A 55,502-nucleotide genomic window follows, 5' to 3' on the forward strand; every position below is an offset into this window, starting at 1 on the left:
TGGTGATCCTCACCGGCTGCAACCCGGCGATCAACCATCCGGTGGCGGCCACCTACTTCAAGCAGGCGGCGAGAAACGGCACCAAGCTGATCATCCTCGACCCGCGCGGCCAGGCGCTGGACGCCTACGCCCACCGCAGCGTGCGCTTCACCCCCGGCGGCGACGTCTCGCTCTACAACGCCATGCTCAATGTCATCATCGGCGAGGGGTTGTATGACCAGGGCTATATCGATGCCCACACCGAGGGCTTCGAGGCGCTCAAGGCCCATGTGCGCGAGCTGACCCCCGAGGCGATGTCGCCGGCCTGTGGCGTCGCCCCCGAGCAGATACGCGAACTCGCGCGTCTCTATGCGACCGCCGACAAGGCGATGATCTTCTGGGGCATGGGCATCTCCCAGCACGTCCATGGCACCGACAACGCCCGCTGCCTGATCTCGCTGGCGCTGGCCTGCGGCCAGACCGGCCGTCCCGGCACCGGCCTGCATCCGCTGCGTGGCCAGAACAACGTCCAGGGGGCGTCGGATGCGGGCATGATCCCCATGGTGCTGCCCGACTACCAGCCGGTCACCGACGCCCAGGTGCGTGCCGCCTTCGAGGAGCTATGGAACACCCCGCTCGAGGAAACGCCGGGGCTCACCGTGGTCGAGATCATGGATGCCATCGCCGCCGGGACCATCAGGGGCATGTACATCCTCGGCGAGAACCCGGCGATGTCCGACCCGGACCTCGACCATGCCCGGGCAGCCCTGGCCAGGCTCGAGCACCTGGTGGTGCAGGACCTGTTCGTCACCGAGACGGCCCAGTTCGCCGATGTCATCCTGCCGGCATCGAGCTGGCCGGAGAAGGACGGCAGCGTCACCAACACCAACCGCCAGGTGCAGCTCGGCCGCGCCGCCGTGCCGCTGCCCGGTGAGGCCAAGCCCGACTGGTGGATCATCCAGCAGCTCGCCAATCGCCTGGGCCTGGCGTGGGACTATACCCACCCCCGCGAGGTGTTCGCCGAGATGAAGCAGGGCATGGCCTCGCTCGACCACATCAGCTGGGAGCGCCTGGAGCGCGAGAGCTCGGTGACCTATCCCTGCCCCGCCGATGACGCCCCCGGGGCCGACGTGGTGTTCAGTGAGGTCTTCCCCACCGCGAGCGGGCGAGCGACCTTCACCCCGACTCGCCCGCTGCCGCCGGACGAACCCATCGACGGCGACTACCCCACGGTGCTGATCACCGGGCGCCAGCTGGAACACTGGCATACCGGCTCCATGACCCGTCGCAGCCGGGTGCTCGACGACCTCGAGCCCGAGGCGGTGGCGAGCCTCGCGCCGGCCGAGCTGTTGCGCCTGCGCATGACGCCGGGCGAGCCGATCACCATCACCACCCGGCGGGGCGCCATCACCCTGAAAACGCGGGTCGACCCGCAGATGACGGAGGGGATGGTGTTCGTGCCTTTCTGCTATGTGGAGGCGGCGGCCAACCTCCTGACCAACCCGGCGCTGGACCCCGACGGCAAGATCCCCGAGTTCAAGTACGCGGCTTGTCGCCTAAGTCCAGCCATTGAGAGACAACAAGATGAAGTTCGATGACGAGCCCGTTCCGGGCTACTCCCTGCCGATCCTGCCCGGCCATGTCTCCCCCGGGCGGCTGGAGAGGGTGCTGCGGGCAGGCAAGTTCGCCATCACCAGCGAGATCGACCCGCCGGACTCTGCCGACCCGGCCGAGGTGCTCAAGCGGGCGGCAATCTTCGATGGCTATGTCGATGCCATCAATGCGACGGATGGCTCCGGCGCCAACTGCCATATGTCCAGCGCCGGGGTCTGCTCGCTGCTGACTCGGGTCGGCTATGCCACCATCCTGCAGATATCGTGCCGTGACCGTAACCGCATCGCCATGCAGGGCGAGATCCTCGGTGGAGCGGCCATGGGCGCCTGCAACCTGCTGTGTCTGACCGGTGACGGTGTGCAGGCCGGCGACCATCCCCAGGCCAAGCCGGTATTCGATCTCGACTCCATATCACTGCTGCAGGTCGCCCGTGGCATGCGCGACGAGCACCGCTTCGAGAGCGGGCGGCGTATCGAGACGACCCCACGGATCTTTCTCGGTGCGGCCGAGAACCCCTTCGTGCCGCCGCTGGACTGGCGACCCCTTCGCCTGGCCAAGAAGGTGGCGGCCGGTGCCCAGTTCATCCAGACCCAATACTGCTTCGATATCGAGCGGTTGCGCGACTTCATGCTCAAGGTGAACGACCTCGGTCTGTTGGAGGGCCCCGACCGCGTCTTCATCCTGCCCGGGATCGGGCCCCTGGCTTCTGCACGCAGCGCTCGCTGGATCCGCGAAAATGTCCCCGGGGTGCATATCCCTGACGCGGTGATCACCCGGCTCGAGGGGGCCAAGAACCAGAAGGAGGAAGGCAAGCGACTCTGCATGGACCTGCTTAACGAAATTCGCGAGATTCCGGGCGTCAGCGGCGCGCACATCATGGCCTACCGCCAGGAGCACAGTGTGGCGGAGATCATCGAGACGACGGGGGTGCTCGAAGGCCGCGTGCCCTGGTACCCGGGGCGCGACGACCCGAAAGCGCTCAACCCCGAATCCCCGGAAGCCTTGCAGCTCTAGCGTGATGGACTTCGATACCGGCACCGGGACGGTGCCTGACTACCGTCTCTACTGTTCGCCGGACAGCGCCAACCTGGTGGTGCGCGTGGTGCTCGAGAGCGAAGGTATCCGCTATCGAGAGGTGCGCATCGACCGGGCCGCCGGTGGACTGGATGAGCCGGACTTCCGTCGGCTCAACCCCTTGGGCCTGTTGCCGGTACTGGTGGATGTGCGCCATGGAACGGCGCTCTTCGAGACCGGTGCCATCCTCTTGCACCTTGCCGAGCGCTGCCACGCCGCACGCTTTACACAACCGGCAGCCCGTGGCCGCCTGCTGGCCTGGCTATTCTTTCTCTCCAACACCGTCCACGCCGAGCTTCGACTCTGCTTCTATACGCCACGCTATGCGCCTCGAGCGGGGGATGCCCAGCGGCTGCGCGATGCCCTGCGGCCCCGTCTTGTGGCGCATCTCATGCAGCTGGAATCGCTCTCCGAGCATGGCCGGGAGCCCTGGCTGCTCGAGGAAGGGCCCAGCGTGCTCGATCCTTACCTGGCCTGTCTGGTGCGCTGGATGCAGCTCTACCCCGTCGATGACCCCTGTCGTGCGCTTCCCTGGGAGCGCTTGCCGAGCCTCGTCGGCTTGCTGGAGGCGCTGGCCGAGCGGCCGGGCATACGTCGTGCGGCCAACGCAGAAGGCATCGCGGGGCGGCTGTTCATCGCGCCCGACTACCCTGCCCTAGATCTGCGCGGCGTGACCGGCTAGACCCGGGGAGGGCATATTGGCTTCATCCAACAACCATTCACTAAATTTCCTGGCGATTGGTCGCTCCAGGTCTGCGCCCACACTTACCATGTAATACGCCTGGTCACAGTTAAGGGGGCAATCCACCAATATCGTCAATTTTCCGGCACCCAGCTCTGCCTGGTGTAGCTCTCGACTGCCGAGTAAGGCGCCTTGGCCGGCCATGGCCGCCTCCAGCGCCAGCAGCCCGTTGCCAAATCGCAGCTCTCGTAGCGCTCCGGCTTCACATCCCTGTTGTCTGAACCATTCTTTCCAGACGTAGGGTTCATCGGAGCGGGTGAGGGTGCTGTCGCAAAGCAACGGCAGCCCGCGCAGTGCGTCGACACCCTCCACGGTGGCGGCCAGCCCCGGTGCACAGATTGGCACCAGATCCAGACTCATCAACCGCTGGGGCTCCAGGTCCGCGTAGTTGCCGTAGCCAAGTCGCACACAAACGTCGATGCCCGTGCGCTTGAGATCGGCCATGCAGAAGGCGCCATCAGGGGCGCGATCCACCGTATGCAGGCTCGCCTGCAGCCGTACTTCGGCGTCCGGGCAACGGGCGTAGAAACGGTGCAGGCGTGGCACGATCCATTTGGTGGCAAACAGGGGTTCTGCGCACACGGTGACGATCAGGCGCTCTTCGCCATAGGCGCGGATCTTATCCACCGCACGCTCAAGTGTATCAAACCCCTCATGTAGCTCCGGCAGGGCCACACGCGCAGCCTCGGTCAGGCTGACCCGCCGGTGGTGACGTATGAACAGATCGACACCAAGATATTCCTCGAGCGCCTTGATCTGGTGACTAATCGCCGCCGGCGTGACATTGAGCTCCTTGGCGGCCGCGGCGAAACTCTTGGTTCGCGCGGCGACCTCGAAATAGGAGAGTGCGATCAGGGGGGGGAGTCGAGACATCATCAATCCTCGCAAGAATGGCGGAAGGCCACTACGCGATCAAGTGCCCTGCTCAGGAGCCACTATATCCTTGCTGGCACGAAAGCCATACCGCTGCCTCAGGCCGGGCCCATTGGATTTTTTGGCTCTTTGATCGTTTCGATCCAGGCCGCCTCCAGTCGAAAGGGGCCAGGTTGTTTGTCGGCGATCAGCAAGCCTAGCTGCTGGATGCTGCCCGGATCCAGTAGCGGGGCATCTTCCAACCGTCGTCCGCGGAACATCGCCTCGAACGCCGGCAAGGGCAGTGCAACATGCTGCCACTCGCCCACGGGTGGCTGGAAGAGCGCCCGGTAGGCCGTTCCCTCCGGAAGCTGATAGTTTCTCAGGCGCAGCTGATAGCAGCGGCCGTCACCGCGAACGTACAGCACAAGGCCCGAGGCGTCACTCAGGTTCATGGCCTCGGGATCGCGGCGCACCGAGGCGAAACCGCCGTTGTTCTCCAGTGACGTCTCGCCGCTGAACACGCCGCTACCGTCCTCCACGTGCAGGCCGCCTCGGGAGATGCCACCGTTTTGTAACTCGCCATGACACTCCGCCGGAAAATCGGGATAATGGTGGGTTTCCCGCTCTCGCTTCGCCGAAGCTCCCACGTCCGGTGCCCCATGGAAATCAAGGTCAACTATCTCGACAACCTCCGGCTGGAGGCCAAGTTCGACGACTTCACGGTCATCTCCGACCAGCCCATCCGCTACAAGGGCGATGGCTCGGCGCCGGGGCCGTTCGACTACTTCCTGGCGTCCTCGGCGATGTGCGCGGCGTACTTCGTCAAGGTGTACTGCAACGCGCGGGACATCCCCACCGAGAACATCCGGCTGTCGCAGAACAACATCGTCGACCCGGAGAACCGCTACAACCAGATCTTCAAGATCCAGGTGGAACTGCCGGCGGACCTCTCCGACAAGGATCGCCAGGGCATCCTGCGCTCCATCGACCGCTGCACGGTGAAGAAGGTGGTGCAGACCGGGCCCGAGTTCCAGGTCGAAGCGGTCGACAACATCGACGAGGACGCCCAGGCGCTGTTGCAGGGAAACGTACAGGGTGACGCGAATGTCGAGACGGGCACCTGGATCGAGGGCAAGGACCTGCCGCTGGAGCAGACCATCGCCAACATGACCGCGATCCTGGCCGATCTCGGCATGAAGATCGAGATCGCCTCCTGGCGCAACATCGTGCCCCATGTGTGGTCGCTGCATATTCGCGACGCCGCCTCGCCGATGTGCTTCACCAACGGCAAGGGCGCCACCAAGGAGAGCGCGCTCTGCTCGGCGCTGGGCGAGTTCATCGAGCGGCTGAGCTGCAACTTCTTCTACAACGACCAGTTCTTCGGCGAGCGGATCGCGGGCAGCGCCTTCGTCCACTACCCCGACGAGGAGTGGTTCCAGCCCGGCCCCGATGACGCGCTGCCGGACGGCATCCTCGATGATTACTGCCGGGCGATCTACGACCCGGAGGGGGAGCTTCGCGGCTCGAACCTGATCGACACCAACTCCGGCCAGGAGGCCCGCGGCATCGTCTCGCTGCCCTTCGTGCGCCATTCGGACGGCGAGGTGGTCTACTTTCCGTCGAATCTGATCGAGAACCTCTACCTCAGCAACGGCATGAGCGCCGGCAACACCCTGCACGAGGCGCAGGTGCAGTGCCTCTCGGAGATCTTCGAGCGGGCGGTGAAGAAGCAGATCATCGAGGAGGAGCTGGCGCTGCCGGACGTGCCCCAGGAGGTGCTGGCGCGCTACCCGGCCATCGTCGAGGGCATCGAGGCGCTGGAGGCCCAGGGTTTCCCGGTGCTGGTCAAGGATGCCTCGCTGGGCGGGCAGTTCCCGGTGATGTGCGTCACCCTGATGAACCCCAAGACCGGCGGCGTCTTCGCCTCCTTCGGCGCCCACCCGAGCTTCGAGGTGGCGCTGGAGCGCAGCCTCACCGAGCTGCTCCAGGGCCGCAGCTTCGAGGGCCTCAACGACTTCCCGCCGCCCACCTTCAATACGCTGGCCGTCACCGAGCCCAACAACTTCGTCGAGCACTTCATCGACTCCTCGGGGCTGGTCTCCTGGCGCTTCTTCAGCGCCCGTGCGGACGTCGAATTCGTCGACTGGGACTTCTCCGGCAGCAACGCCGAGGAGGCGGCGACGCTGTTCGGCATCCTCGAGGAGCTGGGCCTCGAGTCCTACATGGCCGTCCATGAGGACCTGGGCGCGCCGGTGTGCCGCATCCTGGTGCCCGGCTTCTCCGAGGTCTACCCGGTGGAGGACCTCATCTGGGACAACACCAACAAGGCGCTGCTGTTCCGCGAGGACATCCTGCACCTGCACGAGCTGAGCGACGAGGCGCTGAGTGATCTGCTCGAGCGCCTGGAAGAGAGCCAGATCGACGACCACCAGGACATCATCACCCTGATCGGCATCGAGTTCGACGAGAACACCGAGTGGGGCCAGCTCACCATCCTCGAGCTGAAGCTGCTGATCAACCTGGCGCTGGGCCAGCACGAGGAGGCGCTGGAGCGGGTCGACATCTTCCTGCAGTACAACGACAACACCGTGGCGCGTAACCTCTTCTATCGCGCGGTGAGTGCGGTACTGGAGATCCTCCTCGATGACGAACTCGAACTGGACGACTTTCTCTACAACTTCCGGCGCATGTTCGGCGAGGCGACCATGGAGGCCGTGGTGGGCTCGGTGAACGGCAGCGTGCGCTTCCACGGCCTGACGCCTACCAGCATGGCGCTGGAGGGGCTGGAGAGGCACCAGCGCCTGATCGAGAGCTACCAGAAGCTGCACGCCCACCGTGCCAAGCGGCATGAGGCCGCCGGTGGCACGCGGGTGACCCGACCCGAAGGGTTGCCGGGCTAACCGCGCTCGGCGTCAGCCCGCCGGCACGCGGCATGCGAGAGAGCGGTCAGGTCGTCCAGTCCACCGGTGCGCGTGGATCCGGCTCATAGGCGACATAGGTGCCGGTGCGTATCGTCCGCTCCAGGTGCTCGCCGAGGCGTGAATGGTGCCGAGCGATCCGCTCCAGGGCGTAGCGCAGCGAACGGGTCGTGCTGGTGCGTGCGCGCTCCACGCCGCCACCGACGGTTCGGGCCCGACCGTTCAGGCCGACCCCGCGGCGCAGTTCGTCGATGAGATACTGGCGATCGGCACGCGCCAGCTCCGCGCGGTGCAGGTCGTTGTTCGCCTCGGCCTCCGCGATGTCCTCTTCCGTCTCGGCGAGCCGCCGCCGATAGGCCTCGCGCGCCTTCGAGTCGAACACCTCCAGTCCGCACTGAGTAGTGACGCCGAGATCCTCCGAAGGCCCGCCGATGGTGAGCGCCCCGCGCTCCACCGCTACCAGGTCGAGGACGTGAAACTCCCGGCCGGGTGCCGTCAGCAGGCGTTCCAGGTAGCGCATGCCCTTGAGATCCCTCAAGTGGACCGTGGTGCCGGCGAAGGTCACCGCTCGCATGTCGCCCTCGCGGCGGAAGACGCAACGCTCGGGGCTGGTGGCCTGCCGCGAAGGCGGCGCCGGCACCTGTACGCGAGCCCGTTCCGCCCAGAGCCCGGCGTTGAGCGCCTCGAAGGCCCGACAGGCGGCGTCGAGTTCCAGCTCGGCCGAGCTGTCGTCGCCCGCGGCGCGATGCGCCGCGGCGAGCTCGACGCGCAGGGTCGCCGCCTCGAACGGCATGCGCAGCGAGACCCACTCCATGACGGCCTCGCTCAGCAGCCGGATGGCTTCGCTTTCCAGCCCATCGTACAGCGCCAGGCGCCCCTTCGCGGCGAGCGCCGAGTTGTGCAGGGTGCGGCTCTGGTACGTCCGGGCGATCTCGGCGAGGTCGGCGGCGGCCTCTCGCGCCGTATTGTCGTCGCCGGCCGCCAGCGCGATCACCACCTGGGCCTCGCGCAGGGGCGCCCGTCGCAGGCCCCCTGTCGGCGGGCGCTCCTTCGACGGGATGTCGAACGGAGACTCGAGGGCGCTCTCGATCATCGAGAAGGCGTCATCGACGCGGCCCTGGGCCAACCGCAGCATCGCCAGCCCCGGCTGCGGCAGCCAGGCATTCTGGTGGGCCGCCAGGAACGCATCCTCGGCGCCCGCGAAATCGCCCTTGCGCAGCCGCGCGTTGCCAAGCTCGGTCAACGGCCAGCCGAACTCCCGCCGCATCCAGGGGCGCAGCTCCTCGCAGGCCAGCAAGGCTTCCTGTTCGGCGGCGTCGCACGGCCCGCGCAGGCGCATGATCTCCGCCTGGTGTACCCGGCAGCGGCCATGGAGGCCCCCGAACGCGGCGCCCTGGCGCCAGCGCTCCATGGCCTCGGTCCACTCTTCGGCGCGGTCGTGCTGGCCGATCCACTGCATCGCGCAGATGAGCTCGCACCACATCTGGCCGGTGGTGAGGGGGTCGAGGTTGCCCGAGCTCAGCTCCACGGCCACATCGTCCAGCGCGCTCAGCCCTTCATCGAGCTCGCCGTCATGGATGCGGACCCTGGCCAGGGCCACCTGGCCGATGATCGACGGCGGCGCCAGGGCGTGCCGTTGCCCTCCGTCCATGGCCCGTCGGGCCCATTGCTCCGTCCCCGGCATGTCGCCACACATCAGGCGCTCGTAGGTGCGCACGGCGGCGAGCCACGCCCAGACAGGGCTGTCGGGCGCGTCTTCCACCAGGCGTTGCGCCCGCGACAGCCAGGCCCGCACGGTGGCCATCAGGCCCGTGTCCATCATCAGGTACATGCCTACCATGACCGCGGCGAATGCCGCGTCGTGGGTGCGCTGGTCTTCCAGGTGCAGGTGGTAGAGCTCGCCATAGGCGGCCAGGGTGCCTTCCAGATCGCCGACCCCGTACGCCGCCTGGGCGCGCAGCTCGAGCAGCTCGGCCGAGGGTGGCGCGGAGAGCCCGGCGAGCAGCTCCCGTGCCCGGACGAAGTCGCCGCCGTCGAGAGCGGCGCGAATCGGCGATAGTGGCGCGTCCGTCATCGCTCAGCCCTCCGTGTTCCGGTTGTCACAAGGATTGTCACGCTCTTTTGGGTAGGTGCCCAGTGCACCAGATGAGAAATCAGCCAAGAGAGGAGCAAATGCCATGAGTGACATCCTTTATGACAGGCTCGGCGGTCGTGCGGGTATCGACAAGCTCGTCAATCGCATTGTCGACCTCCACCTCCAGAACGACGTCGCCGGACCGCGGTACCGAGCCCTCGATGAGGAGGCCATCGACCACGCCCGCGAGAAGGTCAAGGAGTTCCTCGCGGCCGGCTCCGGCGGACCGGTGGAGTACACGGGACGCTCGATGATCGAGACGCACACCGGGATGAATGTCAGCGCGGCAGAATTCGTCGCCGTGGTCGACGACATCATGCAGGCCATGAAGGAGATGGAGTATCCGCAGCCGGTCTGCAACGAAGTACTGGGCGTTGCCTATTCGCTCAAGGAGGAGATCATTCATCGATAGACCGAGGCAGCGGCTCGTTTCTGGCATGGCGACGGTTTGTCCCACGGCATCGAGGGAGCACACCGTTTAGAATGGGCCGATCCATGGGCCGGTATGGCGGGGCGCCTCGCTTCGCCATTACCGCTCCGTCGCCTTATTGTCAGGGATGACCGATGCCGAGACTCGTCACACCGCTGTTGCTTTTATCACTGATGCTTCTGTCGCTGCTGCTGTTGGCGGGGTGTCAGGAGCCGTCATCGCCGCCATCGACGGACGCCGAGCCACGCTGGGTCAGGACCGCCACGCTGACGGCGAACTCGGCAGCAACCCTTTCGCTGACCGGGGTGCTGCGCGCGCGCTATGAGACGCCCCAGGCCTTCCAGGTCAGCGGCCGGATCGCCACGCGCCATGTCGATGCCGGGCAGGCGGTTCGCCAGGGGGAGGTGCTGTTTACCCTCGACCCGAGCGATCTGGAGGAGGCGCTCACCGCCGCGCGGGCGGAGCTGGCCGCGGCCGAGGCGTCGCTGTCCGTGGCCGAGGCGGACCTGGCCCGCGACCGGCAGCTGCTGGAGAAGGACTACCTCAGCCGCCAGGCGTTCGAGCGCGCCGAGCTCGGCGTGCGCGAGGCCACCACCCGCCGTGACGCCGCCAGTGCCCGGGTGGCCCAGGCCCGCAATGCGCTGGATTACGCGACCCTGCGCGCCGAGGCCGACGGCGTGCTGATCGAGGTCAGCGGCGAGCCGGGGCAGGTGGTCGGCGTCGGCCAGGTGGTGGCCCAACTGGCCCAGGAGGGCCCGCGCGAGGTCGAGGTGAGCTTTCCTGCACGGTCGCGCCCGCCGGAAACCGGCGAGCTGCTGCTGGGCGAGCGCCGCATTCCGCTTACCCGCCGCGAGGTGGCCGGTGCCGCCGACCCCGCGAGCCGCACCTGGCGCGCCCGCTATCGGCTGGAGGGGCCGCTCGACGAGCGCGGTCTGGGCGACATCGTCGAGGCCCGTTTCCCCCTGGCTGACGGCGAGGCTGCCGGGCATTTCGGGGTACCCGTGGCGGCGCTGGACGAGCGCGGCGAGGGCCCGCAGCTATGGCAGATCGTGGATGGCCAGGCGCAGCCGCTGGCGGTGACCGTGGAGCGCGTCACCCGCGAGCACGCCCTGGTCAGCGGCGAGGGGCTCGAGGCGGGACAGGCGGTGATCAGCCTGGGGACCCACCTGCTCACGCCGGGCATGGCGGTACGCCCGCTGGACGAGAAGGGCACACCGTGAGCTTTCCCAACCTCTCCGCGCTGGCCGTCCGCGAGCGCGCCGTGACGCTGTTCTTCCTGGTGATCGCCCTGTTGGCGGGGCTCTATGCCTTCGCCTCCATGGGGCGAGCGGAGGACCCGGACTTTACCGTGCGGGTGATGATGGTCTCGGCCGTATGGCCCGGCGCCTCGCCAGAGGAGATCCAGGAGAGCGTGGTGGACCCGCTGGAGAAGCGCATCCAGGAGGTCGACGACCTCTACCGCATCGAGACGACTATTCGCCCCGGGCGCGCCGACCTGAAGGTGGAGTTCGAGGACTACACCCCCGGCGACGAGATGTCGGAGCACTTCTACCAGGTGCGCCGCCGGATGCAGGACGTCGCCCCGAGCCTGCCCGACGGCGTGGTGGGCCCGCTGATCAACGAGGATTTCGGCGACGTCTACTTCTCGCTGGTGGCCTTGAGCGCCCCGGACATGCCGATGCGCGAGATGGTCCGCGAGGCGGAGGTGATCCGTGATCGCCTGCAGCGTGTGGAGGGTGTCAACAAGGCCCAGGTGCTGGGCGAGCGCCAGGAGCGGATGCACCTCGACTTCGACCTGGCCCGGCTGCAGAGCCTGGGTATCTCGCCCCAGGCCGTCTTCGCCGCCATCGAGGCGCACAACCGCCTGCTGCCCGCCGGGCGCGTCGACACCGATGGCCCGCGCATGTACCTGCGGCTGAACCAGGACCTGTCGGACCCCGAGGCGCTGGCCGAGGTGCCCATTCGCATCGGTGAGCGATTGATTCGCCTGGGCGACATCGCCGAGATCTCCCGCGGCTATGAAGACCCCCCGAGCTATCGGGTGCGCGCCTTCGGCGAGGAGGCACTGCTGCTGGGCGTGGTGATGCAGAAGGGCGAGAACGGCCTCGAATTCGGCGAGCGCCTGGAGGCCTTCTGGCAGCAGGAGCGCGAGCGTCTGCCGCTGGGCATGTCGCTGGAGGTGATGACCAACCAGGCCGACGCCATCGCCGGGGCCGTTAACCTCTTCCAGGTGAAGTTCCTGGTCGCCGTGCTGGTGGTGATGCTGGTCACCATGCTGGCCGTGGGGCTGCGCGCCGGCATCGTGGTCGGCATCGCCATTCCGGTGACGCTGGCGCTGACCTTCGTGGTGATGATGGCGATGGGCATCAACCTGGACCGCATCACCCTGGGGGCGCTGATTATCGCCCTGGGGCTGCTGGTCGACGATGCCATCATCGCCATCGAGATGATGATCGTGAAGATGGAGGAGGGCTGGGACCGACTCGAGGCCGCTGCCCACGCCTGGAACGTCACCGCCGCGCCGATGCTGTTCGGCACCCTGGTCACGGTAGCCGGCTTCGTGCCCATCGGCTTTGCGCAGTCCGCCGTGGGCGAGTATGCCGGCAACATCTTCTGGGTGCTGGGCATCGCGCTGCTGCTGTCGTGGATCGTGGCCGTGGTGTTCACGCCCTACCTGGGGGTCAAGCTGCTGCCCAAGCAGAAGGTCGCCCATGGTGAGCACGAGGCCTACCAGTCGCGCGGCTATCGGCGCCTGCGCGGGGTCATCAGCACCTGCGTGCGCTTCCGTAAGAGCGTGGTGGTGGTGACGGTGGTCCTGCTGGTGGCCGCCGTGGCGGGCATGGCCGGGCCGGTGGAGAAGCAGTTCTTCCCCAGTTCCGATCGCCCCGAGGTGCTGGTCAGTGTCTACCACCCGCAGGGCACGGCCATCGGCGCGACCGACGCGACGACCCGGCGGCTGGAGGCGCTGATCGGCGAGGCCGAGGGCGTGGCATCGCTCTCCGCCTACGTGGGGGCGGGCGCGCCGCGCTTCTTCATTTCCGCCAACCCCGAACAGCCCAACCCGGCGTTTGCCAAGCTGATCGCCGTGACCGAGGGCGTCGAGGCCCGGGAGCGGCTGATCGAAAGGCTCAACGAGCGCATCGCGGCCGGCGCCTTCCCCGAGGCGCGGGTGCGCGTGCAGAAGCTGCTCTATGGCCCGCCGGTGGACTGGCCGGTGAGCATCCGCGTGCTCGGTGACGATCCCGACCGTCTGCGCGAGATCGGCCACGAGGTGCGCAAGGTGATCGCCGCGCACGCCGCCACGCGCGACCCGCACCTGGAGTGGGACGAGCGGGTGCCCAGGCAGCACCTGGCGATCGACCATCACCGGCTGCAGCTGATCGGCCTGACGCCGGATGAGGTGGCGCGCCAGCTGCAGTTCCAGCTGGACGGCATGACCATCACCGAACTGCGCGACGGCATCCGCCTGGTGCCCGCGGTGGGGCGCGGGGCCGCGCAGGACATCGCCGACCTGCAGAGCCTGGAGGTCGTTAACCGCGAGGGCCAGCGGGTGCCGCTCACCCAGCTCGGCGAGCTGGAGACCGTCTTTGAAGAGCCGGTGATCAAGCGCTACAACCGCCAGCCCTTCGTGGCCGTGAATGCCGAGATCGAGGGTGCTCAGCCCAACGACGTGACCCTCGAGGTATGGGAGGCGCTGGCGACGGTGCGAGAGCGCCTGCCCGCCGGCTACCGGCTGCAGATCGGCGGCTCGGTGGAGCAGTCGGACAAGGCACAGGCCTCGATCCAGGCCCTGCAGCCGTTGATGGTGGTGCTGATGCTGATCTTCATCATGCTGCAGATGCGCTCCTTTGCCGGCACCTTCATCGTGGTGGCGACGGCACCGCTGGGGCTGATCGGCGCGGTGGCGGCGCTGCTGCTGTTCAACCAGCCGTTCGGCTTCGTGGCCACCCTGGGGTTGATCGGCCTGGCCGGGATCCTGATGCGCAACACCCTGATCCTCACCCAGCAGGTTGCGGATAACGCCAAGGCCGGAATGGCGATGCGCGACGCCGTGGTGGAGGCGGCCGTGCAGCGCGCCCGCCCGGTGGTGCTCACGGCGGTGGCGGCGATGCTGGCGTTCGTTCCCCTTACCCTGGATAGCTTCTGGGGGCCGCTGGCCTACGTGCTGATCGGCGGCGTGGCCGTGGGCACGCTGATCACCCTGCTGTTCGTGCCGGCGCTCTATGCGCTGTGGTACCGCATCGCCTCGCGTGCCGAGTGATGCCTGGGCGGGTTGTCACGCCGGTGAACTAGGCTCACCCTGCAGGCCCCGATTGGCTCGCGCCACCGCCGCGGCGCGAGCCATGGACGCAGCGGCGCCAGTAGGAGGTCATATGGCCGGAGTGAGTACCGCATTCGTGATGCTGGCCGCGCTGTTCTGGGGGCTCTCCGGCGGCATCGGCGGCGTGCTCATGGCCGATGGCTGGGACCCGCTGGTCGTCTCGTTCTACCGCGGCGCGATTGGTCTGGTGTTCGTGCTCGCCTGGCTGGCGCTGTGCCCGGGCGGCAGCGGGCTGGCCGATCGCAGCTTGTGGAGCTGGTCGTTGATGGCCGGCCTGGGCGTGGCCGGCAACTTCACCTTCTACTTCGTGAGCATCTCCGAGGGCAGCGTGGCGGTGGCGGCGACGCTGATGTACTGCGCGCCGGTGTTCGTCTTTCTCGTCTCCTTCGCCCTCAAGCTCGAACGGCCCACGCCGCTCAAGTGGGCCGCCATTGCCATGGTCATGCTGGGGATCGTGCTGCTGACGCGCATCTACGACGTCCAACCGGGCGGGGTGACCCCCATCGGCGTCATCGCCGGGCTGCTCGCCGGGCTCTCCTACGCGCTCTTCATCTTCGGCTTCAAGTACGCCGCACCCCACGGCAGCCCCCAGGCCACGCTCGTCATCGCCTTCGCGGTCCTCTCGCTTATCCTCTTCCCGCTGGGCGATACCGGCCAGACCCTCTCGGCGCTGGGCACCCCGAGCTGGCCGCTCTTCGTCACGCTGGGCGTGCTCGGCGCCGGCGTGTCGTTCATCCTCTATGTCGTCGGGCTCAACTATACGGCCCCGGCCGTGGCCGCCATTGTGGCCATGATCGAGCCGGTCACGGCCTCGCTGTTCGGCGTCGTGGTGCTCGACGAGCGCCTGGTCGGGCTCGAGCTGGTCGGCATGGGCTTGATCCTGCTCACGGTGACGGCGTTGAGCGTCTCCTCCAGCTCGCGATAAGCCCCTCCCGCCCCGTGCCCTGGCGATGCCGCCCCCCTGTCTGGTGGATCAGCGAGGCGCCGGGTCGTGACGTTCCCGGCTGTCGGCCGGCGCCTGCTCGCGGTCGTGCATGCCGTAGTCGCGGATCACCCCGGCCACGCGCAGGCGGTAGTCCGCGAAGACCTCCTCGCGCCCCAGGGACTGGGCGGCGCGGTGGCGTTCCACCCGGCGCCATTCGGCGATCGCCTACTCATCGCGCCAGAAGGAGAGCGAGAGCAGCTTGCCCGGCTGGGCCAGGCTCTCGAAGCGTTCGATGGAGATGAAGCCATCGATCTCCTCCAGCAGCGAGCGCAGGCCGGCGGCGATGTCGAGGTAGTGGTCACGCTGGTCGGGGTGCGGCACGACTTCGAAGATGACGGCGATCATGGCGGCTCCTGGTTAAGGGACGCGCATCGCGACAGGGCGCGATGGCGGCGATGCCGACGCGCCCATGGCGGCATCTCCCACTGAACCTAGAGCTAAACGGCCCCTGCGTCACTCATTCGGTTCGGGGGCCTTGCGTTGTGGCACTCATCTGCATAACGCTCTGTTTGAGCTTCGGCATGGCCACTGGCCGCTGGCTCGACACGCCCCGCGCCTGGCGGGTCTTCAACGGCGTGATGGGGGCGCTCACCGCCGCCTGCGTGATCTTTATCCTGGGATAAAGGAGAGGGAAGATGAGGACGATAGGGCTGATCGGTGGCATGAGCTGGGAGTCGACCCAGACCTACTACCGTCTCATCAACCAGGGGGTGAAGGCGCGGCTGGGCGGGCTGCACTCCGCCCGGCTGGTGCTCTACAGCGTGGACTTCGCCGAGATCGAGGCGCTCCGACGCCGCGGCGACTGGGCGGCAACCGCCCGCATCCTCGGCGAGGCGGCCCGGACCCTGGAGGCGGCCGGCGCCGACTTCCTGGTGCTCTGCAACAACACCATGCACAAGGTCGCCCCACAGATCGAGCAGGCCGTGGCGATTCCCCTGCTGCACATCGCCGATGCCACTGCCAATGAGCTGCACCGGCAGGGCGTAAGCCGGGTGGGGCTGCTCGGCACCCGCTTTACCATGGAACAGTCCTTCTACCGCGAGCGCCTGGAGGCGCAGGGCATCCGGGTGCTGATTCCCGATGCCGCCCAGCGCGAACGGGTGCACGCCGTCATCTACGACGAGCTTTGCCGCGGCGTGATCCGGGCGGACTCGAAAGCCGCCTACCTGGAGGTCGTGGCCTCGCTGGCCGGGCAGGGCGCCCAGGGCGTGATCCTCGGCTGCACGGAGATCGGCCTTTTGATCCAGGCAGGCGATACGGACGTGCCCCTCTTTGACACCACCGCCATCCACGCCGAGCAGGCGGTGGAGGCGGCGCTTGCGACCAAACTCGACTTTGCAACCCCGCACCCGCTCACATAGGCTCATGCTAATGAACAGCTCGCAGGGAGCGAGGAAGGCACAGCGCGACACGCAAGGACTACCGCATGGATGGCTGCAGGTCGTGAACATGCTCAGGTAGGGGCGGTAGCGTGCCTGGTACCCTCGATACCCCTTCACCCGAGAGGACTATGTACTCCAGCAAAGCTATAGATCTGGGTGGTTTCCACGCTCTTGAGGCCGGGTAACTTCTGTACCGTTCGGATATCCTTGCCCTGGTTCAACAACTGGGCGGCGAAGCTGTACCAGATCTCACCTTACCAATCTGCCGTTCGATGTCGATATTGTGGACACGTAGTCGGCACGTCTCGATGAACCTCAACCCTGAGCCATAGCACGCGAGAATTCCCCAATATCACCCAAGGGCTGATCGAGGACGTGAAGATAGAGGAACACGAGGGCATTCAGCGCCTGGTTCTGCGTGGCCGCCGCCACCCGGCGTTCCACCGCCAAATGTTCCAGGAAGGTGCGTACTTCTGCGCCGCCCATGCCGGCGGGATGTAGGACCCCGTAGAAGCGAATGAAATAGCGAATCCAGTAGCAGTAGGTCTTCTCGGTGCGCGGGCTGTAGCGTTTCCACACGCATGGTAGCGCTGACCCGCTCCATCAGCTTCGGCGGCCTGCGGTGCGTATCCATAAAGCCTTCTTCACGATGCATGGATGTGCATACAGTATTGGTGTGCTGGTAAAACGGGCAAGCGCACGAATTCTGCATAGGTGGCCGAGCTATGCTTTGGACCTAATAAAATCAGAGATTTAGATGAAAAATCGCGCTAGATAAGATTATTGAACGCGCACGCTCGTTCAAGTCACTAAACGAGCACGCTGTATAATACCTGTTATACGTTTGCCATTGAGAGGTAGGCACGGTTGACCTATTATATTGTGAAAGTTGCAGTGACCGCCGTTTTGGTTGTCCTCAAACAGGAGGTCTCGAAACGAAGTTCGTTCGTCGGGGCCGTTCTTGCCTCGGTTCCATTAACTTCCGTCCTGGCAATGCTCTGGCTTTATATAGATACGGGTAATGTTGACAAAGTCGGCGCACTTGCAAGCAACGTATTTTGGTTGGTTTTGCCATCGCTTGCGTTATTTATTGCGTTGCCGGTGCTCCTGGCCCATGGAGTCAATTTTTATCTCAGTTTTGCAGGTTCAATTGGTATTACATCAATCTGCTACTTGGTAATGGTGGCTGTGCTTCGTTATTACGGAGTCCAGTTATAAATTACGTATAACCAGGCGCAGCAGTACGCGGCCAATGGCCGCCGGACGCCCTTTCCATGGCTCCTTCGTTGCCATTACAAGGTCGCCGCTGAGCTGTGCGTTCGGCGGCAGTAAGGTTTCCGGGGTGAATCGAACGAGGGAAATCCGATGAGCGACAAAGGCACCAACGAAAATTCTGACGCGAAATCCACGGTAACGGAGGAGCTGAAACGGGAGCGATACGAGCTGCTCCAGCGTTTGGAGGGCTGGCTGGAGACACCGATGCTAGTTCTCGCGTTCGTGTGGCTGGTGCTATTGATAGTGGAGCTGGTTCAGGGAGAGAGTCTGCTGTTCTATTTTCTCGGCACGATTATCTGGGTCGTCTTCATTATCGATTTCGCCGTGAAGTGGATCCTGGCCCCGGACAAGTTCGCTTACCTCAAGGTTAACTGGCTGACCGCCATTGCCCTGCTGCTCCCCGCGCTGCGGATCTTCCGCGTGTTCCGCGCGTTTCGGCTGCTCCGCCTGGCCAAGGCGGGGCGGGGGGTGCGGCTGGTCCGCGTCGTCAGTTCGCTGAACCGCGGCATGAGGGCGCTGGGCGCGAGCCTGAGTCGACGGGGATTCGGGTATGTGCTCGCTCTCACAGTGCTGGTCACGTTCGCCGGCGCGGCCGGGATGTACGCTTTCGAGAATGAGGCAGCCGGCGGCCCGAACAGCTACGGCGAGTCACTGTGGTGGACTGCCATGATCATGACAACGATGGGCTCGGAGTACTGGCCGCGGACGGTCGAGGGGCGTGTACTGTGCGTCTTTCTGGCCCTGTACGCCTTTGGTGTCTTCGGCTATGTGACAGCGGCCCTCGCCACCTTCTTTGTCGGTCGCGACGCCGATAGTAGCGACGCCGAAGTGGCAGGGAGCAAACAACTGGCCGCGATCCAAAATGAGGTGAGCGCCTTACGCGACGAGATCCGCGCCCTATCGCGACAACTGCCGAAGGTGTGAAACGTATTCCAGCAACATAATGGCACGCCGAACCAAACGCTGCAGCAGACCGGGGCCGCGTGTCGGCTTCTATGGTTCATTGCCGCTCTGGTGGCCCCGGCTGCTGAGCGGGGACGTTAAGCGTCCTTGACCCACTTTGGCAGCCATTTCAAGAATAAGAGAGTTTAAAGTTGAATTTAGGTACCAAGCATCAGTATATTCTTGTGTTTCTAACCGCAATTCTTTCGGGTGTAGCATCGACCGCAGGCGTTTATTTGATAGCGCCATACCAAACCGAACAGATAATCCGGCAGATGGAATATGAAAGAAAGGTCTCTACCTACGAGAAATTTTTGGATGAGAGTATTTCTGAACCATCCTCACTAGTTTTTAAGGTTATATCTCTTGATCAGATGGCGAGTAACATTACTACCGATGGCTCCATCCGATCCGTAGAGGACAAGCTGTTCGAGATCTCCCGTTCTACAGAATATGACAAGCTGTTCTATTCGTTGACTCGGCATTTCAAGCTACTTGAGCTCCATGGCAGCGAAAGAGTTAGAAAGTACTGTGAAGATATAACCTCAGTACTTCTCGGAAATAGATACGCAGTCGACTGGACCTATCATACCCAAGAGATGGTCGCAGTAAGAAATCAGTGGGATGATAACGATGGAGTAGTAATAGGCTGGGAGCCGCGGGTGACAGATGAGGAAAGAGCTAGGTTTTTGATTCTGTCAGCCCAATATAACGAGCTGATCCAACAGTTGAAAAGTGAAATTTCGACTACGGACGCCTAACCAGTGCGGTCAGCGGACGCTCCTGACGTCGCGCCGCTGCTTTTAGCGTAAAGCGAAAACAACATACGAAATGCCGAAGCCCCGAGCCAGTGATCTGGCTCGGGGCTTTTCGTTTTGACGGCGATGCTACTTCGCGGCGAGCGCCACCCCCACCTTGGAGCGGTTGGGCCGGCCGATGGTCTGGGTGATCCAGGTGCCGGTGGCGGCCAGGGCGTCCAGGTCGATGCCGCTCTCGATGTCGAGCCCATTGAGCAGGTAGACCACGTCCTCGCTTGCCACGTTACCGGAGGCGCCCTTGGCGTAGGGGCAGCCGCCGAGGCCTGCGACTGAGCTGTCGACCACGGCGATGCCTTCCTCGAGCACCGCATAGAGGTTGGCGAGCGCCTGGCCGTAGGTGTCGTGGAAGTGGGCGGCGAGCTTGTCCATGGGGATGTCGCGGCTCACGGCCTCGATCATGCGCTTTGCCTTGAGCGGGGTGCCGGTGCCGATGGTGTCGCCGAGCGAGACCTCGTAGCAGCCCATCTCATAGAGCGCCTTTGCCACCTCGGCCACCTTGGCGGGGGCGATCTCGCCCTCGTAGGGGCAACCCAGCACGCAGGAGACGTAGCCGCGCACCCGCACGCCAGCCTGCTGCGCGCGCTCGAGCACCGGCTCGAAGCGGGCCAGGGACTCGGCCACGGAGCAGTTGATGTTCTTCTGGGAGAAGGCCTCGGAGGCGGCGCCGAACACCGCTACCTCCTCGACGCCGCACTCCAGCGCGCCTTCCAGCCCCTTGAGGTTGGGGGTGAGGGCGGCGTAGGTCACGCCGTCGCGTCGCGCGAGGTTCTTCATCACCTGCTGGTGGTCGGCCATCTGCGGCACCCACTTGGGCGAGACGAAGCTCGCCGCCTCGATGTAGGTGATGCCGGCCGCGCCGAGACGCTCGATCAGCTCGAGCTTGGTGGTGGTGCTGATCGGCTCGGGCTCGTTCTGAAGCCCGTCGCGCGGGCCGACCTCGACCAGGCGGACGTGTTTCGGAAATGCCATCTGTTGTCTCCCATCCTTATCGCCCTGGCGGGGCTTGCCCCGGCCGGAATCTTGGCAATCTATTTGACCTCGGTGGCAAGCCCCTTCGGGTCAGACCCCGCCAAGCTGTGTGGCTTGTTTCGGTTGTCGTTGTCGGTGGGGCTGGCCGCCGCCGGGGTCTGACCCACGGGGCTTCATGCCTCGGTGGCTGACCCACGGGGTCCTGCGTCACTCCTCCGGGGCGAACTCGAGCAGCACGTCGCCCTGGCCCACGGTATCGCCGGCCTGGAAGTGGAAACTCGCCACATGGCCGTCGGCGGGGGCGGACATGGTGTGCTCCATCTTCATGGCTTCCATCACCATCAGCGGCATGCCCTTCTCGACGCGGGCGCCGGGCTTGACCAGCAGCGCCACCACCGTGCCGTGCATGGGCGCGGTGAGGGTGGACTCGGCCTCGTGGTGGCCGTGGTCGATGGCGTCGATGCGCCGCCAGAAGAGGCGGGTCTCGCCGCGCGGGTCGACCATCACCACCACGTTGCCGTCGCGGCGGGCCTGCAGGCGGCGGCGGTGGCCGTCCAGGGTCATGGCCACGGCGTCGCCGGCCAGCGGGTCGAGGCGCGCGGTGAGCGTCTCGCCGCCGATGGTCAGGTGCCAGGGGCCGGCGTTGTCCGCGCGGGTGCCCTCGACCACCACCACGGCCTCGGAGTCGTCGTCATCCTGGGCGTGGGCCGGGTCGCACAGCGCGATGCGGATGGTGCGCGGGGCGTTGACGCGAAAGCCGTCGTGGCGGTCCCAGGGCGAGTCGCTCTCGCACTCGCGGGAAAGCTGGTTCAGCCCCACCAGGGCGGCCCCGGCATACTCCTCGATGCTGTAGCGGCGCGGCGCGAAGAGGGTCTCCTCGTGCTTCTCGATGAAGCGGGTATCGAGCTCGCAGGCCTTGAAGGCTGGGTGGGTGGCCAGCCGCTGCAGGAAGGCGCGGTTGGTGACCACCCCCTGCACGTCGAGTGCGGCCAGCGCCCGGTTCAGCGTCGCCAGCGCCTGGGCGCGGTCGTCCCCAAAGACGATCAGCTTGGCGAGCATCGGGTCGTAGTGCATCGAGACGGCGTCACCGGTCTCCACGCCGCTGTCCAGGCGCACGCGCTCGGGGTCCAGGCCGGCGCCTTCCAGGTCCATGGCGAAGCGGGTCAGGGTGCCGGTGGCGGGCAGGAAGTCCTGCTCGGGGTCCTCGGCGTAGAGCCGCGCCTCGAAGCTGTGGCCGATGATGGTCAGCTCGTCCTGGGTCAGCGGCAGCCGCTCGCCCATGGCCACGCGCAGCTGCCACTCGACCAGGTCCTGGCCGGTGATCATCTCGGTGACCGGGTGCTCCACCTGCAGGCGGGTGTTCATCTCCATGAAGAAGAAGGAGCCATCCACATCGAGCAGGAACTCGACGGTGCCGGCGCCCACGTAGCCGATCTCCTTTGCGGCGCGTACCGCGGCCTCGCCCATCTCGCGGCGCAGGCCCTCGCTCATGCCCGGGGCCGGGGCCTCCTCGAGCACCTTCTGGTGGCGGCGCTGCACCGAGCAGTCGCGCTCGAAGAGGTAGACGCCGTTGCCGTGGCTGTCGCAGAACACCTGCACCTCGACGTGGCGCGGCTGGGTAAGGTACTTCTCGATCAGCATGCGCTCGTCGCCGAAGGCGGCCTGGGATTCGCGGCGGCAGCCGTCCAGGGCGGCCTGGAAGCCCTCGGTGGACTCCACCACGCGCATGCCCTTGCCGCCGCCGCCGGCGCTGGCCTTGAGCAGCACCGGGTAGCCCATCTTGTCGGCCTCGGCCTTGAGCAGTGCGTCGTCCTGGTCGTCGCCGTGGTAGCCCGGCACCAGCGGCACGCCGGCGTTGGCCATGCGCGACTTGGCGGCGGACTTGTCGCCCATGGCGGCGATGGCCGAGGCGGGCGGGCCGACGAAGACGATGCCGGCCTTATCGAGGGCCTCGACGAAGGCGCCGTTCTCGGAGAGGAAGCCGTAGCCGGGGTGGATGGCGCCGGCGCCGCTGCGCTTGGCAGCCTCCACCACCGCCTCGACCTTGAGGTAGCTCTCGCGGGCCGCGGCGGGGCCGAGGCGGATGGCCTCGTCGGCCTCGCGCACGTGGCGGGCGTTGGCGTCGGCGTCGGAATAGACGGCGACGGTGCGCAGGCCCATGGCACGCGCCGTGCGCATCACGCGGCAGGCGATCTCGCCGCGGTTGGCGACCAGCAGGGTGTCGAAGGTGTTGATGTCTGGGGTCATGAGCGGGGCTCCGCGGCACTGTTGTTCTGTTCTTGAGAACCAGAGAGTTGGGTCCAGTCGGGGCGGCGCTTCTCGAAGAAGCTGGCCAGGCCCTCCTGGCCCTCGGCGCTGACGCGCAGCTCGGCGATCACCCGGCAGGTGTGCTCGCGGGTGGCCTTGCTGTCGGGCTCGCGGGCCACCTCGGCCAGCAGCGCCTTGGTGGCGCGCTGCGCCTGGGGCGAGCCGGCAAGCAAGGTGTCGAGCATCTCGGCCACGGCGTCATCGAGCATCTCGGGCTCGACCACCCGGTGGGCCAGGCCTAGCGCCAGGGCGGTGGGGGCGTCCATCACCTCGGCGGTCAGCGCGTAGCGGCGCGCCTGGCGCTCGCCCAGGGCGCGCTGCACGTAGGGGCTGATCACCGCCGGCGAGAGGCCGATCTTCACCTCGGAGAGGCAGAACTTTGCCTTCTCGGAGGCGATGACGATGTCGCAGCAGGCGGCCAGGCCCACGGCGCCGCCGAAGGCGGCCCCCTGCACGCGGCACACGGTGGGGCAGGGCAGGGTGTCCAGGCCGTGCATCAGCTTGGCGAGCTTGCGTGAGTCGGCGAGGTTGTCGTCGACGTCGTACTCCACCATGCGCTTCATCCAGTTCAGGTCGGCACCGGCGGAGAAGCTCTTGCCCTCGGAGCCCAGCACCACCGCGCGCACCTCGCCGTGGCGGGCGGCGTCGTGGAGGCCTTCGAGGTGGGCATTGAGCTCGGCGATCAGGCTGTCGTCGAAGGCGTTGTGGACGTCCGGGCGCTCCAGGGTCAGCCAGGCCACGCCGCGGTCGTCGATCGTCAGTCGGGAATATGTCTGCGTCATCTCGACCTCACATCCGGAACACGCCGAAGCGGGTCTCTTCCACTTCGGCATTCATGGCGGCGGCCAGCGACAGGCCGAGGATCTCGCGGGTCTGCAGCGGGTCGATCACCCCGTCGTCCCACAGCCGGGCGCTGGCGTAGTAGGGGTGGCCCTGGTGCTCGTACTGCTCGCGGGTGGGCGCCCTGAAGGCCTCTTCCTCCTCCTTGGTCCACTCGCGGCCCTCGCGCTCGATCTGCTCGCGCTTGACCTGGGAGAGCACGCCGGCGGCTTGCTCGCCACCCATCACCGAGATGCGCGCATTCGGCCACATGAACAGCAGGTTGGGGTCATAGGCGCGGCCGCACATGCCGTAGTTGCCGGCGCCGAAGCTGCCGCCGATCAGCACGGTGAACTTGGGCACCTTCGCGCAGGCCACCGCGGTGACCAGCTTGGCGCCGTGCTTGGCGATGCCCTCGTGCTCGTACTTGGAGCCCACCATGAAGCCGGTGATGTTCTGCAGGAAGATCAGCGGGATCTTGCGCTGGGCGCAGAGCTCGATAAAGTGCGCGCCCTTGACGGCACTCTCCGAGAACAGCACGCCGTTGTTGGCCACGATGCCCACCGGGTAGCCCTGGATGTGGGCGAAGCCGGTGACCAGGGTGTCGCCGTAGTAGCGCTTGAACTCGTCGAAGTCGGAGTCGTCGACGATGCGCCCGATCACCTCGCGCACGTCGTAGGGCTTCTTGAGGTCGGTGCCGACGATGCCGTAGAGCTCGCTGGGGTCGAGCCGCGGGGGCTTCGGCGCCTGCATGGCGAGTTGGCCGCGCTTCTGCCAGTTGAGCCGCGAGACGCAGCCGCGGGCCAGCTGCAGGGCATGGGCGTCGTTCTCGGCGTAGTGGTCGGCCACGCCACTCACCTTGGCGTGCACGTCGGCGCCGCCCAGGTCCTCGGCGCTGATGCTCTCGCCGGTGGCAGCCTTCACCAGGGGCGGGCCGCCGAGGAAGATGGTGCCCTGCTCCTTGACGATGATCGACTCGTCGGCCATGGCCGGCACGTAGGCGCCGCCCGCGGTGCAGGAGCCCATCACCACGGCGATCTGCGGGATGCCCTCGGCGGAGAGCGTGGCCTGGTTGTAGAAGATGCGCCCGAAGTGGTCGCGATCCGGGAAGACCTCGTCCTGGCGGGGCAGGAAGGCGCCGCCGGAGTCGACCAGGTAGATGCACGGCAGGCGGTGCTTGCGGGCGATCTCCTGGGCGCGCAGGTGCTTCTTCACGGTGAGCGGGAAGTAGGTGCCGCCTTTGACCGTGGCGTCGTTGGCGACGATCACGCACTCCACCCCGGAGACGCGGCCGATGCCGGTGACCACGCCGGCGGCGGGAATCGCCGAGTCGTAGACCTCATGGGCGGCCAGCGACGAGAACTCGAGGAAGGGCGAGCCCTCGTCGATCAGGTGGTCGATGCGGTCGCGCACGAACAGCTTGCCGCGGGACTCGTGGCGCTCGCGGGCCTTTTGTCCGCCGCCCTGGGCGATGGCCGCGGTCAGCTCGCGCAGCTTGCCGACCTCGTGGCGCATGGCGACGTCGTTGCCCTGGAAGACGTCGCTGCGGGGGTTGATCTGGGTCTGGAGGATGCTCATGTCCGATCCCTTGCAGTCTGGTACCAGCGCCTCACTGGCGCATTGTAGGAGCGCTGCTTGCAGCGCGATAAGCTCCCGTTGCCATCGCCTTGCACGCAAGGCTCCTACAGCGAGAAGTCACCGATCATGCCGATTCGTTAAAGATCTCGCGGCCGATCAGCATCCGGCGGATCTCGCTGGTGCCGGCGCCGATCTCGTAGAGCTTGGCATCGCGCAGCAGGCGGCCGGTGGGGTACTCGTTGATGTAGCCGTTGCCGCCGAGCAGCTGGATGGCGTCCAGCGCCACCTGGGTGGCCTTCTCCGCGCAGTAGAGGATCACGCCGGCGGCATCCTTGCGCGAGGCCTGGCCGCGGTCGCAGCCGGCGGCCACAGCGTAAAGATAGGCGCGGCAGGCGTTGAGGGTGGTGTACATGTCGGCGATCTTGCCCTGCACCAGCTGGAACTCGCCGATGGCCTGGTTGAACTGCTTACGCTCGTGGACGTAGGGCACCACGATGTCCAGCGCCGCCTGCATGATGCCGATGGGGCCGGCGGCGAGCACGGTGCGCTCGTAGTCCAGGCCGCTCATCAGCACCCGCACGCCCTTGCCGACCTCGCCGAGCACGTTCTCCGCCGGCACCTCGCAGTCCTGGAACACCAGCTCGCAGGTGTTGGAGCCACGCATGCCGAGCTTGTCGAGCTTCTGGGCGGTGGAGAAGCCGGGCATGCCCTTCTCGATGATGAAGGCGGTGATGCCCTTGGAGCCGGCCTCCGGGTCGGTCTTGGCGTAGACCACCAGCACGTCGGCATCGGGGCCGTTGGTGATCCACATCTTGTTGCCGTTGAGCACGTAGTGGTAACCGCGCTTCTCGGCGCGCAGCTTCATGGAGACCACGTCGGAGCCGGCGCCCGGCTCGGACATGGCGAGTGCGCCGACGTGCTCGCCGCTGATCAGCTTTGGCAGGTACTTGGCCTTCTGCTCGGCACTGGCGTTGATCTTGAGCTGGTTGACGCAGAGGTTGGAGTGCGCGCCGTAGGAGAGGCCCACGGAGGCGCTGGCTCGGGAGATCTCCTCCACGGCGATGCAGTGCGCCAGGTAGCCCATGCCGCTGCCGCCGTCCTCGTCCGACACGGTGATGCCGAGCAGGCCCATGTCGCCGAACTTCTGCCAGAGGTCGTTGGGGAACTCGTTCTTCTCGTCGATCTCGGCGGCGCGCGGGGCGATCTCGTCCCGGGCGAAGGCGTTGACCTGGTCACGCAGCATGTTCAGCTCGTCGTCGAGGCCGAAGTCGAGGGGCTTGTAGGGCGTATGCATGGCGGGCTCCCGTTCTCGTCAGGTGAGGCGCCGACCGCTCGGGCGAGGCGCCAAGGGCAAACAGTTGGTCATCAAGATGGCAGATGGCACAAGACTAGGCGAGGTTGACGTTAACGTAAAGTGCAGGTATTGGCGGCTACGACGAATGTCGAAAGACAAGAAGCTTAGCCGGCCAGCCAGGTGATCAGCTGGTGGTAGAGCGGTATGCCGACGATCACGTTGAGCGGAAAGGTCAGCCCCAGGGAGGCGAGCATCGCCAGGCCGATGTTGGCCTCGGGGATGGCGGTGCGCATGGCGGCCGGGGCGGCGATATAGGAGGCGCTGGCGGCGAGCGCGGTGAGGATCAGCAGCGAGCCGGCGGGCAGGCCCAGTGCCAGGCCGACGGCCAGACCGGCCAGGGAGAGCAGCGGCGGGGCCACCAGGGCGAAGGTGAGCAGCCGCCAGTGGCGCCAGGGCAGCGGGCGCAGGGTCTCGGCGGCGGTCAGGCCCATCTCGAGCAGGAAGAGGGCGAGCACGGCATAGAAGGAGTTGATCAGCAGTTCGGTGACCTTGGAGCCCTCCTGGGGGCCATAGAGGGCGCCGATCACCACGCCGCCGGCCAGCAGGATCACCCCGCGATTGGTCAGCGTCTCGTGCCACAGCCCGGTGATCGCCTCGCCGGGCTCCGAGCCCCGGTAGCGGCGATAGAGGGCGATGGCCAGCATGATCGCCGGCAGCTCCATCATCACCAGGTAGAGGGTGACCTCGGCGCCAATGGGCAGGCCGCGCCCCTCGGCGAAGGCCAGCGCCACGGCGAAGGTGCCGGCACTCACCGAGCCGTAGTGGGCGGCGAGGCTCGCGCTGTCGGCGGCTGAGAGGCGCACCAGGCGGCGCAGTATCGGCATCAGCACCAGCGGAATCAGCGCGCCGAGGGCCGCCACGGCGGCCATCTCGGGCACGATCGACCAGCCCAGGTTACCGTAGAGGGCCATGCCGCCCTTGAGGCCGATGGTCAGCATCAGCAGCAGGCTCAGGGTGTCGTAGGCGGCCTTGGGAATGGTCAGGTCGGACTTCACCAGCCCGGCCAGCAGGCCGAGCAGGAAGAACATCACCACGATATCGGGCATCGGGAGGTCTCAAGTGGCTTTGGAGAAAACGCCACGCATTCTGCGGAGCCGGGCTTATTGATTCCAATAAACTCTATCGCACTGCATCATGGATGATCATCTATGAGCGACCGGAGGCCTCGCGGCGATGAACATCCGACACCTGACCTTTCGCCTGCTGCAGGTCTATGTGGCGGTGGTGCGCGCCGGCTCGATCAGCGAGGCGGCGCGACGCCTCCACCTGACCCAACCCACGGTTTCCCAGCAGCTCAAGCGCCTGGCCGAGACGGTAGGCGAGCCGCTGCTCGAGAGCCGCCAGGGGCGCCTGGTGCCCACCGAGGCGGGCGGCGAGCTCTACCGGGCGAGCCGCGAGGTGCTGGGGCGCTTCGACGACTTCGAGGACTACCTGGCCTCGCTGCGCGGAGGCGAGCGGGGGCGCTGCTCCATCGCCCTGGTCAATACCGCCCAGTATGTGCTGCCGCGCCTGCTTGGCCCCTACAGCCGGGCCTTTCCCGAGGTGGACGTCACCCTGCATATCGGCAACCGTCGCCAGGTGCTGACCCGCTTCGAGCGCCAGGACGACGACCTCTACGTGTTCAGCCACCCGCCTTCGCTCGCCCATGCCCGGGCCGGCCGCTTCCTGCGCAACCCGCTGGTGGTCGTGGCGCCGCAGGACCATCCGCTGGCGGGCCGCGGTCAGGTGGCGATGAGCGAGCTGCTGGGCGAGCGTTTCCTGCTGCGTGAACCCGGTTCGGCCACGCGGATGCTCTTCGAGGGCTGGCTGCAGGAGCAGGGCCTGACCCTGGGGCCGACCCTGCAGATGGCCAGCAACGAGGCGATCCGCGTGGGCGTGGCCGCGGGCATGGGGCTCGCCGTGCTCTCCGAGCATGTGCTGCCGCCGGAGCACCCGGACCTGGTGATCCTGCCGGTGGTGGGGCTGCCCCTGGAGAGCCACTGGCAGTTCATCATGCGCCGCGACCGGCGCCTGCCCCATGCGGCGCTGGGGCTGCTGCGCTTCGCCCAGGGCCACCTGGACGAATGCGTGGAGTCACGCTTCCTGTGCAACGAGCTCGACGTGCTGCTGGCACGGCTCGACGCGGCCGCGGGGCCTCCGCCCCGGGGTCAGACCCTTAAGGGGACTTAAGGGCCTGACCCCGGAAGGAGGGCCACTGCACAATGATCACGACAAGCTGCCGGGTAGGGGGTCCTTGACGTTGGCTGGGCGTCGTTACTCTCACAAAGTCAGCGTGATAGCCTGCCTGACCAGCCTGTCTCGATACTTGCACATCACGCTGGGAGAGATGACCGGTCTCGGTCAATCGCCACACATGAATGGGTGTACTGCCATGGCCCAGGTCCTTTCGACCGCTTCCGGAATTGCAGAGGCAGAAGCCTATCAGGGCAAGGTCCTTGGCGGGGTGTCACGCACCTTTGCCTTCACCATCCCTCAGCTCCCGGACGATCTGCGCAGGGTCGTGACCAATGCCTACCTGCTCTGCCGTATTGCCGACACCCTGGAGGATGAACCGGCGCTTTCCGCGGTTCAGAAGACCCTCTTGCATGAACGGTTTCTGGCGGTGCTGAGAGGAGAGGAGAAGGCCCAGAGTTTCGCCATGCAGGTCACGCCGCTACTCTCGCAGGCCACTTCACCGGATGAGCGAGAGTTGGTGGCTAACACGCCACTGGTCGTCCGCTGCACCCATAGCCTCGCAGCGCCCCAACAGCAGGCGCTGGTCAAGTGTGTGAGCATCATGTGCCTGGGCATGAGCCAGTACCAGGATAATGCCAGCCTGGAGGGCTTGGCAGACCAGGGCGAGGTGGATCGCTATTGCTATTACGTGGCAGGCGTCGTGGGTGAAATGCTCACCGATCTGTTCTGTCAGCATTCAGGCGAAATGCATGAGAAGCGTGCCGAGATGCTGGCCCTGGCGCCTTCGTTCGGACAGGGTCTGCAGCTCACCAATATACTCAAGGACCTTTGGGATGATCGGCAACGTGGCGTCTGCTGGCTGCCTCGCCAGGAATTTCGGGAGTTTGGCGTGGACTTGGCGAGCCTGGCGCCGGGACGCAGTGATCCGGAGTTCGCCACCGCACTGCGATACATGGTCGGTATTGCGCATGCCCATTTGCGTAATGCCTTTCGCTACACCCTGATGGTTCCAGCGAAAGAAACGGGCATCAGGCGTTTCTGCTTATGGGCCATCGGCCTGGCCGTGCTCACACTCAGGCGGATAGATGCTCGGCCGACCTATTGCACGGGTCGGCAGATCAAGGTGTCACGCCGCACGGTCAAGGCCGCCATCGCGAGTACCAGCCTGGCGGCACGTCATGATGGGATGCTCAAGCTGCTGTTCAGCGCTGTGACCCGGGGGTTGCCACTCGGGCCGCTCGCGGGCCCGCCCCCGGGACTGAGTGCATGGGCTTCCGAGCCTTCCGATGGTGATGGCTCTTCAGCAGCACGTCATGGCCTTCGGCTAGGCAATGGCGAGGAGTAGACAGGTATCATGGCCAAGGAGGTGACCATTGGTTAGAACTGGCTCAAGCGAGCGCGACGAGACCGTTTCCTTCGATGACGAGGAACTGATCCTGGTCGATGACGAGGACAGGGAACTGGGGCATTTGAACAAGGCCAAGTGCCACGAAGGAAGCGGTGTGCTGCATCGCGCCTTCTCGCTGTTCGTGTTCAATCATGACGGGGAGCTTCTTTTGCAGCAGCGGGCGGAAGGCAAGCGCCTGTGGTCGCTTTGCTGGTCCAACAGCTGCTGCAGTCACCCACGCCGAGGCGAGCCCATGGAAGAGGCGATTCTCCGGCGACTATGGCAGGAGGTCGGCATCGAGGCGCAACTCGCCTTCCTCTACAAGTTCCGCTATCAGGCCCAGTACGATTCAAGCGGAGCCGAGCATGAGCTTTGCTGGGTATATCTGGGGGTCACTGACAATGAGCCACGCCCCAACCGTCAGGAGATTGCCAACTGGTGCTGGATATCACCCACAGGGCTCGATGCCGAGCTGGCCTCTCGCCCGGAATGCTATACGCCCTGGTTCAAGATGGAGTGGGCGCGCTTGCGGAGTGAATTTGCCGATGAGCTCAAGCGATATACCCGATAGGCTCGATGGCGGAGAGCAGCCCTTTCATGGCCCGGCTGGATGTGATCGGGCACTTGCGGGTCTGCGGGTGAGGCGATGTCATCGCCGGATCAGTCGGGGTGGGCGTTGGGGAAGAACAGCTGCTGGCCCTTCACCTCGAAGTCGTCGATGGCGGCCTGGCCCTCCTCGGAGAGCAGCCACTGATGCCACTGCGCGGCCAGGTCGTGCTTCAGGTGGGGGTGGGGCTCCTCGGCGATCAGGATGCTGCCGTACTGGTTGAACAGCGCCTCGTCGCCCTCGAAGAGCAGTTCCAGGTCCTGGCGGTTGTCGAAGGCGACCCAGGTGGCGCGGTCGCTCATCGCGTAGGCGTTCATGCCGGCGGCGGTGTTCAGCGTCGGGCCCATGCCGCTGCCCAGTTCCCGGTACCACTCGCCGCCCGGCTCTACGCCCGCGTTCTCCCACAGGCGCTGTTCGGCGCGGTGGGTGCCACTGTCGTCGCCGCGTGAGGCAAAGGGCGTCTGGGCCTCGGCGATCAGCGACAGCGCCTCGGTCACGCTCTCGGCGTTGGCGATGCCGGCGGGGTCGCCCCCCGGGCCGATGAGCACAAAATCGTTGACCATCACGTCGGCGCGCTCGCTGCCGTAGCCCTCCTCGATGAAGCGCTTTTCGCCGTCGGTATCGTGGACCAGCAGGCTGTCGGCATCGCCGCGGCGGGCGATCTCGAAGGCCTGGCCGGTGCCCACGGCAACCACCCGAACCGCGATGCCGGTCTTCGCGGTGAACGGCGGGATGATGGCGTCGAACAGCCCCGAGGCCTCGGTGGAAGTGGTGGAGGCGAGCGTGATATAGCGGTCGCCCTCCTGGGCCGAGACGCCCAGCGAGAGGCCCGTCAGGCCGATGGCGACGAGGGTGAGTCCTGCGTTCTTCATGGTGCGCGTCCTTCTTGTCGTTGTGCTTGCCGGCGTGGTGCGCTGGCTCGGTGCATGGGAGGGCGCTACCAGACCAGCTCGCCGCGGATAAAGGCCCTGCCCTCCGGGGATTGCGGGTCGGCGAAAAAGCGCTCGGCCGGGCTGTGCTCGACCAGTCGGCCGCCGAAGAGCAGCACGATGTCGTCGGCCAGGCGGCGGGCCTGCTGGAGGTCGTGGGTGGTCATCAGGATGCGCGTGCCGCGTCGATGGAAGTCGCGCACCGCCGCTTCCACCGCCTGGATGGCGGCCGGGTCGAGCGCGGCGGTGGGCTCGTCGAGGAACAGCACCTCGGGATCCACCAGCCAGGCCCGGGCCAGCGCCAGGCGCTGCTGCTCGCCACCCGAGAGCACCCGGGCGGGGCGCTTCTCCAGCGCGCCCAGGCCGAAGCGTTCCAGCGCCTCGCGGGCCAGCGGCGTACGCCGACGGCGGGGTGTGCCGCTGATCGCCAGGGCATAGGTGAGGTTGGCCAGCGCCGAGCGCTTGAGCAGCACCGGTCGCTGGAAGACCATCGCCTGGCGGGGCGGGCGACCCTCCCAGCTCACGCGGCCACGGGAGGGCGCCAGCAGGCCATGAGCCAGGCGCAGCAGCAGGCTCTTGCCGGCGCCGTTGGGGCCCATCACCAGGGTGCGCTGGCAGCCCGCGAGCTGCAGGTCGAGGGGGTGCAGCAGGGTCTGGCCGCGATGGGTGAAGCCGACGCCTGACAGGTCGAGAGTCGGGATTTCGGCAGGCAGGCGTTGCGCCATGTCATTCATCCGACGCGCCTCCTCGCCGTCTCGCCCACCAGATGCGCGGCGGCATTGACCAGCGCGACCAGCCCGAGCAGCACGATGCCCAGGCCCAGCGCCAGGGGCAGGTTGCCCTTGCCGGTCTCCAGCACGATGGCGGTGGTCATCACCCGGGTGACGCCGTCGATGTTGCCGCCGACGATCATCACCGCCCCGACCTCGGCGCTGGCCCGGCCGAAGCCTGCCAGCATCACGGTCGTCAGGCCGAAGCGGGCATCCCACAGCAGGGTCGGGATGCGGCGCAGCCGGGAGACGCCCAGCGAGGCGAGCTGTTCGCGGTAGTCGTCGTGAAGCTCCTCGACCTGCTGGCGTGTCAGGGCGGCGATGATCGGCAGCACCAGGATCACCTGGGCGATCACCATGGCGCCGGGAGTGAACAGCAGGCCGAACTCGCCCAGGGGCCCGGCCCGGGAGAGCAGCAGGTAGACCGCCAGCCCGGCGACCACCGGGGGCAGGCCCATCAGCGCATTGAGCATCACGACCACCGCCCCGCGGCCGGGAAACCGCCACAGCGCCAGGGCCGCGCCGAGCGGCAGGGCGATCAGCGCGGCGATCAGCACGGCGGAGAGCGAGACCTGCAGCGACAGCGCCACGATCCCGATCAGGTCGGGGTCGCGGCCCAGGATCAGTGCCAGGGCGGTCTGGAAGGCGTTGGGCTCGTCGGGCATCGTGCGCTCCTGCGGTCTTCCTGCATCATGTGCGTTAACTGGGGAGGACGCATCCAACGCAGTAATTCATGCAGTACCATGCAGGATAACGACAGTACTAACGCCACAGTTCTAGCGCCACAGTTCTAGCGCCACAGTTCTAGCGCCACGAGGGGTCTTGCAGCATGGAAACCGACCGGGGGAGCGCGTCCCCTGCCTACCTGACCACCGCCGAGGTGGCCGACTACTTGCGCCTCAAGGAGCGCAAGGTCTATGACCTGGTGCGCCAGGGGGCGCTGCCCTGCGTGCGCGTCACCGGCAAGCTGCTCTTCCCGCGCCAGAGCATCGACCTGTGGCTGATGAACCACCTGGAGGGGGACCGGGCGAGCAGCCGGCCGGTGCCCGTGGTGCTGGCGGGCAGCCAGGACCCGCTGCTGGAGTGGGCGGTGCGCGAGAGCGGGGCGGGACTGGCGCTGCTCTGCCACGGCAGCGGCGACGGGGTGCGGCGCCTGCTGGCCGGCGAGGCGATGGTGGCCGGGCTGCACCTGCTGGACGAGCACAGCGGCGGCTACAACCGGCCCGAGGCGCTGGGGCTTTCCGGCATGCGGGACCTGGTGATGGTGCGCTGGGCGACCCGCCGCCAGGGGCTGCTGCTGGCGTCGGACAACCCCCTGGCCATCGCCGGCATCGAGGACCTGGCCGGGGATGCGGTGCGACTGGCCCATCGCCAGCCCGATGCCGGGGCGCAGCGGCTGCTGGCATGGCTGCTGTCCCGGGCGGGAATCGATGCCGGCCGGCTGCGCTTCACCGCGCATCCCTCGCTCAACGAGGACGACCTGGCGCTGGCGATCCGCCAGGGCGAGGCGGATGCGGGGCTCGGGGTCGAGGCGGCGGCCCGCCGCCAGGGGCTGGCCTTCGTGCCCCTACATGAGGAGGCCTTCGACCTGGCCCTCAGGCGGCGCAGCTACTTCGAGCCGCCGATTCAGCAGCTGCTGGCCTTCGTCCGCGAGCCGCGCTTCGCCGAGCGGGCCGAAGCGCTGGGCGGCTACGACATCGGCGAGCTCGGGCGGGTGGTCTACAACGCCTGATCATTTCCCTGAGGGTGCCGAGACGGCTCGATCTCTTACAGCCTCATGTGCCGCTAATAGGAGCACTCGGGTGCCGGCATGCTGTAGATTCTCCTCGGCATTCTCCTCGGCACAACAGGAAGACGCCACGGCTCGATAGCGAGCCGTGGCGTTGAGGGGAGTGCTGCTTGCACCCCGATGATGTTGCCTGGATGGAGCTTGATATCCGGCACTTGGTGTCAATGCCACCAGGGCTCGGGGGACTCGACGGTCAACGGTGCCGCTCTCGCTCCCATGGTGCGCGGTCCCATCTGTTGCTGCATCGTTGTCGGTACCACGGTGGATGTGTTCGCCTTGTCGTTAAGGTGTTTCATACGCTCTTCCAGATACACCGAGTCTGCCGCCATAACGGGAGAAAGGGACAGCAGTGCGATGACCAGGGCCGAACTGCATGCCATGAGTTTCATGGTGATTGCCTCGTTAAGGTATCGAGGCGGTAACTCTCATCGGTAGCCAATCCTGGAAGCCGAATGATTCCCCGATACCGTGGTAAGTCGTTCGGCGCCATGCCTTGCCGGCATGCGCCGTGCCATCGGCCTGTAGCATCTCGAGGGAGCAAGGAAATCGTCTCTGCAGGACCCGTTGTCTGTCAGAAAGACAAGCGCATGGCCTGTATTCAGGGGCTTATGATCGCCGTCAGGAGGTGCCTGGCTTGGGCTATTTAATTGTAGTTCACGGTGGGTAAATTGAATCGTTGCGATATGAGATTTTTTTCACTTCATGGGCCCCGATGAAGGCATCCTTGGCATACAAGAACGCTCGCTTTTCGCGCTTTCAAGGTGCGAACAGTCCACCAGGAATAAGTTAATCGCGGAAGCACCGACTGGCCATCTTGTCGCTATGTCTCCGTCTCGTCGTGCATATCCCTGGACTTGTCGGACTTCCCATCAAGGATCGCGCATTAGCGCCCAGGAAGGCGGGCGCCGTCGGGCAATCCGATACCCTGTGACCTTGACACAAGGGCGGGAAATGGGCGGGAAAAAGGCGCCGGCTGAACGGGCCGGCGCGAGGTCAGGCGCCGATGCCGCTGGGCACCCCCTCTGGCAACTTGCCTGGGCGGCGATCCCCGGCCAGCCAGTCAGCCAAGTGGGCGCAGAGCTCCCGGGCGTCGTCGTCAGCACCGTGGATGAAGCTCGACTTGCGCCGGCGCAGGAACGGCAGGCCCAGCACGTAGAGCCCCGGGGCGTCGACTACGCCGCCGTGGTGGCGCAGCTGCCCCTTGCGGTCGAGCACCGGCACCTGCAGCCAGCGATAGTCGGGGCGGAAGCCGGTGGCCCAGAGCACGGTGCGAATCTCGCCCCGGGCGAGATCCAGCCCCAGGCAGGGGACGCCCCGCGCTCTCAGGGCATTCAGATCCAGGGTGGCGGGGGCATCGCCGCCGGCCAGCTGTGCGAAGGGAGGTGACAGGCCCGCGCTGATTTCCTCCTGCTCGAGAGCCTCCCCCTGGACGCCGTGAAGGGCCAGAACGCCGATGCGCACTCGAAGACCACGGCCCGGGAAATCCTCGACGACTTCCGTGGCGAGTCCCTGCACGCCTGGGTCACCGGCTTCGGCACGGGCGGCACCCTCAAGGGTGGCCAGGGTGCTCAAGCAGGCGGATCCGTCGATGACGAGGTCTTCGACATCGTCGCCGTGGCCGCCGCGCGGGCCTTCTTCACCAAGGTGCTTGATGGCCTCGGCGCCCAGGCCGATGTCGCCTACCGCGAGCTGGCGCCTGAGCTGCGCGAGGCGCTGACCGTGGGGCGCCCCATTGCTGGCGACGACGAGCGGCAGGAGAGGCCCTCGGCACGGCCGGCGGCCGAGGCGTAGCGGAGGGGGCTACCGGTCGGGCATGTTGCGGGTGCCCGGCACGCCCTTGAGGCGCCGGCGCAGGGCGGCCTTGCCCATCATGTGGGCGCTGACCGGGGCGGTGGCGAACAGGAAGATCGTCACCAGCGCCTCCTGCACCGAGACGCCATCCTGCTGGTGGCTGAAGTAGAGCAGCGAGCCGATCAGCGTACAGCCGACGCCCAGGGTGCTGGCCTTGGTGGGGCCATGCAGGCGGGTGTAGAAGTCGGGCAGCTTGGCCAGCCCCCAGGAGCCGATCAGCGCCACCAGGGCGCCGAACAGCAGGAAGGCGACTACGACGAGCTGCAGGGTCCACGGCATGTCGATGCTGGTCATTCGATGACGTCCCCCCGCAGCAGGTACTTGCTCATGGCCACGGTGCCGACGAAGCCCATCAGGGCGATCAGCAGGGCCAGCTCGAACAGCACGCCGAGCCCCATCCGCATGTCGGCCAGCACGATCAGCGCGATGCTGTTGATCATCAGGGTGTCCAGCGCCAGGATGCGGTCGACGATATCGGGGCCCACGGCCAGGCGGTAGAGGTTGAGCAGGGCGGCGACGGCGAAGAGCGTCATGGCGACCGGTATCACGAAAGCGATCATCAGAATTTGCGCGAGATACCCCGTACTTCTAGTGCGGGGAGGGATAGCGCGTCGTCCGCCAGGACGACCCTGTTCTCGCTGCCTCCTTCTCAGAGGGTTGCTATCTATGCATGTTTATTTATACAGTAATGGGCATGACGAAACGTGCCTACAAATATCGTTTCTACCCCACGCCAGAACAGGAGCAACTCCTTGCCAGGACGTTTGGGTGTGTGCGTTTCGTCTACAACGCGGTGCTTCGCTATCGCACCGATGCCTTCCGTGAACGCCGAGAGAAGATCGGCTACATGGCGGCGAACGCGGAGTTGTCGCGGATGAAGAAAGCTGAAGACACCGCCTTCCTCAATGAGGTCAGCTCGGTCCCGCTTCAGCAGTGCCTTCGCCATCAGCAGACCGCCTTCAAGAACTTCTTCGAGGGGCGAGCCCGTTACCCGACCTTCAAGAGCAAGCGACACCGCCAATCGGCGGAGTTCACGCGCTCTGCGTTCAAATACCGCGACGGGAAGCTGTTCCTGGCCAAGTGCAAGGACCCACTGCCGGTACGCTGGAGCCGTGAGCTGCCCAGCGAACCGACTACTGTGAACGTTTCCAGGGACTCGGCGGGGCGCTACTTCGTTAGCTGCCTGTGCGAGTTCAAACCCGAGGCCCTGCCTGTCACACCGAAGATGGTGGGCATCGACCTCGGCCTGAAAGACCTGTTCGTCACCAACGACGGGCATCGAATCGGCAATCCCCGCCATACGGCGAAATACGCGACCCGTCTTGCCAAAGCACAGCGTCGGCTGAGCAAGAAGACGCTCGGCTCGAAGAACCGTGCCAAGGCCAGGCAGAAAGTCGCTCGTCTTCACGCCAAAATCTCCGATTGCCGGATGGACCGCTTGCACAAGCTGTCCCGCCAGATCGTCAACGAGAACCAAGTGATCTGCGTCGAATCCCTCAAGGTGAAGAACATGCTGCGCCACCCTCGGTTGGCCAAGTCGATCAGCGATGCGGGCTGGGGGGAGTTTGTCCGCCAGCTGGAGTACAAGGCCGCCTGGGCAGGCCGGCAGCTCTCGGCCATTGACCCGTGGTATCCCTCCAGCAAACGTTGCTCCGGCTGTGGGCATGTGATGCCCGAGATGCCGTTGCAGGTTCGCGCCTGGACGTGTCCCGAGTGCGCCGCAGAACACGATCGCGACATCAACGCCGCGATCAACATCAAAGCCGCCGGGCTGGCGGTGTTAGCCCCTGGAGAGAATGTAAGTGGCATGGAGCCCGTCTCCGTGTCCGGTTCTCGGTGAATTGGGAATCCTCTACCTTCAGGGGGAGGAGCAGTCAACGGAAGATCTCCTCGAGGGGTTTCTCGTAGCGTTCGCGTATGGCGGCGATGGCCTCGGCCTCGTCCTCCAGGTGCAGGGCGTGCACCAGCAGGGTGTTGGCCTCGGCGTCGTAGTGGATCGACACGGTGCCCGGCGTCAGCGAGATGGTGCTGGCCAGGATGGTGATGGCGAAGTCGTCGTCCAGGGTGAGCGGATAGGTGAAGAAGCCCGGTCGCAGGTGGCGGGCGGGGCGCAGGATGCGCAGGGCCACCACCAGGTTGGAGCGCAGGATGTCCACCAGCAGCACCAGAAGGTAGCGCAGCAGCGGCAGGGGACGCCTGATCTTCGCCTCCTCGGGCCAGAAGCCGTGGGTCACGAAAGGAATGGCCACGCCCAGGGCCAGACCCAGCAGGGCATGGGCCACGCTGACCTCGTTGACCATCAGCAGCCACAGCAGCGCCAGGAACAGCGAGAACAGCGGGCGCGGCAGCCAGAACTGTCGGGAACGGAATGCGGGCGTCACGGCGAGACCTCCTGGCCGGCGGCGCGGGCTTCCGGCAGCACGGCGTCGATATAGGCGTGGGGGTCGAGCAGCTGTTCGGCGGTCAGCTCCAGATAGCCCATCACCGGCTCGCCGAACGCCGCCAGGGCGCCGTTGAGGCCGACCATGATGGCCACCAGGGTGAGCAGTCCGGCGCGCAGCGGATAGGGCCTGGCCATGTCGCCCGGGCGCCAGAACCAGCTGCTGCCGGTGCGGCTGATGGCGATGATCACCAGCAGGGCCGAGGCCAGCAGTATCCCCCACAGCCACAGCCCCTGGGGTTCGGCGGCGCTGGCCTGGAGGATCCACGCCTTGCTGACGAAGCCGCCGAAGGGTGGCAGCCCCGCCATGGCGATGCCGGCGATGAAGAACAGCGTGCCCAGCACCCAGCGATGCCCGATGGGGCCGGTCGCAGAGAAGCGGTCGTAGCCCTCCTCGCGCTGCTGGCCCAGCAGGTCGGCGAGCAGGAAGAACACCGCGGCCATGCCGGTGCTGTGGATCAGGTAGAAGAGCGCGGCGCCCAGGGCGGCGGGGGTCACCAGGCTGATGGTCGCGAGCAGGGTGCCCACCGAGAGGATCACCAGGTAGGCGGTCAGGGTGCGCAGGCTGTCCGAGCCCAGCACGCCGACGCCGCCCAGCGCCAGGGTCAGCAGCGCCAGCGGCCACAGCCAGCCCCAGGCGGTCGCGGCGACGGGGGTCTCGCCCAGCGCGAAGACCAGCAGGAAGACCCGCAGGATGGCGTAGATCCCGACCTTGGTCATGATGGCGAAGAGCGCGGCCACCGGGGCGCTGGCGGCCGAGTAGGCCCGTGGCAGCCAGAACAGCAGCGGCAGGATCGCCGCCTTGATGCCGAACACCACCAGCAGGATCAGGCTGGCGGCCGCGAGCAGCGGGGCATCCTCCGCGGGTGCCTCGGCCACGCGCAGCGCCAGGTCGGCCATGTTGAGGGTGCCGGTGAGGCCGTAGAGGGTGCCCAGCGCGATCAGGAACAGCGCCGACCCCGCCAGATTGATGATCACGTAGTGCAGCCCGGCGCGGCTGCGGGCGCGACCGCCGCCGTGCAGCAGCAGGGCGTAGGAGGCGATCAGCAGGATCTCGAAGAACACGAAGAGGTTGAACAGGTCGCCGGTCAGGAAGGCGCCGTTGAGGCCGGCCAGCTGGAACTGGAAGAGGGCATGGAAGTGGGCGCCGCGCTGGTCGGTGCCGCCGCTGGCGTAGATCAGGCAGCACAGGCCCAGCACGGCGGTCAGTGCCAGCATCACGGCGGAGAGGCGGTCGAGCACCAGCACGATGCCGAAGGGCGCGGGCCAGTCGCCGGCATGGTAGATGAGGTGCTCGCCGCCGCCGGCGACCAGCAGGCACCAGATCCCCAGCAGCACCAGCCAGAAGGTGCTGGCGAAGCCCAGCAGGCGCTGCAGGGGGAAGGGCGCCTGGTAGAACAGCAGCTGGCCGGCGCCGGTGATCAGCGGCAGCAGGATCGGCAGGATCAGGGCATGGTTCATGCGCGATCCTCGTCGGGGTTCTCGCCGTCCACGTGGTCGTTGCGCAGCTCCACCGCGGCCTTGAGGGCCAGCACCACGACGAAGGCGGTCATGGCGAAGCCGATGACGATGGCGGTGAGCACCAGGGCCTGGGGCAGGGGATCCGCGGAGCGCTCGGTGAGACCGACGATGGCCGGCGCACCGGCGACCAGGCGCCCCGAGGCGAACAGGTAGAGGTTGACGGCATGGGAGAGCAGCGTCAGCCCGAGGATCACCGTGAAGGTGCGTGCCCGCAGCAGCAGGTAGACGCCACAGCTGGTCAGCACGCCGAGGGTGATGGCGTAGAGCAGTTCCATCAGCCGATCTCCTTGCCGGGGCCGGCCACGGTCATCAGCTTGCCGAGGTTGGCCAGTATCAGCAGCGTCGCCCCGACCACGGTGGCATAGACGCCGAGGTCGAAGAGCATGGCGGTGGCCAGTTCGAACTCGCCGACCAGCGGCAGGTGCAGGTGGCCGTGGGCCGAGGTGAGGAATGGGAAGCCGAACAGCCAACTGCCCAGGCCGGTGAAGGTGGCGATCAGCACCCCGGCGCCGATCAGCGGCCGGAAGGCAGTCAGCATGCGCGACTGGGCCCACACCAGGCCGCCCGCCATGTACTGCAGCGTCAACGCCACCGCGGTGATCAGCCCGGCGATGAAGCCGCCGCCGGGGAGGTTGTGACCGCGCAGGAAGATGTAGGCCGAGACCAGCAGGGCGATGGGCAGCACCAACCGGGCCACGGTGCTGAGCATGATCGGGTGCGGCTCGGCGACCCAGTGCATGGGATTGGTCTCGACCACCCGCTCCTTGAGGTGCAGGTCGCGGGTGAAGGCGAACACCGCCAGCGCGGCGATGCCCAGCACGGTGATCTCGCCCAGGGTGTCGAAGCCGCGGAAGTCGACCAGGATCACGTTGACCACGTTGGTGCCACCGCCGCCGGGCACGCTGTTGGCCAGGAAGAAATGGGAGATCGTCTGGTGGGGGCGGGTCAGGATGGCGAAGCTGAAGGCCGCCACGCCGATTCCCATCAGCACGGCGATGGCCAGGTCGCGCCCCATCCTGAAGCCGCTCGAGCCCCTGGGCGAGGTCTGTGGCAGGAAGGAGAGCGCCAGCATCATGATCACCACCGCCATTACCTCCACCATCAGCTGGGTCAGGGCCAGGTCCGGCGCCGAGAAGCGTGCGAAGGTGACGGTGACGAAGAGCCCGGTGACGCCCAGCAGCAGCAGGGCCGGCAGGCGGTAGTGGTGGAAGGCCACCACGCCGATGGCCGCCAGGCAGAGCAGGATCGCGGCCAGCAGGGTCAGCGGGTCGAGCGGGGAGAGCGCCTCGCCGCCGTGCCAGCGGGTCACGCCGCCGAGTTCCAGTCCCACCAGGACCACCAGGGTGGCCATGATGAAGGTCAGGTAGCGTTGCAGCGAGCCGTTCTCGAGCTGGAAGACGCGGCGCTGGGAGAGGGCGATGGCGCTGCGCATGAACCAGTCGAAGATCTCCTTGGCGTCGACCTCGGGCAGGCGGGCATGGAGGCGGAACAGGGGATCGCGCCAGTGGTAGAAGAGCGCGCCGCCGGCCAGGGCGAACAGGCTCATCAGCATGGGCAGGCGGCCACCCAGGGTGGCGAAGTCGAAGGGCGTCACCGTGGCCTGGTGCGCCGCGGCGAAGGCGGGGTGGACCAGGGCGGCGTAGAAGGCCTCCGGTGCCAGCCCCACCAGCAGGGTGGCGAGGGCCAACAGCACGATGGGCGACAGGGACGCCGCTCGCGGCGCGCGTGGCGGCCATGCCGGCAGGTCGACCGGCCGGCCGTTGAAGAAGACGTTGTGGAAGATACGGATCGAATAGGCCACCGAGAAGAGCCCGGCAAGGGTCACCCAGAGGGGAATCACCACCACCGCCCAGTCCGGCGCCGTTATCTGCAGGCTCTCGCCGAAGAGCATCTTCTTGCTCAGGTAGCCGCTCATCAACGGCAGGCCGGCCATGGCGGCGGCGGAGATGCCGGAGAGCACCATCAGTGCCGGCATGAAGCGCCACATGCCGTTGATCCGGCGCATGTCGCGGGTGCCGGTGGCGCGATCGACGTAGCCCGCCATCATGAACAATGGCGCCTTGAACAGCGCATGGCAGAGCAGGTGAAAGAGCGCCGCCGCCACGGCCATAGGCGTGCCCAGCCCCAGCAGCAGCATGATCAGTCCCAGGTGCGAGACCGTGGAGTAGGCCAGCAGCCCCTTCATGTCATGCATGAACATCGCCACGAAGGCGCCCAGCATCAGCGTCACCATGCCGGTCAGGGTCACCAGGTGGAACCATGCCGAGGTATCGCCCAGCGCCGGGTGCAGCCGGGCGAGCAGGAACAGCCCCGCCTTGACCATGGTGGCGCTGTGCAGGTAGGCGGAGACCGGCGTCGGCGCCGTCATGGCGTGGGGCAGCCAGAGGTGGAAGGGGAACTGGGCCGACTTGGTGAAGGCGCCGAGCAGGATCAGGTTGAGCATCAGGCCGTAGTGCTCGTGGGCACGGATCCGGTCGCCGGCCTCGAGCACCACGGAGAGCTCGTAGCTGCCGGCGGCCTGGCCCAGCAGCACCACGCCGCCGAGCAGCGCCAGCCCGCCGCCGCCGGTGATCACCAGCGACATGCGGGCGCCGAGCCGGGCCGCATGGTCGTGGGTGTGATAGCCGATCAGCAGGAAGGAGACCAGGCTGGTCAGCTCCCAGAAGACCAGCAGGAACAGCAGGTTCTCGGAGAGCACGATACCCAGCATGGCCGCCATGAACAGCAGGATCAGGGTGAAGAAGCGCGCCGAGGTGTCGCTGTCCTCGAAGTAGTAGCGCGCGTAGAGCAGGATCAGGCAGCCGATCCCGGTGATCAGCAGGGCGAACAGTAGCCCCAGGCCGTCGAGGCGGAAGGCGACGTCGAGGCCCAGCGATGGCAGCCAGGCGAGCCGCTGCACGATGGCCTCGCCGCCGCCCATGACGTGGGGCAGCCAGCTCAGCAGCAGCAGCAGGGTAAAGATGGCGGGAAGGGCAGACACCGAGGCGAGCAGGCGTGAGGATCGCCCCCGCATCAGGGCGGGCAGGCAGGCGCCGGTCAGCGGCAGCAGGATGATCAGCGCAAGCGGCATGGGACCCGTCTCCCTGTCCAGCATCGAGTGCGAAAGGTTCCTTCACTCCACACCAGGGCCGCGTGGACCACCTTGATTGACGTCAACCGAGGGTGAGGTCGTCGGACACGGGCCGAGAGTGCCTCTCGAGATTACCTGCACCGCCGTGCCGGGAGAAGGCCTGGGGCCGATAACCTTGTCCCCACCCGGGTGGACGCTAGCCACAAGTTTCATCAGTGGGACCTGGATGCCGTTCCGTGTGAGGCGCTCACCTTGGGTTGGCCGATTGCCAGGCGGACTCCCCAGACCGGGCCCGGCGGAGCCGGCTGCTCCGTCAGCGCGGTCGGTTGCTCAATGACTCTCTAGCCTCAGAACGACCCTGCCAGGCTGCCCAGGGTAATCAGCAGTACCAGCGAGATGAGGGGCACCACTACGGCTACCACCGCAATATCGAGGTAGGCCTGGCGGTGCGTCAGGCCGCAGATGGAGAGCAGGGTGATCACCGCGCCGTTATGCGGCAGCGCATCCAGCCCGCCGGTGGCGACGGCCGTGACCCGGTGAAGCAGCTCGGGGGCGATGCCGGCGGCCTGGCCCATGGCCAGGTAGGTGTCGCCCAGCGTCGCCAGGGCGATGCTCATGCCGCCGGAGGCCGAGCCGGTCATGCCCGCCAGCAGGTTGACCGCGATGGCCAGCGAGATCAGCGGGTTGTCGCCGCCCACCGAGGTCACCCAGAGGCTGATCGCCTCGAAGGCCGCAAGCGAGGCGATCACCGAGCCGAAGCCGACCAGGCTGGCGGTATTGAAGATCGGCAGCAGCGAGGCATTGGCGCCGCTATCGAGGGTGGTGGTGAGGGCCTCGAGGCGCTTGAGGTTGGTGACGATGATCACCCCGATGGCGATCACCAGGGCGGCGATCACCGACCAGACCCCTCGTACCGACTCGATGCCGGTCGCGCCATAGGCCGGCTCGGCGAGGTAACCCGTGTCCATGGCGGGGATCACCACCGCCGTGAACAGCAGGTTCAGGGCGATGACCAGCACGATGGGCAACAGCGCCAAGGGCAGGGGAGGCAGATCGCGATCCGACGGCGGCGGTGTCACCTCGGCCAGGTCGAAGCCTTCGCCCGACGCGCGCTCCCGCAGGTGTTCGGCCGGCGGTGCGTCGCCGTGGTCGCCGTAGCCTTCCCCGGCCTGCCGTGCCAGCTTCGCCCGATGGCTCAGCCAGGCTTGCCCCAGCCCCAGCATGACCAGGCCGGTAAGGATGCCGAGCCCCGGCGCGGCAAACGGCGAGGTGCCGAAGTAGGGCATCGGAATGGCATTCTGGATGGCTGGCGTGCCCGGCAGCGCGGTCATGGTGAAGGTGAAGGCGCCCAGGGCGATGGTGCCGGGGATCAGCCGCTTGGGCAGGTTGGCCTTTCGAAACAGCGCCGCGGAGATCGGGTAGACCGCGAAGGCCACCACGAACAGCGAGACGCCGCCATAGGTCATCACCGCACAGGCGAGTACCACCGCCAGGATCGCGCGGGCGTCACCCAGGCGCTCGACGATGGCGCTGGCCAGCACCTCCGCGCTGCCCGAATCCTCCATCAGCTTGCCGAACACCGCCCCCAGCAGGAACAGCGGGAAGTAGCGCACGATGAAATCGCCGGCGGCCCCCATGAAGACCTGGGTGTAGCTGGCCAGCAGGGGCGTGTCGACCGAGACCAGTGCCACCAGCGCGGCCAGCAGCGGGGCCAGGATCAACAGGCTGAGGCCGCGGTAGGCCAGAACCATCAATAGCAGCAGCGCAATGGCGATCGCCGAGATGCCGATCATCGATCCTTTCCTTCGTCATCTCCTTTGGGGGTTACATCCGTGGTCGAGAGGGGGCGAAAGGTATCGGGGAAGACCGCATCCAGGTCGAAGGTCGAGTGTTCGCCCAGGGCATCGAAGTGCGTCTCCAGCCACTGGCCGGCCCAGGCACGCCCCCGGGCATGCAGGCGGGAGAGAAAGTCCCATTCGGCGTTCATCTTGCTGGAGGCACTGAGGGTTTCGATATCGTGCTCGGCATGAATCAGATGCAGGCGCATGGCACGGTAGCTCTCGAGTTCCAGGCCCTCGGCCTCGATCAGTCGGTGCAGCAGCTGAATGCTGCGTAGCTCCTTGATCAGGCTGGAGTTGAAGGTGATTTCATTGATCCTGTTGAGGATCTCCCGAGCGCTCTCCGGCAGTTTTCGACGGACCAGCGGATTGATCTGCACCACCACCAGGTCACGACACTCCTGGTCATCGACCAGCGGGTAGAGCGCCGGGTTGCCGCTGTAACCGCCATCCCAATACGCTTCGCCGTCGATCTCCACGGCCGGGAACATGAAGGGCAGACAAGCCGATGCCATCACGGTATCGACGGTCAGTTCGGGCTGGCGAAATATCGTGGCGCGGCCGGTGCTCACATGGGTGGCCGTGACGAATACCTTGACCTTGCGACAGGCATTGACCCGCTCGAAATCGACCAGCTCGAGGACCAGATCGCGCAACGGATTGATGGCCAGGGGGTTGAGCTTGGCGGGTGGGATCAGCTGGGTAAGATTCTCGAAGAACAGATAGCTCGGGGAATGGTCCAGGCTATCGTTGCCCATCAGTCGATCCCAGAGAGTGCGCTGGATCGGAGAGAAACGTGCCGCATCGCTGACCGCCTTCCAGAAGGTGCGCAGGGCGTCACGGGCGCCGTCTCGCCCGCCCTTGTGCAGCCCGTCGGCCAGCACCACGGCATTCATGGCCCCCGCGCTGGTGCCGCTGATCCCGTCGATTTCCAGCCGCTCGTCTTCCAGCAGGCGATCCAGTACCCCCCAGGTCAGGGCGCCGTGGGAGCCGCCGCCCTGCAGTGCCAGATCGATCCGTTTCTTCTCGCCTGTCGCCATGTCTGCTCCTGTAGCAGTGTGAATGCTGCAGTGCAGTGTAGGCGTCTCGGCAGCCGTTGTCGCTTGATGATGTGCCGCCTCAACACTACCGGCTGCCGAGCAGCAGCAGGCTGGCATCCAGCGCCTGCCAGCCCCACCAGGCCAGAGCCAGGGCGGCGGCGGCCAGCAGGGCGAGCAGCCCCCGGCGTGCGCGACTCATGCCTTGGCCTCGGCGTTGGCCTGGCGGGGCGAGGGGCGGTCGCGCAGCATTCCGCCCAGGGGCACCATCAATGCCGCCAGCCCGCCCATCACCAGCAGGGCGGCGGACCAGCGGAGCCACTCCAGCAGTCCCAGGGTGCCGGGCAGCATCGCGAACTGGCCGAAGGAGCCCGCGGCGCTGACGATGCCCATGGCCAGGCTGCCCAGGACGATGATCAGCAGGGTATGGCGGCACAGCGCATCCATTCGGAGACGACCTGTTTGCAGACTAATGACAGGGCTACTATCGCGCATCTGATCTGCTCAGGCCACCGTGCCATATGAACCATGCTGATGGTCGGGGCCATCCGGAGCCGGAGATCAACACCTCGCGGGCCGGGGTTCAGGGGGCGTCCTGCTGGTGGGGGGGCACGATGCCCAGGCGCTTCATGCGCCGGTAGATCGTGGGGCGCGACAGCCCGAGCTCCCGGGCCACGGCACTGATGTTCCAGTGGTGCTTTCGCAGGGCGTCGTGCAGGGGGTCTTCGCCCCGTGCCAGAGCCGGGTAGCCGACGGCGAGCCTGTCAAGAGATGAGCGGGGCTGCGCTGCCGGATGGGCCAGGTGGCCGCTGATGCATTCCTCCGGCAGGTCGCCGACCACTACCTCGTTGCCTTCATGGGTGGCCAGGGCATAGCGCAGGGCATTGTGAAGCTCGCGGATGTTGCCCGGCCAGGGATAGGCGAGCAGGGCACTCATGGTATCGCCGCGAAGCCGGGACTGCGACTCGCCGCGCTCTGTCTGCAGCTCCTTGAACAGACGCCGGATCAGGTAGCCCTTGTCGGCTCGCTCGCGAAGCGGCGGCAGGCGCAGGCTGGCGCCGTTGAGGCGATAGAAGAGGTCTTCACGGAAGTCGCCAGATTCAATCAATCCGCGCAGGTCGCGGTGGGTGGCCGCGACGACCCGCAGGTCGACCTTCAGCGGCCGGCTGGCACCGATCGGCAGCACCTCTTCCTCGGCCAACACCCTCAGCAGCCGGGTCTGCAGCTGCAAGGGCATGTCGCCGATCTCGTCGAGGAAGAGGGTGCCGCCGTCGGCCTGGGCGATCAGCCCCTTCATGCCCTTGCTGCTGGCGCCGGTGAAGCTGCCGGGCTCGTAGCCGAACAGTTCGCTCTCGATCAGCGACTCGGGCATGGCGGCGCAGTTGATGGCCACGAAGGGCTTGTCGTGGCGACGGCTGGAATCGTGCAGGGCCCGGGCAATGCGTTCCTTGCCGGTGCCGGTTTCACCGATCACCAGGATATTGATCGGCTCGTTGCGCAGTCGGGCGGCGCGGGTCAGGGTGTCGCGCATCGCCGGATCGTCGTCGGCCAGCGTCTCCAGCGGCGCCAGGCTGGAATCCTGACGGCGCGTTTCGCCGGTCGGTGCGCGGCGGCGCTGTGGCTCGATCAGGGTGGCGAAGTGCAGTTCGTGGTGGCGATGGGTGCGGAAGGCGCGCACCCGGTCATCGCCATAGTGCTGGGTGTCGAGAACGTCGCCGATCTCGGCGTCAATCAGGTCCTGGATGTTCCAGGCGCGGAAGGGGCGGGCCTCGCCGGGGCCGGGCAGGGGCAGCTCGTGATGGCGCAGCAGCTTGCGCCCGGCAGTGTTGGCGGCCACCAGGGTGCCATCCTCCTCGATGGCGATCAGGTAGCGTCGATTGATCTGCACGAATTCCCGCGAGCGATCCAGGCAGACGATGTGGTAGCCGCTGTAGCGCTGCAGAAAGAAAGCGTCCTCGATCATCCGGGCATAGTGCTTGACCACCTGCAGGGCGAAGGTCTGGGAGGCCTTGGACTCCGGTGAGCGATAGGCCGAGATGTCGAGTACCGCCAGCAGTTGACCGTCGGGGTCGAAGACCGGTGCCGCGGTGCAGGTTAACTGAATGTGGTGGGCGCTGAAGTGATCGCTATGGTGGCAGGTCAGTGGCACTTGTTCCTGGATGCAGGTACCCACCGCGCAGGTGCCGGCGTGCTCCTCGCTCCAGTCGGCCCCCAGGTAGAGGCCGGTGCGCTGGTGCTCGCGCTGGGCGCTGTTCGAGCCGAGGAACTGCACGGCGATGCCTCGGGCATCGGTGAGCAGCACCACATAGTCGAGTGACGTTATCTGGCGATAGAGTTGTTCCACGCCGGCTCGCGCCACCTGGATCAGGGCATCTGCTTGATCCTGATGCTCGCGCAGGGTGCGGTCGGGGACATAGCGGGGTGGGCTGGGCGCGGTAGGGTCGAGACCGTAGCGGTCGATGCAGCGGCGCCAGGAGCGCTCGATGACCGCATGCTCGATACCGCCTGGGTTTTCGAGGGCGTGGAGGATCGTTGCGACATGCTCTCGCTGTGTTTGGGCGGTGCTCATGTTGGTGACCTTGCGCCGACGAGTCGGCGTGTCATCGGGTGTTGTTGTCTTGTTTAAAAGGTACGCCTCAAGGCGGGGGGCGGTGATTCGACCTTCGTCTTCCCCCCTTTACACCTGTAACGCTTCCTGTAAATCCCCTTGTCACAGCGACTGTAATATTCGCCGTTCACCTCGCGGTGACAGGCGCCCCCTCCGTTCATGCATTGCTGACTCTTCCTTTTAAAAACAATGCCCTGCCTTTGTTTGGACATATGTGGCACGGAAGCTGCTCTGGCAGGAGTGTGCGGCCGAGCGGTCGCCCTGGCTGATTACTACACGAAACAAGGTCTTGCATAACAACAGGAGCCAAGCCATGAGCCATTCCCAAGAAGCGTCGAGGGTCAGTCGGCGCCGCTTTCTCACCCTTTCCGGGCAAGGCGCCCTGCTGGTCGGCGGTATGGCGCTCGGCGCCGGTGGCCTCTGGCCGCGTTGGGCCCTGGCCGAGCCCGACCTGGCCGCCGGCCTGCTGCGCATGGGCCGTGACATCTATCCCCACGACGCCATCGCCGACAGCTACTACCTCACTCCGCTCGAGCCGCTGCTGGAAAGCGACCGGGCGATGATCGCCGACGGCCTGGCCGACCTCGACCGCCGGGCCCACGACGCCCATGGCCGGCGTTATGCCGAGATCGAACAGGAGACCGATCGGGCGGCGCTGCTGCGCAAGATCGAGGACGGCGAGTTCTTCCAGACGGTGCGGGGCACCCTGGTGGTGGGGCTCTACGACAACCCCGAGCTGTGGGAGCCGTACTTCGGCTACGAGGGGGCGTCGTGGAGGCAGGGCGGCTATCTCCACCGCGGCTTCGACGACCTGGAGATCGACTGGCTGTGACGCACGATATCCCGGTGTGACACGACAACAACAACCGAATCGAGAGGAACTCGCCATGACAACCCGTTTCGCCTATGACGACGACAGCGTGGTGGTGATCATCGGCTCCGGTGCCGGAGGCGGCACCCTGGCCCAGGCCCTGGCCCGGAAGGGCATCGACAGCGTGGTGCTGGAAGCCGGCAAGCGCTACCAGATGAACGACATCGAGAACGACGAATGGGAGATGTTCAAGAAGATCTCCTGGCTCGATGAGCGCATCACTGCCGGCCCCCGCCAGCTCACCGAGACCTTCCCCGGCCTGCCGGCCTGGATCGTCAAGGGGGTGGGCGGCAGCACTATTCACTGGGCCGGTGTGTCGCTGCGTTTCCAGCCCCACGAGTTCAAGTTGCACAGCGAGATCGGCGATCTCGAGGGGGCCAACCTGCTCAACTGGCCGATCTCCTACGAGGAACTCGAGCCCTACTATGTGAAGGCCGAGCGCCACATGGGGGTGACCGGGGACTCCACCGGGATGCCTTATCACCAGTGGAACAACAACTTCAAGGTGCTGGCCGCTGGCGCCGAGCGCATCGGTTACAAGCAGTTGCGCTCCGGTCCCATGGCCATCAACACCGAGGAGTACGACGAGCGTGGGCGCTGCATGCAGGCCGGCTTCTGCATGCAGGGCTGCCGCTTCGGTGCCAAGTGGTCGACCATGTACTCCGATATCCCTCGCGCCGAGGCCAGCGGCCATTGCGAGGTGCGGCCCCGCTCCATGGCGCTGAAGATCGAGCACGATGACCAGGGCCGGGCCACGGCGGTGGTCTACGCCGATGGCGACGGCAATCAGCATCGCCAGCGGGCCCGGGCGGTGTGCGTGGCCGGCAACTCCATCGAGTCGCCGCGCCTGCTGCTCAACTCGCACTCCTCGATGTTCCCGGATGGCCTGGCCAACTCCTCCGGCCAGGTGGGGCGCAACTACATGACCCACGCCACCAGCTGCATCTTCGGCGTGATGCCCAAGCCCGTGCACATGCATCGTGGCACCACCTTCGCGGGCATCATCTCCGACGAGGCGCGCCTCGATCAGTCGCGAGGCTTCGCCGGCGGCTACACCCTGGAGGTGATGTCGCTGGGCGTACCCTTCTTCGCCAAGTTCATGGACCCCACCAATGCCGGCTGGGGCCGCGATATCACCACGGCCCTGGACAAGTACGACCACCTCTCCGGGGTGTGGATCTGCGGCGAGGACCTGCCGATGGAGCAGAACGGCATCACCCTGCACGACACCCGGAAGGATCAGCACGGCCTGCCGGTCCCCGTCGTCTACAAGGGGGATCACCCCAACGATGCGAGGCTGCGCCGCCACGGCGAACAGCAGGCACGCCGCTGCTACGAGGCCGCGGGTGCCGAGCGCATCTTCAAGGTGCCGGACTTCCCCACCAGCCATAACGTCGGCACCAACCGCATGAGCGCCCGGCCCGAGGACGGGGTGGTCAACCGGTGGGGGCAGGCCCACGACATCGACAACCTCTTCATTTCCGACGGTAGCCAGTTCACCTCGAGCGGTGCCGAGAACCCGACCCTGACCATCGTCGCCCTGGCGCTGCGCCAGGCCGACCACATCGCCGAGCGCATGCAGCGCCAAGAACTCTGAGCGGAGGGATACTCATGCAACCGACCAACGACCAGCGGCTGTGGATGTATCGTCAGATGGTGACCAGCCGCCATCTCGAGGAGCGCATCGAGGCGCTCTACATGGAAGGCAAGACCCCGGTGTTCAACATGGCCAAGGGGCCGATCCCCGGCGAGATGCACCTCTCCAACGGCCAGGAACCCTGTGCGGTGGGGGTCTGTGCCCACCTTGACGCCGAGGACGTCGTCGTCGCCACCCACCGGCCGCACCATATCGCCGTGGCCAAGGGCGTCGACCTCAATGCCATGGTCGCCGAGATCTTCGGCAAGGCTAGCGGTCTCTCCGGCGGTCGTGGCGGCCATATGCATATCTTCGATGCCGACGTGAACTTCTCCTGCTCGGGGATCATCGGCGAGAGCCTGGGTCCGGCCGCGGGGGCGGCCCTGTCCCGGAAGATGCAGGGCAAGCCCGGCGTGGCGGTGGCCTTCCTGGGCGAGGGCGCGGCCAACCAGGGCGCCTTCCATGAGGCCCTGAACCTGGCGGCGGTGTGGAAGCTGCCGGTGGTGTTCGTCATCGAGGACAACGCCTGGGGCATCTCGGTGGCCAAGCAGGCCTCCACCGCCGTGCCGCGCAACGATCTGCGCGCCAGCGCCTACAACATGCCCGGAGTGCATGTCGCCGATAACGACGTGGAGGGTGTGTTTACCGCCGCCGGCGAGGCCATCGCTCGGGCCCGGGAGGGCGAGGGGCCAACGCTGATCGAGATCGAGACCTCGCGCCTGGCCGGCCACTTCATGGGCGACGGCGAGGACTATCGCCCCGAGGGCGAGAAGGAGGGCTTGCAGCAGCGCGACCCCATCCCCCGCTATCGCCAGATGCTGATCGAGGCCGGCCTGCTCGACGAGGCCGCCGATACCGAGCTGGTCGGCGAGGCCCGCGAACGCGTCGAAGCGGCCATCCGCTTCGCCCAGCAGAGCGACTTCCTGCCCCCCGAGGCGGCGCTCGAGACCGTCTTCGTCTGATTTTCAGGAGAGTTCCCATGACTAACACAACAGCCACTGACAGCGGCTCTCGCAAGCTGACCATCGCCCGGGCCATGGCCGAGGCAACGGCCCAGGAGATGCGCGCCGACCCGTCGGTCTTCGTGATGGGCGAGGACGTGGGCCCCCTGGGTGGCGTCTTCGGTAATACCCGGGGTCTCTATGACGAGTTCGGCGGTGAACGCGTTAGAGATACTCCCATTTCGGAAACCGCCTTTATCGGTGCTGCGGTAGGCGCGGCATCGGATGGCATGCGCCCCATCGTCGAGCTGATGTTCGTCGACTTCTTCGGCGTGTGCATGGACGCCATCTACAACATGATGGCCAAGAACACCTACTTCTCCGGCGGCAAGGTCAAGGTGCCGATGGTGCTGATGACGTCCACAGGCGGCGGCTATTCCGATGGCGGCCAGCACTCCCAGTGCCTCTATGGCACCTTCGCCCACCTGCCGGGCATGAAGGTGGTGGTGCCGAGCAATGCCCATGATGCCAAGGGCCTGATGACCGCGGCGATCCGCGACGATAACCCGGTGGTCTTCATGTACCACAAGTCATTGCAGGGCATGGGCTGGCTGGGCACCGAGAAGGGCGCCACCGTGGCGACGCCCGAGCAGAGCTATACCGTCGAGATCGGCAAGGCCGCGGTGGCGAAGATAGGCCAGGACGTGACCCTGGTGAGTCTCGGTGCCGGTGTGCATCATTGCCTTCGCGCCGCCAAGGCGCTGGGCGAGGAGGGCGTCGATGCCGAGGTGGTCGACCTGAGAAGCCTGGTGCCGCTGGACCGCGAGACGGTGCGTGCCTCGGTGGCCAAGACCGGCCGGCTGATCGTGGTCGATGAGGATTACCACAGCTTTGGGGTCAGCGGCGAGATCATCGCCAGTGTGGCCGAGCACGACCTTGCCTGCCTCAAGGCCGCGCCCCGACGCGTCGCCTACCCGGACATTCCGATTCCCTTCGCCCCGACCATGGAGCAGTGGGCGCTGCCCAATGCCGACAAGATCGTCGACGCCTTCCACCAGATGATGAGCCAGTAACAGGAGACACCGTCTATGAGCACCGCGATTACCGTACCCGAGGATCTGTGGGAAGGTGACAACGAGGGCGTGATCACCGCCTGGCTGGTCAATGACGGCGGCCAGGTGAGCCAGGGCGACCTGGTGGCCGAGGTCATGGTCGAGAAGGCCCAGTACGAGATCGAGGCACCGGCCGACGGCCGGCTGACCATCACCAAGCAGGAAGACGAGGTGGTCGAGAAGGGCACCACCATCGCCAGCCTGGACGACTGAGGAGGCCACCGATGCCACTCGACACTCAACCCAGCGCCGCCGAGAGGGCGGCGCACCGGCTCGAGCCGCGCGAGATTCCCCTGCGCGGGATGCGCGGCATGATCGCCACCAGGATGCGCGAGAGTCTGCAATCGACCGCTCAGTTGACCCACCATGCCGGCGCCGAGCTCGGGGCCGTCCACGCCCTGCGCGCGCATTGCCGGGATGCCGGGTTACCGTCCCCCTCGGTTCAGGACGTGCTGCTGCGTCTGGTGGTGCAGACATTGCCGGACTTCCCGATACTGAACGCCACCCTCGAGGACAATCGCATTACCGAGCACCCAGGCGTTCATCTGGGTCTGGCCATCCCGCTACCCGGCGACCTGCTGCTGGCGCCGGCGTTGTTCGACGCCCAGACGATCATGCTGGGGGCACTCCCCGAGGCGCGCCGCGACCTGGTGGCGCAGGCCCGTGCCGGTACACTCGGCGTGCGCGAGCTGACCGGAGCCACCTTCACCGTTTCCAACCTGGGACGTTCCCGGGTGCACCACTTCACGCCCATCCTCAATGTCCCGCAAGTGGCCATCCTCGGTATCGGCGGTACCCAGGTGCGGCTGGTACCGGACGATGACGGGGGCTGGCGAGCCGCCGAGGTGATCGGCCTGTCGTTGACCTTCGACCATCGCGCGGTCAACGGCGAGCCGGCGGCGGCTTTCCTGGATGCGCTCTGCGAGCGTGTCGAGACACTGGCGCCGGACGCCTTCGACGCGGAACTCGACGAGCAATAATGAGCACCGGGCCCTGACCCGACCACTGGCCAGGAGGATACCCATGATCGGCAGGCCCGAGAGTACCCCCATGAGCTTGCAGCGTCCCTCGGTGGAGGAGGGCCTCGCCGCCGAGGAAGCCCTGCTGGAGGCGGTGTGCCAGGGTGACACGTCGCTCGCCGGGTTGGCCTGGTCGCCCACCGACCGCGCCCTGGTGATGCCGCGCCGCCACCAGCGCCTGGCAGGCTTCCCCGATGCCCGGCGCCGTCTCGCTGCAATGGCTTGGCCGATCCAGTTTCGCGCCACCGGTGGCACCCCGGTGCCCCAGAGTCCGGCGGTGGTCAACCTGGCGCTGGCCATACGCTGCCGGGTAGGCGACTCGGCCGCACACCTCGATTGGGGCTATCGACGCCTGGGTGACCCCTGGTGTGACTGGCTTGCTTCCCTCGGGGTGACCTCGGCCGATCTGGGCCCGGCACCTGGCGCCTATTGCGATGGGCGCTACAACGTGCGCATCGCGTCACGCAAGCTGGTCGGCACCGCCCAGCGCTGGCGGCGGGTGAGGGGGTGTCGCGACATGGCCTTGCTGGTCCACGGCGCCATGCAGGTGGAAGACACCCCCGGCGAGCTGGTCGCCGTGGTCAATGCCTTCCAGGCGGCCATCGACGATCCCCTGCGCTTCCAGGCAGGGAGTCACATCGCCCTGCGCGACGTCCTGCCCGACCTGCAACTCGAACCCGCCATTCCCCGACTGGTCGCACGAGTGTTGGCATGGCACGTCGTCCCGGAGGAGGGCTCATGACTCATCGTGAGGGGGCAGAAGAGGGGAGTCGTTGAGGCGGCACCGGCCGTGCCGCCGTCTTACCGTCAGTGACGCGGGTCCCAGAGACGACCGCGATGCTCTTGTTCGTACCCCATGCTGCCGAAAGGCACGCTGACCATCTCGAGCTGCATGCCCCAGGGCGCCATGAAGTAGACCCAGGTCAGACCTTCCATCGGGCCTTCGGTAAAGGTGTGGGGTTCACCCAGCACCTTGACGTCTTGCTCCTTCAGATAGGCGACGGCCTGATCCATATCGTCGACATAGAAGGCGATATGGTGCCCGCCGATGTCGCTGTTACGTGGCTGTTCGGTGCGCTGATCCGGAGCGGTGTACTCGAAGATTTCCAGGTTGGTGCCGTCTCCGCAGCGCACCAGGTGGGCGGCCGGTATCGTCGCCTCGCGGTGGACGTTCAGGTTGGTGACCATCCAGTCGTCGTCGAAGGGACCGAAGGGGCCGATGGTGAAGAAGGCCTCGCAGCCGATCACGTCGACGAAGAAGTCCACGGCGGCCTGTCGGTCAGGAACGGTAAAGCCGAAGTGTTGTGGCCCCTGCAGGCCGGGCAGTTCGGCCTGGGCGGTCTGAGTGGCCAGCGCCAGTAGTAGGGCCGGGGCGAGCATGGTGCGCTTCGGGGTCATGGTCATG

53 protein-coding genes are annotated in these 55,502 nt (G+C 66.5%); 25 read left to right on the forward strand and 28 right to left on the reverse strand.

The annotated features are described in order from the left end of the window. From M8009_RS00005 to M8009_RS00015, 3 genes are all read left to right on the forward strand, one after another. A partial coding sequence (locus M8009_RS00005) for a molybdopterin oxidoreductase family protein (RefSeq protein ID WP_250058720.1) occupies nucleotides 1-1,577 on the forward strand: 1,577 nt, incomplete at its 5' end. Further along, complete coding sequence (locus M8009_RS00010; protein WP_250058721.1) at nucleotides 1,564-2,607, forward strand: methylenetetrahydrofolate reductase; 1,044 nt, start codon at nucleotides 1,564-1,566, stop codon at nucleotides 2,605-2,607. The genes M8009_RS00005 and M8009_RS00010, both read left to right, overlap by 14 nt. Before the next feature lie 4 nt (nucleotides 2,608-2,611). Further along, a complete protein-coding gene (locus M8009_RS00015) occupies nucleotides 2,612-3,349 on the forward strand; it encodes a glutathione S-transferase family protein (RefSeq protein ID WP_250059465.1) in 738 nt (245 codons plus the stop codon). On the opposite strand, the gene M8009_RS00020 is transcribed toward M8009_RS00015, so the two are convergent. Both M8009_RS00020 and M8009_RS00025 read right to left on the reverse strand, forming a co-directional pair. Continuing rightward, nucleotides 3,323-4,282, reverse strand: a complete 960-nt coding sequence (locus M8009_RS00020) for a LysR family transcriptional regulator (protein WP_250058722.1) — start codon at nucleotides 4,280-4,282, stop codon at nucleotides 3,323-3,325. The two genes, M8009_RS00015 and M8009_RS00020, sit on opposite strands and share 27 nt — an antisense overlap. A 98-nt stretch (nucleotides 4,283-4,380) precedes the next feature. Continuing rightward, complete coding sequence (locus tag M8009_RS00025; protein WP_347709820.1) at nucleotides 4,381-4,911, reverse strand: CIA30 family protein; 531 nt, start codon at nucleotides 4,909-4,911, stop codon at nucleotides 4,381-4,383. Between the two features lie 12 nt (nucleotides 4,912-4,923). Between M8009_RS00025 and M8009_RS00030 the strand changes: the two genes are divergently transcribed. After that, nucleotides 4,924-7,164 carry an OsmC domain/YcaO domain-containing protein gene (locus M8009_RS00030; protein ID WP_250058724.1) on the forward strand — a complete coding sequence of 747 codons (2,241 nt, stop codon included), beginning with the start codon at nucleotides 4,924-4,926 and terminating at the stop codon, nucleotides 7,162-7,164. Between the two features lie 46 nt (nucleotides 7,165-7,210). Here the strand turns inward: M8009_RS00030 and M8009_RS00035 are convergent, their stop codons facing one another. Further along, nucleotides 7,211-9,256, reverse strand: coding sequence for a tetratricopeptide repeat protein (locus M8009_RS00035; protein ID WP_250058725.1), 2,046 nt, complete (start codon nucleotides 9,254-9,256; stop codon nucleotides 7,211-7,213). A 103-nt stretch (nucleotides 9,257-9,359) separates the two neighbouring features. Between M8009_RS00035 and M8009_RS00040 the strand changes: the two genes are divergently transcribed. The 4 genes from M8009_RS00040 to M8009_RS00055 all read left to right on the forward strand — a co-directional run bounded on the left by M8009_RS00040 (nucleotide 9,360) and on the right by M8009_RS00055 (nucleotide 14,992). Beyond that, nucleotides 9,360-9,728 (forward strand): truncated hemoglobin, encoded by a 369-nt coding sequence (locus M8009_RS00040; protein ID WP_250058726.1) that lies wholly within the window; start codon nucleotides 9,360-9,362, stop codon nucleotides 9,726-9,728. 152 nt (nucleotides 9,729-9,880) lie between these two features. Further along, on the forward strand, nucleotides 9,881-10,966 hold the full coding sequence (locus M8009_RS00045) for an efflux RND transporter periplasmic adaptor subunit (RefSeq protein WP_250058727.1): 1,086 nt from the start codon (nucleotides 9,881-9,883) through the stop codon (nucleotides 10,964-10,966). Continuing rightward, nucleotides 10,963-14,007, forward strand: a complete 3,045-nt coding sequence (locus tag M8009_RS00050; protein WP_250058728.1) for an efflux RND transporter permease subunit — start codon at nucleotides 10,963-10,965, stop codon at nucleotides 14,005-14,007. The genes M8009_RS00045 and M8009_RS00050 overlap by 4 nt, the downstream gene beginning before the upstream one ends. 112 nt (nucleotides 14,008-14,119) lie before the next feature. Beyond that, complete coding sequence (locus M8009_RS00055; protein ID WP_250058729.1) at nucleotides 14,120-14,992, forward strand: DMT family transporter; 873 nt, start codon at nucleotides 14,120-14,122, stop codon at nucleotides 14,990-14,992. Between the two features lie 48 nt (nucleotides 14,993-15,040). Here the strand turns inward: M8009_RS00055 and M8009_RS19280 are convergent, their stop codons facing one another. Further along, on the reverse strand, nucleotides 15,041-15,196 hold the full coding sequence (locus tag M8009_RS19280) for a hypothetical protein (RefSeq protein WP_250058730.1): 156 nt from the start codon (nucleotides 15,194-15,196) through the stop codon (nucleotides 15,041-15,043). Between the two features lie 21 nt (nucleotides 15,197-15,217). Beyond that, nucleotides 15,218-15,397, reverse strand: coding sequence for an antibiotic biosynthesis monooxygenase family protein (locus M8009_RS19285; RefSeq protein WP_250058731.1), 180 nt, complete (start codon nucleotides 15,395-15,397; stop codon nucleotides 15,218-15,220). Between the two features lie 290 nt (nucleotides 15,398-15,687). Here M8009_RS19285 and M8009_RS00070 point away from each other — a divergent pair, with 290 nt between their 5' ends. After that, complete coding sequence (locus tag M8009_RS00070) at nucleotides 15,688-16,413, forward strand: aspartate/glutamate racemase family protein (protein ID WP_250058732.1); 726 nt, start codon at nucleotides 15,688-15,690, stop codon at nucleotides 16,411-16,413. A 336-nt stretch (nucleotides 16,414-16,749) separates the two neighbouring features. On the opposite strand, the gene M8009_RS00080 is transcribed toward M8009_RS00070, so the two are convergent. Next, a complete protein-coding gene (locus tag M8009_RS00080; RefSeq protein WP_250058733.1) occupies nucleotides 16,750-17,013 on the reverse strand; it encodes a site-specific integrase in 264 nt (87 codons plus the stop codon). Nucleotides 17,014-17,301: 288 nt separating this feature from the next. On the opposite strand from M8009_RS00080, the gene M8009_RS00085 reads away from it, so the two are divergent. From M8009_RS00085 to M8009_RS00095, 3 genes are all read left to right on the forward strand, one after another. Continuing rightward, on the forward strand, nucleotides 17,302-17,652 hold the full coding sequence (locus M8009_RS00085; protein WP_250058734.1) for a DUF3147 family protein: 351 nt from the start codon (nucleotides 17,302-17,304) through the stop codon (nucleotides 17,650-17,652). A 147-nt stretch (nucleotides 17,653-17,799) separates the two neighbouring features. Continuing rightward, nucleotides 17,800-18,633, forward strand: a complete 834-nt coding sequence (locus M8009_RS00090) for an ion transporter (protein WP_250058735.1) — start codon at nucleotides 17,800-17,802, stop codon at nucleotides 18,631-18,633. Nucleotides 18,634-18,803: 170 nt separating this feature from the next. Next, nucleotides 18,804-19,412 carry a hypothetical protein gene (locus tag M8009_RS00095; RefSeq protein ID WP_250058736.1) on the forward strand — a complete coding sequence of 203 codons (609 nt, stop codon included), beginning with the start codon at nucleotides 18,804-18,806 and terminating at the stop codon, nucleotides 19,410-19,412. A gap of 126 nt (nucleotides 19,413-19,538) precedes the next feature. Here the strand turns inward: M8009_RS00095 and M8009_RS00100 are convergent, their stop codons facing one another. From M8009_RS00100 to M8009_RS00125, 6 genes are all read right to left on the reverse strand, one after another. Continuing rightward, nucleotides 19,539-20,438 carry a hydroxymethylglutaryl-CoA lyase gene (locus tag M8009_RS00100; protein ID WP_250058737.1) on the reverse strand — a complete coding sequence of 300 codons (900 nt, stop codon included), beginning with the start codon at nucleotides 20,436-20,438 and terminating at the stop codon, nucleotides 19,539-19,541. A 207-nt stretch (nucleotides 20,439-20,645) separates the two neighbouring features. Next, the gene (locus M8009_RS00105) at nucleotides 20,646-22,685 is read right to left on the reverse strand and encodes an acetyl/propionyl/methylcrotonyl-CoA carboxylase subunit alpha (protein ID WP_250058738.1); all 2,040 of its coding nucleotides are present in this window, start codon (nucleotides 22,683-22,685) and stop codon (nucleotides 20,646-20,648) included. Continuing rightward, nucleotides 22,682-23,527 carry an enoyl-CoA hydratase/isomerase family protein gene (locus tag M8009_RS00110; protein ID WP_250058739.1) on the reverse strand — a complete coding sequence of 282 codons (846 nt, stop codon included), beginning with the start codon at nucleotides 23,525-23,527 and terminating at the stop codon, nucleotides 22,682-22,684. The genes M8009_RS00105 and M8009_RS00110 overlap by 4 nt, the downstream gene beginning before the upstream one ends. 7 nt (nucleotides 23,528-23,534) lie before the next feature. Further along, nucleotides 23,535-25,142 carry a carboxyl transferase domain-containing protein gene (locus tag M8009_RS00115; RefSeq protein WP_250058740.1) on the reverse strand — a complete coding sequence of 536 codons (1,608 nt, stop codon included), beginning with the start codon at nucleotides 25,140-25,142 and terminating at the stop codon, nucleotides 23,535-23,537. A 124-nt stretch (nucleotides 25,143-25,266) separates the two neighbouring features. Further along, nucleotides 25,267-26,436, reverse strand: coding sequence for an isovaleryl-CoA dehydrogenase (locus tag M8009_RS00120; protein WP_250058741.1), 1,170 nt, complete (start codon nucleotides 26,434-26,436; stop codon nucleotides 25,267-25,269). 164 nt (nucleotides 26,437-26,600) lie between these two features. Further along, nucleotides 26,601-27,542, reverse strand: coding sequence for a sodium-dependent bicarbonate transport family permease (locus tag M8009_RS00125; RefSeq protein ID WP_250058742.1), 942 nt, complete (start codon nucleotides 27,540-27,542; stop codon nucleotides 26,601-26,603). A gap of 127 nt (nucleotides 27,543-27,669) precedes the next feature. On the opposite strand from M8009_RS00125, the gene M8009_RS00130 reads away from it, so the two are divergent. The 3 genes from M8009_RS00130 to idi all read left to right on the forward strand — a co-directional run bounded on the left by M8009_RS00130 (nucleotide 27,670) and on the right by idi (nucleotide 30,629). Next, the gene (locus tag M8009_RS00130; RefSeq protein ID WP_250058743.1) at nucleotides 27,670-28,665 is read left to right on the forward strand and encodes a LysR family transcriptional regulator; all 996 of its coding nucleotides are present in this window, start codon (nucleotides 27,670-27,672) and stop codon (nucleotides 28,663-28,665) included. Nucleotides 28,666-28,867: 202 nt separating this feature from the next. Beyond that, nucleotides 28,868-30,016, forward strand: coding sequence for a phytoene/squalene synthase family protein (locus M8009_RS00135; RefSeq protein WP_250058744.1), 1,149 nt, complete (start codon nucleotides 28,868-28,870; stop codon nucleotides 30,014-30,016). A gap of 28 nt (nucleotides 30,017-30,044) precedes the next feature. After that, the gene (gene idi / locus M8009_RS00140; RefSeq protein WP_250058745.1) at nucleotides 30,045-30,629 is read left to right on the forward strand and encodes an isopentenyl-diphosphate Delta-isomerase; all 585 of its coding nucleotides are present in this window, start codon (nucleotides 30,045-30,047) and stop codon (nucleotides 30,627-30,629) included. Between the two features lie 89 nt (nucleotides 30,630-30,718). Here idi and M8009_RS00145 read toward each other — a convergent pair whose 3' ends face one another. The 3 genes from M8009_RS00145 to M8009_RS00160 all read right to left on the reverse strand — a co-directional run bounded on the left by M8009_RS00145 (nucleotide 30,719) and on the right by M8009_RS00160 (nucleotide 33,029). Further along, complete coding sequence (locus M8009_RS00145; protein WP_250058746.1) at nucleotides 30,719-31,537, reverse strand: ABC transporter substrate-binding protein; 819 nt, start codon at nucleotides 31,535-31,537, stop codon at nucleotides 30,719-30,721. Between the two features lie 65 nt (nucleotides 31,538-31,602). Continuing rightward, on the reverse strand, nucleotides 31,603-32,328 hold the full coding sequence (locus M8009_RS19030) for an ATP-binding cassette domain-containing protein (RefSeq protein ID WP_284047670.1): 726 nt from the start codon (nucleotides 32,326-32,328) through the stop codon (nucleotides 31,603-31,605). After that, entirely contained in the window at nucleotides 32,325-33,029 is a 705-nt protein-coding gene (locus M8009_RS00160) for an ABC transporter permease (protein ID WP_250058747.1), read from the reverse strand. The genes M8009_RS19030 and M8009_RS00160 overlap by 4 nt, the downstream gene beginning before the upstream one ends. 164 nt (nucleotides 33,030-33,193) lie before the next feature. Here M8009_RS00160 and M8009_RS00165 point away from each other — a divergent pair, with 164 nt between their 5' ends. Further along, a complete protein-coding gene (locus M8009_RS00165; protein ID WP_250058748.1) occupies nucleotides 33,194-34,096 on the forward strand; it encodes a substrate-binding domain-containing protein in 903 nt (300 codons plus the stop codon). Between the two features lie 218 nt (nucleotides 34,097-34,314). On the opposite strand, the gene M8009_RS00170 is transcribed toward M8009_RS00165, so the two are convergent. Both M8009_RS00170 and M8009_RS00175 read right to left on the reverse strand, forming a co-directional pair. Then, nucleotides 34,315-34,542, reverse strand: coding sequence for a hypothetical protein (locus M8009_RS00170; protein WP_250058749.1), 228 nt, complete (start codon nucleotides 34,540-34,542; stop codon nucleotides 34,315-34,317). A gap of 604 nt (nucleotides 34,543-35,146) precedes the next feature. After that, on the reverse strand, nucleotides 35,147-35,614 hold the full coding sequence (locus M8009_RS00175; RefSeq protein ID WP_250058750.1) for a hypothetical protein: 468 nt from the start codon (nucleotides 35,612-35,614) through the stop codon (nucleotides 35,147-35,149). On the opposite strand from M8009_RS00175, the gene M8009_RS00180 reads away from it, so the two are divergent. Then, nucleotides 35,588-35,944: a hypothetical protein gene (locus M8009_RS00180; RefSeq protein WP_250058751.1), complete on the forward strand. Its 357-nt coding sequence runs from the start codon at nucleotides 35,588-35,590 to the stop codon at nucleotides 35,942-35,944. The two genes, M8009_RS00175 and M8009_RS00180, sit on opposite strands and share 27 nt — an antisense overlap. A 9-nt stretch (nucleotides 35,945-35,953) precedes the next feature. Here M8009_RS00180 and M8009_RS00185 read toward each other — a convergent pair whose 3' ends face one another. Beyond that, the gene (locus M8009_RS00185; protein WP_250058752.1) at nucleotides 35,954-36,298 is read right to left on the reverse strand and encodes a Na+/H+ antiporter subunit G; all 345 of its coding nucleotides are present in this window, start codon (nucleotides 36,296-36,298) and stop codon (nucleotides 35,954-35,956) included. Next, entirely contained in the window at nucleotides 36,295-36,564 is a 270-nt protein-coding gene (locus M8009_RS00190) for a K+/H+ antiporter subunit F (protein ID WP_106231474.1), read from the reverse strand. The genes M8009_RS00185 and M8009_RS00190 overlap by 4 nt, the downstream gene beginning before the upstream one ends. 134 nt (nucleotides 36,565-36,698) lie before the next feature. Between M8009_RS00190 and M8009_RS00195 the strand changes: the two genes are divergently transcribed. Next, nucleotides 36,699-37,844, forward strand: a complete 1,146-nt coding sequence (locus M8009_RS00195; protein ID WP_250058753.1) for an RNA-guided endonuclease InsQ/TnpB family protein — start codon at nucleotides 36,699-36,701, stop codon at nucleotides 37,842-37,844. A 34-nt stretch (nucleotides 37,845-37,878) separates the two neighbouring features. On the opposite strand, the gene M8009_RS00200 is transcribed toward M8009_RS00195, so the two are convergent. From M8009_RS00200 to M8009_RS00235, 8 genes are all read right to left on the reverse strand, one after another. Further along, the gene (locus M8009_RS00200; RefSeq protein ID WP_250058754.1) at nucleotides 37,879-38,385 is read right to left on the reverse strand and encodes a Na+/H+ antiporter subunit E; all 507 of its coding nucleotides are present in this window, start codon (nucleotides 38,383-38,385) and stop codon (nucleotides 37,879-37,881) included. Continuing rightward, a complete protein-coding gene (locus M8009_RS00205; protein ID WP_250058755.1) occupies nucleotides 38,382-39,905 on the reverse strand; it encodes a monovalent cation/H+ antiporter subunit D in 1,524 nt (507 codons plus the stop codon). Before M8009_RS00205 ends, M8009_RS00200 begins: the two co-directional genes overlap by 4 nt. After that, nucleotides 39,902-40,240, reverse strand: coding sequence for a Na+/H+ antiporter subunit C (locus tag M8009_RS00210; RefSeq protein ID WP_250058756.1), 339 nt, complete (start codon nucleotides 40,238-40,240; stop codon nucleotides 39,902-39,904). Before M8009_RS00210 ends, M8009_RS00205 begins: the two co-directional genes overlap by 4 nt. Further along, nucleotides 40,240-43,035: a monovalent cation/H+ antiporter subunit A gene (locus M8009_RS00215; RefSeq protein WP_250058757.1), complete on the reverse strand. Its 2,796-nt coding sequence runs from the start codon at nucleotides 43,033-43,035 to the stop codon at nucleotides 40,240-40,242. The genes M8009_RS00210 and M8009_RS00215 overlap by 1 nt, the downstream gene beginning before the upstream one ends. 347 nt (nucleotides 43,036-43,382) lie before the next feature. Next, complete coding sequence (locus M8009_RS00220; protein WP_250058758.1) at nucleotides 43,383-44,828, reverse strand: GntP family permease; 1,446 nt, start codon at nucleotides 44,826-44,828, stop codon at nucleotides 43,383-43,385. After that, entirely contained in the window at nucleotides 44,825-45,913 is a 1,089-nt protein-coding gene (locus M8009_RS00225; protein WP_250058759.1) for a patatin-like phospholipase family protein, read from the reverse strand. Before M8009_RS00225 ends, M8009_RS00220 begins: the two co-directional genes overlap by 4 nt. 195 nt (nucleotides 45,914-46,108) lie before the next feature. Further along, nucleotides 46,109-46,357 (reverse strand): hypothetical protein, encoded by a 249-nt coding sequence (locus M8009_RS19290; protein ID WP_250058760.1) that lies wholly within the window; start codon nucleotides 46,355-46,357, stop codon nucleotides 46,109-46,111. Between the two features lie 136 nt (nucleotides 46,358-46,493). Next, nucleotides 46,494-48,479: a sigma-54-dependent Fis family transcriptional regulator gene (locus tag M8009_RS00235; protein WP_250058761.1), complete on the reverse strand. Its 1,986-nt coding sequence runs from the start codon at nucleotides 48,477-48,479 to the stop codon at nucleotides 46,494-46,496. A 352-nt stretch (nucleotides 48,480-48,831) separates the two neighbouring features. On the opposite strand from M8009_RS00235, the gene M8009_RS00240 reads away from it, so the two are divergent. From M8009_RS00240 to M8009_RS00270, 7 genes are read left to right on the forward strand one after another with little or no spacing between them, the layout of a single operon-like run. After that, nucleotides 48,832-49,350, forward strand: coding sequence for a gluconate 2-dehydrogenase subunit 3 family protein (locus M8009_RS00240; protein WP_250058762.1), 519 nt, complete (start codon nucleotides 48,832-48,834; stop codon nucleotides 49,348-49,350). 55 nt (nucleotides 49,351-49,405) lie between these two features. Then, complete coding sequence (locus tag M8009_RS00245; RefSeq protein WP_250058763.1) at nucleotides 49,406-50,986, forward strand: GMC family oxidoreductase; 1,581 nt, start codon at nucleotides 49,406-49,408, stop codon at nucleotides 50,984-50,986. Nucleotides 50,987-51,000: 14 nt separating this feature from the next. Then, entirely contained in the window at nucleotides 51,001-51,987 is a 987-nt protein-coding gene (locus M8009_RS00250) for a thiamine pyrophosphate-dependent dehydrogenase E1 component subunit alpha (RefSeq protein WP_250058764.1), read from the forward strand. A 17-nt stretch (nucleotides 51,988-52,004) separates the two neighbouring features. After that, nucleotides 52,005-53,039: an alpha-ketoacid dehydrogenase subunit beta gene (locus M8009_RS00255; protein ID WP_250058765.1), complete on the forward strand. Its 1,035-nt coding sequence runs from the start codon at nucleotides 52,005-52,007 to the stop codon at nucleotides 53,037-53,039. Nucleotides 53,040-53,054: 15 nt separating this feature from the next. Beyond that, nucleotides 53,055-53,291: a lipoyl domain-containing protein gene (locus tag M8009_RS00260; protein WP_250058766.1), complete on the forward strand. Its 237-nt coding sequence runs from the start codon at nucleotides 53,055-53,057 to the stop codon at nucleotides 53,289-53,291. An 11-nt stretch (nucleotides 53,292-53,302) separates the two neighbouring features. Continuing rightward, entirely contained in the window at nucleotides 53,303-54,058 is a 756-nt protein-coding gene (locus tag M8009_RS00265) for a 2-oxo acid dehydrogenase subunit E2 (RefSeq protein WP_250058767.1), read from the forward strand. Between the two features lie 43 nt (nucleotides 54,059-54,101). Continuing rightward, complete coding sequence (locus M8009_RS00270; RefSeq protein WP_250058768.1) at nucleotides 54,102-54,839, forward strand: lipoyl protein ligase domain-containing protein; 738 nt, start codon at nucleotides 54,102-54,104, stop codon at nucleotides 54,837-54,839. Nucleotides 54,840-54,904: 65 nt separating this feature from the next. On the opposite strand, the gene M8009_RS00275 is transcribed toward M8009_RS00270, so the two are convergent. Next, nucleotides 54,905-55,501: a VOC family protein gene (locus tag M8009_RS00275; protein WP_250058769.1), complete on the reverse strand. Its 597-nt coding sequence runs from the start codon at nucleotides 55,499-55,501 to the stop codon at nucleotides 54,905-54,907. Nucleotide 55,502 lies beyond the last annotated feature (1 nt).

The sequence above is a fragment of the Halomonas gemina genome, from assembly GCF_023554995.1.
Lineage (GTDB): Bacteria > Pseudomonadota > Gammaproteobacteria > Pseudomonadales > Halomonadaceae > Halomonas > Halomonas gemina.

What these genes read in the sequence shown, in the direction of transcription:
- M8009_RS00030 (WP_250058724.1), top strand. Translation starts at nt 4,924, where the DNA reads ATGGAAATCAAGGTCAACTATCTCGACAACCTCCGGCTGGAGGCCAAG.
- M8009_RS00275 (WP_250058769.1), bottom strand. Translation starts at nt 55,501, where the DNA reads ATGACCATGACCCCGAAGCGCACCATGCTCGCCCCGGCCCTACTACTG.
- M8009_RS00195 (WP_250058753.1), top strand. Translation starts at nt 36,699, where the DNA reads ATGACGAAACGTGCCTACAAATATCGTTTCTACCCCACGCCAGAACAG.
- M8009_RS00185 (WP_250058752.1), bottom strand. Translation starts at nt 36,298, where the DNA reads ATGACCAGCATCGACATGCCGTGGACCCTGCAGCTCGTCGTAGTCGCC.
- M8009_RS00110 (WP_250058739.1), bottom strand. Translation starts at nt 23,527, where the DNA reads ATGACGCAGACATATTCCCGACTGACGATCGACGACCGCGGCGTGGCC.
- M8009_RS00010 (WP_250058721.1), top strand. Translation starts at nt 1,564, where the DNA reads ATGAAGTTCGATGACGAGCCCGTTCCGGGCTACTCCCTGCCGATCCTG.
- M8009_RS00130 (WP_250058743.1), top strand. Translation starts at nt 27,670, where the DNA reads ATGAACATCCGACACCTGACCTTTCGCCTGCTGCAGGTCTATGTGGCG.
- M8009_RS00055 (WP_250058729.1), top strand. Translation starts at nt 14,120, where the DNA reads ATGGCCGGAGTGAGTACCGCATTCGTGATGCTGGCCGCGCTGTTCTGG.
- M8009_RS00135 (WP_250058744.1), top strand. Translation starts at nt 28,868, where the DNA reads ATGGCCCAGGTCCTTTCGACCGCTTCCGGAATTGCAGAGGCAGAAGCC.
- M8009_RS00045 (WP_250058727.1), top strand. Translation starts at nt 9,881, where the DNA reads ATGCCGAGACTCGTCACACCGCTGTTGCTTTTATCACTGATGCTTCTG.
- M8009_RS00160 (WP_250058747.1), bottom strand. Translation starts at nt 33,029, where the DNA reads ATGCCCGACGAGCCCAACGCCTTCCAGACCGCCCTGGCACTGATCCTG.
- M8009_RS00215 (WP_250058757.1), bottom strand. Translation starts at nt 43,035, where the DNA reads ATGCCGCTTGCGCTGATCATCCTGCTGCCGCTGACCGGCGCCTGCCTG.
- M8009_RS00070 (WP_250058732.1), top strand. Translation starts at nt 15,688, where the DNA reads ATGAGGACGATAGGGCTGATCGGTGGCATGAGCTGGGAGTCGACCCAG.
- M8009_RS00260 (WP_250058766.1), top strand. Translation starts at nt 53,055, where the DNA reads ATGAGCACCGCGATTACCGTACCCGAGGATCTGTGGGAAGGTGACAAC.
- M8009_RS00240 (WP_250058762.1), top strand. Translation starts at nt 48,832, where the DNA reads ATGAGCCATTCCCAAGAAGCGTCGAGGGTCAGTCGGCGCCGCTTTCTC.
- M8009_RS00145 (WP_250058746.1), bottom strand. Translation starts at nt 31,537, where the DNA reads ATGAAGAACGCAGGACTCACCCTCGTCGCCATCGGCCTGACGGGCCTC.
- M8009_RS00220 (WP_250058758.1), bottom strand. Translation starts at nt 44,828, where the DNA reads ATGATCGGCATCTCGGCGATCGCCATTGCGCTGCTGCTATTGATGGTT.
- M8009_RS00115 (WP_250058740.1), bottom strand. Translation starts at nt 25,142, where the DNA reads ATGAGCATCCTCCAGACCCAGATCAACCCCCGCAGCGACGTCTTCCAG.
- M8009_RS00250 (WP_250058764.1), top strand. Translation starts at nt 51,001, where the DNA reads ATGCAACCGACCAACGACCAGCGGCTGTGGATGTATCGTCAGATGGTG.
- M8009_RS00120 (WP_250058741.1), bottom strand. Translation starts at nt 26,436, where the DNA reads ATGCATACGCCCTACAAGCCCCTCGACTTCGGCCTCGACGACGAGCTG.
- M8009_RS00165 (WP_250058748.1), top strand. Translation starts at nt 33,194, where the DNA reads ATGGAAACCGACCGGGGGAGCGCGTCCCCTGCCTACCTGACCACCGCC.
- M8009_RS00020 (WP_250058722.1), bottom strand. Translation starts at nt 4,282, where the DNA reads ATGTCTCGACTCCCCCCCCTGATCGCACTCTCCTATTTCGAGGTCGCC.
- M8009_RS00245 (WP_250058763.1), top strand. Translation starts at nt 49,406, where the DNA reads ATGACAACCCGTTTCGCCTATGACGACGACAGCGTGGTGGTGATCATC.
- M8009_RS19290 (WP_250058760.1), bottom strand. Translation starts at nt 46,357, where the DNA reads ATGGATGCGCTGTGCCGCCATACCCTGCTGATCATCGTCCTGGGCAGC.
- M8009_RS19030 (WP_284047670.1), bottom strand. Translation starts at nt 32,328, where the DNA reads ATGAATGACATGGCGCAACGCCTGCCTGCCGAAATCCCGACTCTCGAC.
- M8009_RS00040 (WP_250058726.1), top strand. Translation starts at nt 9,360, where the DNA reads ATGAGTGACATCCTTTATGACAGGCTCGGCGGTCGTGCGGGTATCGAC.
- M8009_RS00035 (WP_250058725.1), bottom strand. Translation starts at nt 9,256, where the DNA reads ATGACGGACGCGCCACTATCGCCGATTCGCGCCGCTCTCGACGGCGGC.
- M8009_RS00210 (WP_250058756.1), bottom strand. Translation starts at nt 40,240, where the DNA reads ATGGAACTGCTCTACGCCATCACCCTCGGCGTGCTGACCAGCTGTGGC.
- M8009_RS00170 (WP_250058749.1), bottom strand. Translation starts at nt 34,542, where the DNA reads ATGAAACTCATGGCATGCAGTTCGGCCCTGGTCATCGCACTGCTGTCC.
- M8009_RS00270 (WP_250058768.1), top strand. Translation starts at nt 54,102, where the DNA reads ATGATCGGCAGGCCCGAGAGTACCCCCATGAGCTTGCAGCGTCCCTCG.
- M8009_RS00105 (WP_250058738.1), bottom strand. Translation starts at nt 22,685, where the DNA reads ATGACCCCAGACATCAACACCTTCGACACCCTGCTGGTCGCCAACCGC.
- M8009_RS19285 (WP_250058731.1), bottom strand. Translation starts at nt 15,397, where the DNA reads ATGATCGCCGTCATCTTCGAAGTCGTGCCGCACCCCGACCAGCGTGAC.
- M8009_RS00205 (WP_250058755.1), bottom strand. Translation starts at nt 39,905, where the DNA reads ATGAACCATGCCCTGATCCTGCCGATCCTGCTGCCGCTGATCACCGGC.
- M8009_RS00235 (WP_250058761.1), bottom strand. Translation starts at nt 48,479, where the DNA reads ATGAGCACCGCCCAAACACAGCGAGAGCATGTCGCAACGATCCTCCAC.
- M8009_RS00255 (WP_250058765.1), top strand. Translation starts at nt 52,005, where the DNA reads ATGACTAACACAACAGCCACTGACAGCGGCTCTCGCAAGCTGACCATC.
- M8009_RS00125 (WP_250058742.1), bottom strand. Translation starts at nt 27,542, where the DNA reads ATGCCCGATATCGTGGTGATGTTCTTCCTGCTCGGCCTGCTGGCCGGG.
- M8009_RS00090 (WP_250058735.1), top strand. Translation starts at nt 17,800, where the DNA reads ATGAGCGACAAAGGCACCAACGAAAATTCTGACGCGAAATCCACGGTA.
- M8009_RS00100 (WP_250058737.1), bottom strand. Translation starts at nt 20,438, where the DNA reads ATGGCATTTCCGAAACACGTCCGCCTGGTCGAGGTCGGCCCGCGCGAC.
- M8009_RS00015 (WP_250059465.1), top strand. Translation starts at nt 2,612, where the DNA reads ATGGACTTCGATACCGGCACCGGGACGGTGCCTGACTACCGTCTCTAC.
- M8009_RS00190 (WP_106231474.1), bottom strand. Translation starts at nt 36,564, where the DNA reads ATGATCGCTTTCGTGATACCGGTCGCCATGACGCTCTTCGCCGTCGCC.
- M8009_RS00225 (WP_250058759.1), bottom strand. Translation starts at nt 45,913, where the DNA reads ATGGCGACAGGCGAGAAGAAACGGATCGATCTGGCACTGCAGGGCGGC.
- M8009_RS00265 (WP_250058767.1), top strand. Translation starts at nt 53,303, where the DNA reads ATGCCACTCGACACTCAACCCAGCGCCGCCGAGAGGGCGGCGCACCGG.